Source organism: uncultured Shimia sp., from assembly GCF_913054185.1.
Taxonomy (GTDB): domain Bacteria; phylum Pseudomonadota; class Alphaproteobacteria; order Rhodobacterales; family Rhodobacteraceae; genus Shimia.
Window position 1 is genome coordinate 1 of the sequence record NZ_CAJXIV010000014.1, and the last position, 57,671, is coordinate 57,671.

Here is a 57,671-nt window from a genome sequence, read left to right on the forward strand (position 1 = left end):
CCAACCACCAAGGTGCGATCAGCCATGCCTGGCAAGGTGCGGGGGCTGATGTGCTCGCCATCCCAGACTTGCGTGTCGTAAACTTCGTCGGAGATCAGCCAGAGGTCGTGGTCTTTGCAGACCTGTGCGATGCCGTTGAGCGTATCGCGGCCATAAACCGTGCCTGTGGGGTTGTTGGGGGTGTTGACCAAAAGAGAGGCGGCGCCTTTGGCGGCTTCCTCGGCAATCTCTTCCGGTTTTGGCTTAAACGCATTGGAGGCATGCGTACGGATCGGTACAGGTTCTGCGCCGACACCGCGGATGGTGCCGGGATAGGTGGCATAATAGGGATCGATATAGAGTGCCCGGTCGCCAGGAGAGCAGGTGGCAACATGGGCGGCAAACAATGCGGCTTGACCACCTGGGGTGATCAGGATGTTGTCATAGGTCGTGGGCACACCGGTGCGTTCGGTAAGGCGAGCGGCCACGGCCTCGCGCATCTCCTGGGTGCCGGGCACCATGGCGTATCCGGTGTGACCGCCGCGGGCGGATTGGTCCATTGCGGTGAGGATCACTGGATCGGTGCGAATGTCGTGCTCGCCGATGGTCAATTCGGTCACGTCGACGCCCTCGGAAATCATCCGCCGGGCTTTGTAAAACACGTCCCAGCCGTCTGAACCGCCGCCGGTGATGTTGGTGATGCGCTGCGAAAGCTTCATGTCCCGCACTCCCTCATAGTCGTTTTCCCTCAGGTGGCAGAGGGTGGGAGAACAAGTCAAATTCAATGTTGTGATGCCCGACATTTCCGTTGCGGCGTTTTCGCGAAACCTCTGGAGAAGGATCGAACAAACTCTGGTATCCGGCGTTTGGGTCAGGTGTCCTTTCCCAGATCCGACGGGCTGTCGCCCATCAGGTAGCGGGGGCCAGTTCCACGGGTGCGGGCGCGGTCGTCTGGGTTGTAGAGTTTGCAATTGGACAGGCTGAGACAGCCACAGCCAATACAGCCGTCAAGCTGTTCACGTAGCTTGGTCATTTGCGCAATTCGATCATCGAGCTTTTGGCGAAACGATTCAGAGATGGCCTGCCAGTCAGCTTTGGTTGGCGTGCGGTTTGCGGGAAGGCTGTCTAAAGCTGAGCGAATCTCGGCAATCGAAAACCCCAAGGACTGAGAAATCATCACAAAAGACAGGCGGCGGATGTCAGCCCGTTCATAGCGGCGTTGGCCGGTATCGGTGCGATGTGGATGCACAATACCTTCTTCCTCGTAGTAGCGGATGGCGGAGGGGGCGAGACCAGTGCGCTCAGAGATGAAACCGATGGTCAAACCGGTTGGTCGCAAGCGGAGTTTTGATTTCTGTTTCATTATCTATCTGAATTTAAACAATTAGAAGTTCTTGTGCTTAAGTTAGCTTGAAGAATTAGTCTGAGTCCATCGAGAAATTCTGAGGAAGGACCAGAGCCATGAAACTAGAACATGTAAACCTGACGGTACGGGACACAAAAGCAACTGCAGCGATCCTGTGTGAGCTGTTTGATTGGCAGGTGCGGTGGGAAGGCGAGTCAATTTATGGTGGCCACACCGTGCACGTGGGCGACACCGAGAGCTATCTGGCGCTATATGCGCCACCTAAGGAGATCCAAAACGCGGAAGAAAGCTATTATCGTGCGGGTGGATTGAACCATATCGGCATTGTCGTTGCTGATCTGGATATGGTGGAAACGCGCGTGAAAGCGGCGGGGTTTGTGCCTGGCAACCATGCGGACTACGAGCCGGGAACGCGGTTTTATTTTCAGGGGCCTGACGACGTCGAGTACGAGGTGATCAGCTATGCCTGATGTGCGCAACGTGGGCCCTGTTGGGCTGTTGATTTGGTGCGGCGCCCTTTTGGGCGTCGGCTTCCCTCTGAGTAAAGTGTCGGCGGCGGCGGGTGTTTCGCCGATGGTTTGGGCCTTGCTGGTGTCTATGGGGGCAAGCCTCAGCCTGTTTCCGGTTTTGGCTTTGCAGGGACATCTGAAACTGCCGCGCGGCAAAATGCTGCGCTACGTTGTGATTTCTGGCCTTGTCAGCTTTGCCGGGATCAACCTGCTTATCTTTGGGTTGGTTCCAAAACTGGGCGCAGGGCAGGTGGGCATGATGTTTGCGCTGTCCCCTGTGGCCACACTGGCCTTGTCTGCTGTGTTTGGTCTGAAAGCTCCGTCTCGGTTGGGGCTGTGGGGCATTGGTTTTGGTCTTGTTGGGGCGTTGATGGTGGCGTTTGGGCGCGGCGGGGTTGACGGCACATTGGTGTGGTCGATTGTCGGGCTTTCCATCCCCGTTATTTTGGCTGTGGGTAATGTGTACCGGACGTTGGATTGGCCAGGCGGTGCGCATCCGATGGCTTTGGCGTTCTGGAGTCACGGGATGGCAATTTCGGCCCTGGTGCTTGTGATGTTGCTGCGTGGTGAAGGCATGGCTTTGAGCTCGGTTGCAAATGTACCTTGGGCGGCGGCCGTTCAAGTTGTGGCCGCAGCGCTGACATTCCCTGCGTATTTCAGACTGCAGAAGCTGGGTGGTCCGGTGTTGTTGAGCCAGATTGGGTACGTGGCCGCCGGTGTTGGCTTGGTTGTTGGGGTGGTCTTTCTTGGCGAAAGGTATGGGCCTGTTAGCTGGGTGGGCGTGGCCATCACTGCGATTGGTGTGGCACTCACCATTTTGGCGCAGACCAGCCGGGCATTTAAGCTGCCGGTGAGGTTGCCACTTGGTCGGACCACGCGGGCGCGGATGTGGAGTGGGGATTGTGATGGTGAGGCGCGCGCGCCGAAACAGGCAACACTACTCGCCGCGCGGCGACAGGCTGTTCTGAAGCTTCTTCGTCAGGCCTGATCGCACAATGTCATAAGACACTTCCAGACGGTGGCGCAGCTCTACTGCGTCGCCGTTGCTGCACTCCGTGGTCAATTCAGAGATGTCAGACTTGACCACGGTTCGCCCGCCGCATAGGGTCGCCACCATGAAGACTGCACGCACCATTATTATTTGCTGCATTACCTGCTGACATTGTCAGGCGGGCTGCTCTTCTATTTCAAACATGTTTGAGAATTGGTAAGCCCGCCACGGACCACCCGTGTGCTGAGGAGCCACTTATGACTGAGATCAAGCTGCACAATACGCTGAAACGCCGCAAAGAGGTGTTTGAGCCAATCGACCCGAAAAACGTGCGGATGTATGTCTGTGGACCGACGGTTTATGACCGCGCACATATTGGCAATGCGCGGCCGGTTGTGGTGTTTGATGTGCTTTATCGTTTGCTGCGGGAGGTCTATGGCGCTGATCAGGTGACCTACGTGCGCAACTTCACCGACGTGGATGACAAGATCAACACGCGGGCGGCGGAGAGCGGTCGCAGTATTGGAGAGATCACCGCAGAAACCACGCAGTGGTATCTTGATGACATGGGCGCATTGGGTGCGATGGAGCCCAATCATATGCCGCGCGCGACGCAGTATATTGATGAGATGATCACCATGATCGAGAAGTTGATTGCGGATGGCTATGCCTATGCACACGAGGGTCATGTGCTGTTCCGGGTGCGCAAATACGACAACTACGGCAAGCTGTCTGGCCGGTCGGTGGACGACATGATTGCGGGCGCACGGGTGGAAGTGGCGAGCTACAAAGAAGATCCCATGGATTTTGTGCTGTGGAAGCCGTCTGACGCGGATCAGCCGGGCTGGGACAGCCCGTGGGGACTGGGCCGTCCGGGTTGGCATATTGAGTGTTCTGCGATGGCCGACGAATTGCTTTGGAAGAGGCCTCTGGAAGCTGGCGTTCTGTCGGAAGCGGCCCTGGCTGCGCCCCATGTCATCGACATTCACGGGGGTGGCAATGATTTGATGTTCCCGCACCACGAAAACGAAGTTGCCCAGAGCTGCTGTGCCAACACAAGTTCCAATTTTGCCAACTACTGGCTGCACAATGAGATGCTGCAGGTGGAAGGCAAGAAAATGTCCAAAAGCTTGGGCAATTTTTTCACTGTGCGGGATTTGTTGGAGCAGGGGGTACTTGGGCCTGTAATTCGATTTGTTTTTCTATCCACGCACTACCGTAAACCAATGGATTGGACAGCGAAGAAGACGCGGGAAGCCAAGCAAACTTTGGATCACTTTGTCGGCCTGACAGCGGGGGTAAAACCGGGGAATGTAGATCAGGAAGTCTTGGACGCGCTTGCTGACGATCTCAATACGTCCAAAGCGATTACTCGCTTGCGGAAACTTGCCAAAGAAGGTGAAGCAGCGGCTTTGCGCGCAAGCTGTGAATTTTTAGGCATCGATTTGAGCCTGGTTGACTCTGGTTGGGTGGGCAATGAGAACTCGATTGAGCTTGACTATTGGTGCGATAAATTGAGTGCAGCACGTGACAACGCGATGGAAACCAAAGATTTTTCCGAAGTTGATCGCATCAAGTCGGTGTTGGTGGACGCCGGTGTTGAAGTGCGGATGAGCAAAGCGGGTGTTGAACTGCTGCCAGCCGCTGGTTTTGATGCGTCTAAGTTGGAGGGGCTACTGTGACGTCTTCATATAACACAGGACGTCGACCAGCCGCGGGCGGAAGCAAAGCGCCCGCCCATGGGGGCGGTCGGGCGCTGTCCGTGACGCAAGCGCCACGGACGAAGAAGGAAAGTTGTTGTGACTAAAGAACGCCTCTATCTCTACGACACCACGCTGCGCGATGGGCAGCAGACACAGGGTGTGCAGTTTTCCACCGGTGAAAAGGCGCAGATTGCGGCCACGCTGGACGCCATGGGCATCGACTACATTGAGGGCGGCTGGCCCGGGGCGAACCCGACGGACAGCGAGTTTTTTGACTCCAAGCCCAAGTTGAACGCGACGTTCACCGCTTTTGGCATGACCAAACGCGTGGGCATGTCGGCGGAGAACGATGATGTGTTGGCGGCGGTGATGAACGCGGGCACCGAGGCGGTGTGTCTGGTAGGCAAAACCCATGACTTCCACGTGACCAAGGCATTAGGAATTACGCTGGCGGAGAACACCGAAAACGTAGCCAAATCTGTGGCTTATATGGTGGCGCAGGGACGTGAGGCGTTGTTTGACGCGGAGCATTTCTTTGACGGATACAAAGCCAATCCGGCATACGCGCTGGAGGTGGTGAAAGCGGCCTATGAGGCTGGTGCACGTTGGGTTGTGTTGTGTGACACCAACGGCGGGGCCTTGCCGCGTGAAGTTTGTGAGATCACCAAGGCGGTGATTGCGGCGGGTATTCCGGGTGATCATTTGGGTATTCATACCCACAATGACACGGAGCACGCTGTGGCCAACTCCTTGGCGGCGGTGGATGCGGGGGCGCGGCAGGTTCAGGGGACGCTGAATGGTTTGGGGGAGCGTTGTGGCAATGCCAACCTGACCACGCTGATCCCGACGCTGTTGCTCAAGGAGCCGTATGCGAGCACGCTTGAGATTGGCGTGAGTGTTGAGGCCCTAGAAGGGCTCACGCGCGCTAGCCGGATGTTGGATGACATCTTAAACCGTGTGCCAATGCGGCAGGCAGCCTTTGTGGGCGCGAGTGCTTTTGCGCATAAGGCAGGCTTACATGCCAGTGCGATCCTGAAAGATCCCAGCACCTATGAGCATGTGGATCCGTCCGTGGTGGGCAATGAACGGGTCATTCCGATGTCCAACCAAGCTGGGCAGAGCAACTTGCGGAAGCGCTTGGCGGATGCGGGGCTTGAGGTCGAAAAGGGCAATTCAGCGTTGGGGGACATCCTCAACCGCATCAAAGAGGCCGAGGCCAAAGGCTATTCCTATGACACGGCGCAGGCCAGTTTTGAGCTGTTGGCGCGGGATGCGTTGGGGCTGACAGAGAGTTTCTTTGATGTAGAGCGCTATCGCGTGATTTCCGAGCGTCGCCGCAATGCGCGCGGCCATTTGGTGGTGGAAAGCGAAGCGGTTGTCACGGTGCAGCTGCCCAATGGGCAGAAAACCACCAGCTACTTCAAAAATGATCATGCGGACGAGATGAGCGACGAGGGGCCAGTCAACGCGCTTTGGCAAGCACTAAAGTCAGACTTGGGGCCGTATCAGAACGTGATAGATGACGTGCGACTGGTGGACTTTAAGGTGCGGATCACCAATGGCGGCACTGAAGCGGTCACGCGGGTCATAATAGATTTTGAGGACGATAGTGGCCGACACTGGTCCACAGTTGGTGTGTCGGCCAACATAGTGGACGCCAGTTTTGAAGCGCTGCTTGACGCGCTGAATTGGAAGCTGGTGCATGTTGGGGCAAAGGTTGCGCGTAAGTCCGGAGCCGTTGCGTGACACAGGACGATCTAAACGCCTGTGCCGAGTTGGTGCAACGTGGTGATCCGGATCGCTTTGCTTCGGTGCTGGCGGCAAAGCCGGCGGCGAGGAATGTGCTGTTGCCCATTTACGCCTTCAATGTCGAGGTGGCCCGCGCACCCTGGGTGACGCAGGAGAGCATGATTGCGGAGATGCGTCTGCAATGGTGGCGCGATGCGTTGGACGAAATCCGCGACGGCAAACCCGTGCGGCGGCATGAAGTTGTGTCGCCACTTGCGGAGGTTCTGAGTGCCGATGATGCAGAAGTTCTGGACCGGCTGATCGAGGCGCGGCGTTGGGATATTTACAAAGATCCGTTTGAGGATATGGCCCACCAAACCCGCTATTTACAGGACACCGGCGGCGCACTGCTTTTGGCAGCGGCGCGCAGCTTGGGGACTTGTGAGGAGAGCGTAGCGCTGGATGCGGGCTACGCGTTGGCCCTTGCAAATTGGCTACAGGCTATTCCGGCACTGGAGGCACAAAAGAGGGTGCCGCTGGTGGATGGGCGACCTGAAGCCGTGAGCGCGTTGGCCCAAGATGGCTTGGCGCGGCTCAAACTGGCGAGGACAAAATGTGCATCCGTGTCTTCCGAAGCAGGCCAAGCGTTTTTGAGCTGTTGGCAGGTGGAAACGGTGCTGTCTCAGGCGGCAGCTGAGCCAGAGCGCGTGGCGCAAGGGGCGCTTGGTATGAGTGAGTTTGGCAAGCGGGTTGGCTTGCTGTGGCGAGGCATGAGCGGGCGCTGGTAGGCGCCCGCCAATCCGGTTAGGCCATTTCTTCTTTGGGGCGGAACATCAACCAGATGAGCGCACCACCGGCCAACATCAAGAACGGCGCCATAGCCAGGTTCACGCTGGTCCAACCGGTCACTGCATCACCGCCGGAACAGTTCATCAGACCACCGGAGGCCAGCGAGGCCACGGTCACTCCGCCAAACACAATCACATCGTTCATGCCCTGCATGCGGCCACGCTCCTCAACAGTGTGAGCGCCCGCGAGCATTGTGGTTGCGCCGATGAAACCAAAGTTCCAGCCAAGTCCTAGCAGGATCAGGGCGATAAAGAAGTTCTCAAGTTCCACACCTTGAAGAGCCACGGCGCCAGCCAGGCCGAGGATTAGGATGCCGGTGGCGAGAATCTTCTCGACGCCAAATTTAGCGATCAGATGTCCGGTGAAGAAAGACGGGACAAACATCGCCAACACGTGCGCTGTGACCACATCTGCCGCGTCATTTTGCTCAAAGCCACAGCCCACGACAGCCAGCGGTGTAGAGGTCATGACCAGGTTCATAAGGGCATAGGCCACCATGGCGCAGATCACGGAGACCGCAATGCGTGGGCTGGTGATCAGCTCCCAACGGGTCCGGCCTTTAGGCGCGTCTGCGGACGGCACTGGGGGCTTGGGAATGTCGATGAACAGGAACAACAGGGACCCGATAACGTTGATTGCGATCACCGCGATATAGGCGCCGAGGAAAGGCACCACCATTGAATCAGATGTCACTTTGACCAGTTGTGGGCCTATGATGGCTGAAAGCAAACCGCCAGCCATGACATAGGAAATGGCTTTGGGGCGGAAGGCCTCAGAGGCTGTATCCGCTGCGGCAAAGCGAAAGAAGCCCTGCGCGGACATGTATACACCTGTCAAAAGCGAGCCAAACAAAAAGATGGGGAAGCTGCTGAGGTACAGGCCATAAGCCCCGACAGCGCCGCCCAGGGCACCGCCCACGGTGCCAACAACAAATCCGGTGCGGCGACCGTATTTTTGCATGATCGCAGAGAGTGGTGTGGCGGACAGCATGGAGCCCAGTACGATCAGCGAAATCGGTAAGGTCGCAAAACACACGTTTGACGCCAAGGATTGCCCCGCCAACCCACCAATCGTGAAGATTAGCGGCATTTGAGAGCCCAAAAAGGCCTGTGCCATAACCAAAATAAGCACATTGCGCTTGGCGCGGCTGTCGTCAGCGGGGAGGGTCGCAGTCTCTGTCATGCGCAAGCGTTAGCTTGTTAAGCAGATAAGGTCCAGTGGTTGCACTTCACCAAAGCGCGACTACTGTGTCGCACAGTCAGGGAGGCGCTTGTGGACGTTGGACGGATTATCAAAACCGAGGATTGTGTGGCTGAAGGAGCGGCCTGGTTGGCAGAGCTTGATCCGAGGTTTGCGCGGGCATTGGAGCTCACTGGCCCTTTGCCACTACGCCTTCGCCCGGATGGGTTTGATCAGCTGCTCAGTGCCATCATTAGTCAACAAGTTAGCGTGGCATCGGCAGCTGCGATCTGGAAACGGATGCAGGATGCGGGGCTGGTGTCGCCTGAGGCGATTGTGGCTGCGTCAGAGAATGACTTGCGTGGTGCCGGGTTGAGCCGCCAGAAAATGCGCTATGCGCGGGCTTTGTCGGAAGAAGGCATTGATTTTGAGGCGCTGAGATATGCGCCAAATGACGAGATTTTTGCTACATTGACCAAGGTCAGTGGCATCGGGATCTGGACAGCAGAGATTTACGCGATGTTTTCGCTGGGTCGCGCAGATGTGTTTGCTCCCGGGGATTTGGCGCTACAGGAAAGTGCGAGGATGCTGTTTGGTCTGGAGGGGCGGCCAAAGGAGCGAGCGCTGCGCCAAATGGCTGAGGCCTGGTCGCCATGGCGCTCCGTGGCGGCGCGTTTGTTGTGGGCCTATTACCGTGTCGACAAAGGACGCGAAGGAGTTAGATAATTTGATTGTGGTCCGCACCTGCTACCGACCTGTGTAACGCATTTAAAATACAAAAAGGGCGCCCTGAGGAGCGCCCTTAAGTATTTGATCCAAACCGGATTTAGCAGCTGTAGTACATGCCAAATTCGACAGGGTGCGGGGTGTGCTCGTAGTGCTCAACCTCTTCCATCTTCAGCTCAATGTAGCCGTCGATCTGGTCTTTGGTGAACACGTCGCCTGCCAGCAGGAAGTCGTGATCCGCAGCCAGTGCTTCCATGGCTTCGCGCAGGGAGCCACAGACTGTCGGGATGTCCGCCAGCTCTTCGGCAGGCAGGTCATAGAGGTTTTTGTCCATGGCTTCGCCTGGATCGATCTTGTTTTTGATGCCGTCAAGGCCAGCCATCAGGAGCGCTGCGAAGCACAGGTATGGGTTGGCTGCTGGATCAGGGAAACGAGCTTCCACGCGCTTGGCTTTTGGGCTTTCGGTCCATGGGATACGGACACAGCCGGAGCGGTTGCGTGCAGAGTAGGCGCGCAGAACTGGCGCTTCGAAACCTGGGATCAGACGCTTGTAAGAGTTGGTCGCCGGGTTGGTGAAGGCGTTCAAAGTCTTGGCGTGCTTCAGGATACCGCCGATGAAGTACAGCGCTTCCTGAGACAGGTCTGCGTATTTGTCGCCAGCGAAAAGCGGCTTGCCGTCTTTCCAGATCGACATGTTCACGTGCATGCCGGTGCCGTTGTCGCCGTAGATTGGCTTTGGCATGAAGGTGGCGGATTTGCCGTAAGACGCGGCCACGTTGTGGATCACGTATTTGTACTTCTGCAGCTCATCAGCTTGCTTGGTCAAGCTGTCAAAGATCAGACCCAGCTCGTGCTGACAGGACGCCACTTCGTGGTGGTGCTTGTCAGTTTTCATACCCAGACGCTTCATTGTGGAAAGCATCTCGGACCGCAGGTCATGTGCGTCGTCGGTTGGGTTGGTTGGGAAGTAACCACCTTTGACACCAGGGCGGTGGCCCATGTTGCCCATTTCGTATTCGGTGTCGGAGTTCCAGGAGCCGTCGATCGCATCAACTTCGTAAGATACTTTGTTGATTTTGTTCTCAAAACGCACGTCGTCAAACAGGAAGAATTCAGCTTCTGGGCCCATGTAAGCCACGTCGCCGATGCCGGAAGACTTCAGATACGCTTCAGCTTTCTCAGCTGTGCCGCGTGGGTCACGCTCATAAGCTTCACCAGTGTCCGGCTCAACAATGGAGCAGTGGATGCAGATGGTTTTTTCGGCGTAAAACGGATCGACGTAAGCAGACGAGGTGTCCATCATCAGTTTCATGTCGGAGTTTTCGATGGATTTCCAGCCAGCGATGGAGGATCCGTCAAACATAAAACCTTCTTCGATGAAGTCTTCGTCTACAAGGTCAACGTCCACTGTCACGTGCTGCAATCGGCCACGTGTGTCGGTGAAACGGATGTCCACATATGCGGCATCTTCGTCTTTGATCAGCTGGAGAATTGCGTCTGCGCTCATTCCCTTGGTCCTTCTGATTACTTCAAATTCTGGGTTAATTTACAGCGCGTCCGGGCCGGATTCACCGGTACGGATGCGGATGGCTTGCTCCACTGGGGAGACAAAGATCTTGCCATCGCCGATCTTGTCGGTTTTGGCGGCACCCACGATGGCCTCAATCGCGCCGTCAACCTGATCGGCTTCAAGCACAACTTCGATTTTCACTTTTGGCAGGAAGTCCACAACATATTCCGCGCCACGGTAAAGCTCAGTGTGGCCTTTTTGACGGCCAAAGCCTTTGACCTCGACAACGCTGAGTCCCTGGATACCAAAGTCCTGCAGGGCTTCTTTGACTTCATCAAGTTTGAACGGCTTGATGATGGCTTCGATCTTTTTCATGTGGAGGCTCCTCCTCAGGTGCGTTCTTGAAATCCGACAGACCACTTTCATTGCGGGGTCACAATTGGATAGGGTGACGCAGGGCAGGCTTGCATGGCGGATTTTTGGGGTGTGCCTAATAATTAGGCAAAATGGCGCGAAACTGCGCTGAATTGAATCGCAGGATGTTTCACAAATGAGCGAATTGTTAACTGCGGTCCAAATGCGCGCCATTGAGCAGGCCGCGATTGAGTCGGGCGAGGTCACCGGACTGGAGCTGATGGAGCGGGCCGGGCAGGGAGTGGTGGAAGCCATTTTGGAAGAGTGGCCGGAGTTGGGTGATGAGGGCGAAGACGCTGGGGGCCAGCCCCCAGACCCCCGAGACATTTCCGGAATGAGAAAGCGGGCGGTGGTGCTGTGTGGGCCGGGAAACAATGGCGGCGATGGGTTTGTTGTGGCGCGGTTGCTGCACGGGCGAGGCTGGGATGTCGAGGTGTTTCTGTATGGCAATGCCGAGAAGTTGCCGCCGGATTCGCTGGTGAATTACGAACGGTGGTGTGCGTTGGGGGCGGTTGGCGCGTTTGATCCAACGGTGGAGAAACCCTTAGACTCGTTTCCGGCTCAATTGGGGGGGATTTTGATCGACGCAATTTTTGGAACTGGTCTTTCACGCCCATTTTCGATTTCTGATAGCTTTTCCCTCGGAATCGACAAGTTTTTTGACTCAGGCATGGTCGAAGACGCCAAAATCGTTTGTGTGGATATACCAAGCGGAATGTGCGCGGATTCTGGCAAGCCGATTGGCCGTGCCTTCGCCGGACATCTGACCGTAAGTTTCCACAAGTCAAAACTGGGCGCCTTTCTTGGTGAAGGTCCATGGAGGTGCGAGCGGCTGAAGATGAAGGATATCGGCGTTTCCTACAGTCATGTTTATCGGGCGCAAATTCCACAGTGCGAGCGGGTTTTTGAAACTCATGAACAGTTTCTTCCCCAAAAAACAAACCGGCCCTCTAGGGATAACAAGTTCTCCCACGGCCACGCGCTCATCCTGTCTGGAGGCTCCGGCAAAACCGGCGCGGCGCGGCTGGCGGCGCGGGGGGCTTTGCGCATTGGGGCGGGGCTGGTCACGCTGGGTGTGCCGCCCAATGCACAACAGGAGGTGGCCTGTCAGATCACCGCATTGATGCTGCAGCGGGTGGGGGATGCAAAGGCGCTTGAGGTTATCTTGCAGGATGAACGCATGAACGCACTGTGTTTGGGGCCGGGCATGGGGTTGGAACGGGTGCGAGATCTCGTGCCTGTAGCGCTGGCCTCCAGGCGCCCGTCAGTGTTGGACGCGGATGCATTGAGCGCCTATGCAGGTGATCCAACAGCACTTTTTGATCTATTACATGAGAAGGTTGTGCTGACCCCGCATGGCGGAGAGTTTGCGCGGCTGTTTCCGGACATTGCTGCCAAACTGGCGGAAACGCCGACGAAAGGTCCGGCGTATTCAAAAGTGGACGCCACCCGTGATGCCGCTGCGCGGGCGGGATGTGTGGTCTTGTTCAAGGGACCGGATACGGTGATTGCCTCACCAAATGGGAAATGTGCCGTGAATGCGGCTGTTTATGAGCGCGCTGCACCTTGGCTGGCGACAGCGGGATCTGGGGACGTTTTGGCGGGGTTCATCACCGGGCTGTTGGCACGCGGGTTTGCACCGCAACAGGCGGCGGAGTCGGCAGCGTGGTTACATGTCGAGTGCGCACGGGCGTTTGGGCCGGGATTGATTGCGGAGGATTTGCCGGAGTTGGTGCCGCAGGTGCTTAAAGCATTGGATCAAAACCAGGACTGATTGATGTGGCCTTGCTGGCCTTTCAGTAAAAATTGACCTATTCTGACACCAATAAACAAAAACGCAGGTCGGGCAGGTCTGTATCATGGCGAATTATTCATTTTGGGCGTTGGGGGAATCCCACGTCTCGGTATCTGGTGGCGTGTCGCTGGACGGGATTACACAGGGGGACGGCAGTCATCTTGTGGGACAAACCATCACGCTCAATAGCAATGCTTGGGAACAGATCTCGGTGCGGGATCGCGGCAGTGATACCAACTTTGACGACAATGACGGCAATCAACGGCTGGCAGGGTCGCAGACGTTTGATGGGACCACTTACAGCAACAAGACGCGCATTGAAGCGGAATATGAGTTTGTGCTGCTGGATCCCAGCACAGGGCTGACCTATCGCGTTCTGTCGGTGAATTTCAATAATTCCTCACCGGCATATGGGACCGTTGAAGGTCTGGCATTTGTGGATGAATTCCCGCCGGTTGGCGTGTCTCTCACGGTGATTTCTGCACAAGAGGGGCCAACGGGCGGTTCTGCTGTGGATCAGTCAAATATCGCGGCGCCTCCGTGCTTTACGCCGGGGACGTTGATCCGTGTGCGTGGTGGGCAGGCGCTGGTGGAGGATATTCAAGTTGGTGATCTTGTGAAAACTCTAGATCACGGCTTTCAGCCGGTGCGATGGGTTGGTTGTGTCACGCTGACAGCCAACCAACTTGCAATCAGCCCAAGTTTCCATCCGATTAGAATACAAAAAGGTACTTTTGGGGCAGGGCGGCCAAGGCGCGACCTGACGGTGTCTCCTCAGCATCGGGTTATGCTGGAAGGCTGGCGTGCTGAGCTGATTTGCGGTGAGCCTCAAGTGCTGGCCGCGGCGGTGCATCTTGTGAATGACAGAAGTGTTCGTGTGGTGCGGCCTAAGGGGGCGGTGACCTATGTTCACTTGCAGTTTGACCAACATGAGATTGTGGACAGCGACGGCCTTCTGACGGAAAGCCTTTATGCTGGGCCGCAGGCGTTGCAGGGCTTGCCTCACCAAAGTCGTGCCGAGTTGGAGGCGCTGTTTCCGGAACTCACTCGGGGAGAGGTGGGGACTATGGCTCGCCCCTTGGCGCAGAAACAGGAAGTACAGGCCATTCAGTTGGTTGGATGACAATTGCTGCGCACTAAACGACGTGTTTGGTGAATTGTCTTGTTGGAAAATACATTTCTGCAAACTTTCCGCTCGCATCCTCGAAAAAGCTTTGCTAAGACGCGCCCACAATGCGGGTGTGGCGGAATTGGTAGACGCACCAGATTTAGGTTCTGGCGCCGCGAGGCGTGGGGGTTCAAGTCCCTTCACCCGCACCATTTTCCAATTTATCTCTTCGAAAGACAGCATCGTTTGATGGAGCTTTGTCGCACAAACCGATCCGGCGCAGTGGGCAGGTGCCATCCGTTGGTTTGGAGTGACGTAAGGATGTTGGGTTCAATGCAGTTTGGTTCGATCATTTGACCCAATGTAGCGCCTTGATCACGCAAAATTGGTGAAGAATTCAACTTTTTCCGTAGGTATGGTTGTGCAAGCCTAGTCAGGAATGTGAACCGTGGCTCATGCAGTTTCCTAAGTACACCGGCTTCTTGATTGTAATGCCAACGCTTCCATACCGATGTGCGACGAACTCCTGTCCGGCAACGAGATTAAAAACCAGAGCACATTCGGCTGTCTGCTGAGAGCTGCTAAGATCAGTCGTATCGGCATTTCGCGCTTGAGCTTGTGGGGGCTACAATTGATCAATTTGTCGTTTGTGTCTGCGATCTCTTCACATCCATTTTCAAACCCGGCACTGGCCGAACAATGAGGTCCCTCGAGGATGCGCGACCACAAGTCCCCAAATAAACTAAGCCTGCGTGATGATTTTGACGCGGTGCGCGACCTATACCCGATCACGCGGAACTGCACCTATTTGCTAAACGCAGGCCAATCACCGCTGAACAACCGCAGCCGTGCTGCGCTTGATCAGTATTTGGATTGGGCAGGCTGTGACATAAACGCTCGCCCCGAAGTTCGTGCGCCTCTGCGCGACCTCTTGGCCGGATTGCTGGGAGGGGCGCCACAGGATTATGCCATAACCACAAGCACCGGAGCAGGTATCAGTACAGTTGCCGCCGGGATCGAATGGCAGGCAGGGGACAATGTCGTTCAGCCGGCAGGTGAGCATTGGAACAGCACCTTCCCGTGGTTCAACCTTGCCGATCGCGGCGTGGAAACGCGCACCATCCAGCCGGATGCGGACAACCGCGTTTGTGTAGAGGATATGGCAGCGGTGGTAGATGGGCGCACGCGGGTGATTTCGGTTACGGCGGTGCGGTTTGATACCGGATTTCGCGCAGATTTAAGAGCGCTGTCAAATCTGGCTCGCGCCCATGATGCATTGCTGGTTGTTGATGGTACGCAGTGTGCCGGCGCCACTGTTATGAACGTTGACGATGATGGGATCGACGTGCTGGCCTGTGGTGGTTTCAAATGGCTCATGGGGCTCGCTGGCACAGGGTTCCTATATGTAAATGAGCGCGCCCGCGCCCGGATCAGGCCGGTATCTCCAGGGATGTTTTCTGCCCGGCAGAGTTTTAGCACTCTGGAGTTTCACGGCGATGCCCGCCGCTATGAAACCGGGACGATTGCCTACACGCTTATGCACGGCTGGGCCGCTGGTCTGGGTCTGCTGTCAGAATTGGGAATTGAGAATATTCAGGCCCGCAATCAGATGCTCACAGACCGCATCATCACAGGATTGAGCGACTTGAATCACCGAATCTTAACCCCTTTCGACAACCTCGAGGAGCGCTCTGCGATCGTGGTTTTTAGCACGGGTAATCAGATAAAAAACGCGGCGGTATTTGATAGGCTTACCGATGCGGGAGTCCAAATCTCGCAGCGTTACGAGACGCTGCGAGTCAGCCCCAACTTTTTCAATTCAGAAGCTGAGATCGATCGATTTTTGAGCTGTTTGTAACGTGTTCGGCGTAGGCTGAGGTCTAAACTATACGCCAAACCAGATTGGCCTATGACCTTCCCGCAGAGGAAGCGTTATCTTGCGCCTTTGCGGGAAGGTCAAGCGGCACAGCGCTGTGTCCGAGTTGGATCAACCATCACTTTTTATAGTGCGGTGTAATTCAAATAGGCAGGCCACTGCACCAAACCCGTTTGGACACAAAGTACGTAAGTGCCTCCACGGTTGGTTCGGAAAAGCGATCTAGTTGTTAGATTTGGGAACTGAGGCTTTTGGGCATAGTTTTAGGGGGCCACAAAAGGCTCCGGTTTCTGGATAGGCCGTGGGTGGCATCGTCGGTACAGTTTGTGCTGGGGCCTGAGCTGTGTTGGCAAAAATTATTAGCACGGTGAGAATTATGGCGCGCATCGAGCATCTCCGTTTTGTGGAATTGATGCCCTTACTTGTTACGTCAAACTGATGTCTGCGCGCCGAAATTGAAACTCAGTGCAGGTTTACAGCAATTGGCGGTGATTTTTCGGAATCGGTGAACGTATCTGCCTGTGCGGTTCGTCGGTATTCGGTTGGGCTATGCCCAATTTCTGCGCGAAAAGCCCGGTTGAATGGTCCTACCGAGGCAAAGCCGACTTCATATGCAATCTCCAGAACAGTCGCGTTCATTTGGGTGGGATCAGTCAACGCGGCACAGGCTGCTTGGATCCGAGCGCGGTTGATGAAACTTGAGAAGTTGCGAAACCCCAGACCTTGATTAATTGCGCGACGCACCCTGTGCTCCGGCACGGCGAGTTTTCTTGCGAGTGCTCCGATGGTTAACCCTTCTTCTCGCCAGATGCCGGCGCTCATCGCCGACTGGATGCCCGCGATCAGAGCTGGGTCGGCAAAATCATCTTGGACCGGCAAACGGTTGGGGGCTTCCGAAGATGTCTCTCCAGGCCAGCGGTATGCATCAGGACGTAGCAGCCACACCGCGAAGTTGAGGGCAACAACAAGGGTGCCACCTGCTTGCAGGAGAGCCAGCGCAAGGCTGTCCTCCTGAAGAAAGCTGGTTGCCTGTCCCGCAGTCAGGAGCAACGCAAGACTAGCAATAGCGGCCGCAAAGCCTGGCCGTGCCCGACAGCGGCAATCCACCAAATCGTCACGGCGTTTCCTGAGCGAGAGGATCAAAAGAGCCCCATAGAGTGCCACGGACATTGGTAAAAATAGAGAGAAGAGGCTTGGAAACGTCTCATGGGTGAAAAGCGCAATCGAGGTGGCCAACGACGCAACTAGCCAGGGCCACCGATGTCCTGGAGCATCGAGAAAAATTGTCACGATCAGCCAAGTTATCGCGGCTGGGGTGAAACTGGCTATCAGCGTGAGATTTGATTGCAACGCTGGGTGCAGGTCGAGCGGTTGAGCAGTTGTGATGATTAGGAAAGCGGTTTCGGACACAGCCAAGGCAGCCACTGATAAGCGTCCTTCCAGGCTGATCGGCGCTCGCCAAAGCAATAAGGCCAACAAAAGCAAAAGCGTAATTGCACCGCCACGGAGTGCAAGGTCGAGGTAGATCATAGTCGGCCTATTTTTTGTCTCAAGAATTGGATTGGATCCTATATAGGGATGCGGTTGTCGCAAGGCGCGTCGATTTCTTAAAATGATGCGCCGATTCTGAAAATTGTTGCGTTGGGAGCGGGTTGGAGGGGCAAATTTCGCAGGGACATCCACCTGACCCCGGACTCAGCTAAGCTGGAGTGCCCTTTCTTTGCAAGTTAGCACTACGGCGGCTCGATGTGTGCGATCGCAGTGCTGCGTTTGCCGAACCAATAGGCTGGCCACGTCCCGAAGTGAGTTGATGAATTGGCCGTCGCTGGCGAAGCCATACCTGATGCGGGGAGCTGAACTGCGGCAAGCATCTTCGGCCATATCATCGACTTGGTCACCTAGGAAGGCGGCCCTTGTGTTCCAATTTCGACGGTTTGGGAAATGCCGAAGCCAGGCAACTTACGGTGCAAACCCGAGGATCAGTTGCTTTAGGCCGACTGCGGCGCCAACCATAATGCACAACAAGGTAAGTGGAGCGCTGTAAGACAGGACCGAGAATGCTGACAATCCCTGTCCAACACTGCAACCAACCGCAACAACAGCACCAGTGCCCATGAATGCGGCGCCTAAAATTTGTCGCCGCAGCTCGCGGGGATCATCGCAGGATTCCCATCTGAAGTGGCCCATATACAGGCTGCCAATCAAGGCTCCGATCAGAACCCCGATGACTGAACCTGTGCCAAAACTAATCGAATTGCCTGAGGACGTCATAAGAAACAGCATCGTTTCGCCAATGGGGGCTGAAAATGTGTGGCTGACAACAGCGGTTGCATCAAACCCGTTACTGGCCACCCAATAAGTGCCGGCCCACCCTAGCACTATCGCCAGCCCGGCAATGGCGCCCCAGAACACATGGCTGGGCGAATTCCGAAGTGTTTTGCTTGTCAAAGTCAGCGCAAGAATAACCGCCCCGATTATTATGCCTGTGACCTCCGTTGAGATCCCGGTCAACGTTGTGGCCAGTTGGGCGAAGGTGGGAAAATTGGATGCCTGCTCTGATGCTCCAAACATCCAAATGCGCAGCGAAGACAGTGGGCCGCCCAACGTGACATAAGCGGAAATGCCCATCACCAGAACAATCAATAGGGAGCGCAGATCGCCGCCGCCGACACGCGCCAACGCGCCGTATCCGCAGTTGCCGGCGAGGGCCATGCCATATCCAAACAGCAGCCCGCCAAATATGCTCTCCAATGGGTTCCATTGTCGCGACAGATAGAGAGTTTCACTCAGGTCAAGCAAACCCGCTGCGGCGAGACCAAAGGTTCCCATGACGGACAAACCAATGGCGATACCCCACATGCGCAGTCGCAGAGTATTCTCACCATAAAACAAATCTTCTATGGCGCCCAAGGTGCAGAACCGACCGATGCGTGCGGCAAGGCCAAGCAGCAAACCGCCCACTAGGCCGACGAGGGCCACAGCTATGGGTTCAGAGACCAAATCAAGCATCGTCGCATTCCATTACACTCTTTGCGACTGCATTCGATTGGTTCAATCGTCGTCGCGACAAAAAAGATCATAGACAACTTCCATGATCTTTTTGGGCCGGTCATCGGTCAAGCTGTAATAGATGACTTTACCGTCACGTCTGGGTGTCACCAGCCCCTCAAGCCGAAGCCGGGACAATTGCTGAGACACCGCAGCTTGTCGCGATGACAGAAGGTTTTCGAGTTCGGTCACAGACTTTTCACCGGAGGCGAGGTGACACAAAATCATCAATCGCCCCTCGTGGCTGATCGCCTTGAGGAAATAGGAGGCTTTCATGGCATTGTCTGCCATCTTGTCCATGTCTTCGGCACACATGTTACTGTCAAATACTGGCAGGCCCATCTGGTTCTCTTCCTTTAGATCTGTAATGGCCAATTCGTCGCGGTGCTTGCCATAATACCTGGAGTTCATCCAGATACATCAATGCTGGCGTTCGACAACATCTGCCCTAACAATCCCCAGAAAAAGTCCTCTCCAGGATATCCTTCGATCCTGGAGACTTCTTGTCCGTCGACCATCAGAACAAATGTAGGCGTGAAGTTAAGTGATTTGCTGAACGCCAAATCATCCGGCGTCGCCGCATGGATGTCCATGCGTCGTAGAGGCGCGGCTTTGCCCTCAGTGGTCTTGGGATAGATATGGGCAATCTCATCGTTCCAGCGCGCGCACCAGACACACCCCTGTTCTTCCACCATCACCAGAACAGGCTCAGCCGTAGCGGAGAATGCCGACGATAGGCTTAGAAACAGGCTGAAAAGGATAGGGCGGAGCGACATGCGAAATTGACCTTTGCTTAACAAACAACGTAATATGAATATTTGAATTATACAAGAGCGAGCGCCTGTCATGATGGAAATTACCCTTGCGGGCGCTGCATTTGCGGGCGTCTTGTCATTTTTGTCGCCATGTATCTTGCCAATTGTGCCGTTCTATCTGAGTTATTTGGCCGGCGTTGGCATCAATCAGATTTCTGCTGAGGCACAAGTGGACAGACACACGCGGTTGCGTGCCGTGTTGGCCGCTTGCTTTTTTGCGGCGGGTGTAATTACGATTTTCATGGGGCTTGGAGCTGCGGCAACGGCGTTTGGTCAAGCAGTACGTGAATACTTTGATTTTTTGCGGTGGTTTGCAGCGGCGCTTATTGTTGCAATGGGTTTGCATTTCCTCGGGTTCATCCGGATCGGGCTGCTGTATCGGCAGTTGCGCACCGACGCCGGCAGCACGTCCAAAGCTGGCCTTATGGGGGCCTATGCTATTGGTTTGGCCTTTGCGTTTGGGTGGACCCCTTGCGTAGGGCCAGTACTGGCCGCGATCCTGTTCACAGCTGCGGGTGCAGAGACCGCTTCATCCGGGGCAGGGCTGTTGTTTGCGTACGGACTGGGTATGACGGCGCCGTTTGTGCTGGCGGCGTTGTTCATTGGTCCGTTCATGAAGTGGATGTCAAAGTTTCGCAGGCACCTGGGAGTGGTTGAGAAAACCATGGGTGCTATGCTGATTGTGTTCGGACTGCTGATTGCAACAAACTCAATCAACGTTATTGCACAATGGATGCTGGCCATTGCGCCGGATATCGGTGTGTTGCGCTGATCCTGCGTGGCGGGCGTCGCGATCATGTAGTTTGGGGCGCACCACGCTGATCCACCAGCCAATCCGTTGCCATTGCGCCAATCCACATGCTGAACAGGGCCAGCCAAGCTGTGCCGACAAATATGGATCCTCCGGTTACACCAGCCCCTATTGCACAGCCGCCGGCCAGCATTCCGCCAAAACCCATCAGCGCAGCTCCAACCATCGCCTTGCGCATGGTCGGCGCATCATCAAAGGCCTGAAATTTCAACTCTCCTGCCAGAGCGGCCGCAACAAAGGCGCCGACAAACACGCCTGGCACCAGGCCTATGTCAAATTGCAAGACAGACTCGCGTTCGAGAAAGAACATCAGTGTATTGGCCGATGGTCCTGTGAAGGTAGCGCTTTCTACTTGTACCGGATCAAAGGCGATCAAGCTTAACGCGTAGGTTAGGACCCAACCCAGCGCCACGGCAAAACCAACACCTGAGGCAAACACTAGGCGCGCTGCGCCAATCTTGTTGCGGCGTGCAAGAATCAGGGCCAGTGTCGCTACGCCAATTCCGAAGAGCAGGCCAGAGTGGTCGGGTAACCTGGTCGCAGCCAGCAAATCGATGTTGAGCCCGTCACTGGTGACCCAGATAGAGGCCAATTGGTTGCGCAGTGGAGACAGGCTGCCGGACAGGCTCATCTGAGCCACAACGGCAAAAATCAGCCCTGATACCACCGAGCGCAGGTTGCCGGTGGCAGCGAGCACCAATAGCCGTCCAGAACAGCCGCGGGCGAGCACCATGCCAACGCCAAAAATGAGTCCGCCGATTATGGCACCTGACCAGCTGCCAGGGACCGCCATCATGCGGGCGCTGGAGGACTCCATCAGGCCGAGCAGTTGGGCACCTTGCACCCAAACGAGCGCAGTCGAGAAAGTGAGCAGCCAAACAGCGACGCTGCCTTGCATCTTGCCGCGGGCAAATTCAACCGTGGCAGCACGCAGGCAAAACCGTGATCGCTGGGCAGAGGCGCCAAACACTACTCCAGTGAGTAACCCGAAAAGGGCCGCGGTAGGGGCTTCGCCGATCTGCTCAACCAGGGTGATCAGGTCCATGATGTGCTCCAATCCATTCACACATTGCGATATGTGGTGATATTTGTGAAGCCCGCTTTGATGCAGATCATTTTTTGACTCACCTGAGAGTTTGCAGAGATTACAGGCAAAAAGTGTATACAAAATGTGCGTTCAGGTGTGCCGTCACACTGGAGGTAACACATTGATTGATAGTTGTAAAAGTGAGGCGCAGGTGCACGGGCAATCATCATGCTGGCGTTCTGAAAGACTTCGAAGTGCTCGGGCATTTCTTGACCGTCGGACAAATACAAAAATTCATGTAAATGAATTTGTTATTGCGTTTTCACAGAATCGTGCGGTACGTTGCGGCGAACTGAAGTGTTTGGGAGGACGCATGAGGATCATCGGTTTATCAATCGCAGTTGCGGGATTTCTGGCAAATCCATTGGCCGCTGAGCCCGTGGCTCCAGGTGATGTCAAGTATGAGGATGGCGTCGTTGAAGCGTCATTGACTGGCGTGGCCGGAGACCCAGCTAATGGCCGGGATGTTTTCAAGAACAGAAAGCTGGGCAATTGTCTGGCTTGCCATGTCAATGCAGACATGCCCGAGGAGTCGTTCCACGGTGAAGTCGGCCCTGAAATGACAGGTGTTGCGGATCGGTGGGAGGCACAAGAGCTGCGCGCGATCGTGGCCAATTCAAAAATGGTGTTTGAAGACAGCATCATGCCTGCGTTTTATCAAAATACAGGTTTTGAACGCACACTCAAAAAATTCGACGGCAAGACCATCTTGACCGCGCAACAGGTCGAAGATGTCCTCGCGTATCTTCAGACTTTGAAAGACGAATAATTTACCCGGACTCAATGGGAGGAAACGAAATGGACCTAACACGTCGAAAAGTGCTTGCGCTTGGTACAAGCACATTTGCGATGGCATCGCTGACTGGTCTGCCGGCATTTGCATCGCTGACCGATGATGCGATTGCTGCCATAACTGGCGGAGCAGAAATCACTGAAGGCGGCATTGAATTGACCGCGCCAGAAATTGCGGAAAACGGGAACACCGTTCCGGTTGAAGTTGCGGCTGCTGGAGCTGTTGAGATTGCTCTGTTTGCATCTGGCAACCCAACACCTGCTGTTGCGACCTTCAAGTTCGGACCTCTGGCTGGATCTCGCTCCGGATCAACCCGTATTCGTTTGGCAAAGACACAGGATGTCGTTGCGATTGCCAAAATGGAAGACGGCTCGTTCCACAAGGCAAGCGCAACCGTAAAAGTAACTATCGGCGGCTGCGGCGGCTAACTCAGACGAGGAGAACAACTATGGCTTCTGGTGTAAAACCTCGCGTCAAAGTTCCAAAGACAGCTGCGGCTGGAGATATCATCACAATCAAAACGCTGATCAGCCACAAGATGGAATCCGGTCAGCGCAAGGGCGATGACGGCAACCTCATTCCACGCTCGATCATCAATCGTTTCACGGCGGATTTTAACGGGCAGAATGTGATTGACGTTACCGTTGAACCTGCGGTTTCGACCAACCCATATTTTGAGTTTGAAGCAATGGTCCCCGAGGCTGGCGAGTTCAAATTCACTTGGTACGACGATGACGGATCAGTCTACGAAACAGCGAAAAAAATCGCGATCGGCTGAGGTCGGACAGAATAGGGAGGACGACCGAATGAAGACGCTAAAAGTACTGGTAAGTACGGCATGTTTTGTGGGGATGGCAGTCAGTACCCATGCGGAGGAATCCGCAGCGCTGTCGATTGACGGGCAAGAATTCACAATTCAAACTGCGGCCCCAGCCCATGCGGAAAACCTTGACGAAGTGACCTCCGGGTGGATCTACCGTGCAAAAGAAACGCAGGCCTTACAGCTTGATGATTTTGACAACCCAGGGTTTGTTTTTGTTGATCAGGCGATTGATCTCTGGAACGAGGTTGAGGGAAGCGAAGGCAAAGCTTGCGCCTCATGTCACGAGGACGTCGGGCAGTTTGCGGGTTTGCGAACCACATTGCCCCGAGTTGAAGATGGCAAAGTGGTCACCATGGAGGATCTGGTGAACACCTGCCGGACTGACCATATGGGGGCCGAGCCCTGGAAGTATTCAGGCAGCCAAATAATTGCAATGACTGCCCTGATTGGCTTGCAGTCGCGTGGTATGCCAATGAATGTGGCCATCGATGGTGAGGCTGCCGAGTTCTGGGAACAGGGCAGGGAGCTGTACTACACGCGCGTTGGGCAGCTGGATATGGCCTGTTCAAATTGTCATGAAGACAATTACGACACGATGATCCGTGCGGACCATCTGAGTCAGGGTCAGACCAACGGCTTTCCGACTTATCGTCTGAAAAATGCCAAGCTGAATTCGACGCATGCTCGCTTTAAGGGCTGCATGAAGAATATTCGGGCTGAGCCATACAAAGTTGGTGGTGAGGAGTTCAAATCTCTCGAGCTGTATATCGCGTCGCGTGGCCAGGGGCTTTCCGTTGAAACGCCGTCGGTCCGGAACTAACAAAAATACAAAGCCCCAGTGCCTGACGGTATTGGGGCTTTTGTCCGCCCATACAAATTCATATATGCGTATATGTAACCACAACAAGGATCGACTATGATTTCTCGCCGTGACTTTTTGCAAACCAGCATGGCCGCCGCCGCGCTTTATGGGACATCGGGGTTTGGAAACTGGGCGCGGGTGGCCGCGCAGCAATCGCTGACACAGGACAAGCTTTTAGAGTTTGACACTTTTGGCAATGTCTCGCTGATCCATGTGACCGACATCCACGCCCAACTAAAACCGATCTACTTCCGCGAGCCTTCGGTCAATATCGGGGTTGGGGGAAACAAGGGGGCGGTGCCCCATGTTACGGGTGCTGAGTTCCGCAAGCTGTATGGCATCGATGACGGCAGCCCATCCGCCTATGCGCTCAGCCACAGTGACTTCTCGTCCCTTGCAAAAGGTTATGGCCGCGTCGGTGGTCTGGATCGTGTTTCGACTGTCATCAATTCGATCCGAGCGGCACGTCCGGATGCGCTGTTGCTGGATGGGGGCGACACTTGGCATGGCAGCTACACCTGTCATCACACCCAAGGTCAGGACATGGTCAATGTGATGAACGCGCTCAAGCCTGACGCTATGACGTTTCACTGGGAGTTCACGCTTGGGTCTGAGCGGGTGAATGAGATTGTCGAGGGCCTGCCATTTGCGGCTTTGGGGCAGAACATTTTTGATGCCGAGTGGGATGAGCCAGCAGAGCTGTTCCCGCCGTACAAGTTCTTTGAAAGTGGCGGAGTGAAGGTTGCAGTCATCGGCCAGGCCTTCCCGTATATGCCCATCGCGAATCCTGGTTGGATGTTCCCCGAATATTCGTTTGGGATCCGGGATGCGCACATGCAGGAGATGGTCGATCAGGTCCGCGCTCAGGGTGCGGAGTTGGTGGTTTGTCTCAGCCACAATGGGTTTGACGTTGATAAGCAGATGGCGGGCAAAGTGACAGGCATCGACGTGATCTTGTCCGGCCACACCCATGATGCGTTGCCGGAACCCGTGTTGGTTGGTGAAACCATTATTGTCGCGTCAGGCTCCAACGGAAAATTTGTCAGTCGCGTGGACTTGGATGTGCGTGATGGCCGCATGATGGGCTTTCGCCACAAGCTGATCCCGATCTTCAGCGATGTGATCACGCCTGACCCAGATATCGCACAATTGATTGATGCACAGCGAGCGCCGTATGTGGATCAATTAAGCGAAGTCATTGGTCACACTGCGGATGATCAGATGCTGTATCGCCGTGGTAATTTTAACGGCACATGGGACGACTTAATCTGTGATGCACTGATTTCGGAGCGTGAGGCGGATATTGCTCTGTCTCCAGGTGTGCGGTGGGGGCCGTCTATCCTGCCGGGACAGGACATTACTCGCGAAGACATCTGGAACGTAACCTCGATGAGCTATGGCGAGGCTTATCGTACTGAGATGACAGGTGAGTTCCTGCATGTGGTGCTCGAAGATGTTGCCGACAATCTGTTTAATCCGGACCCATACTATCAGCAGGGCGGCGATATGGTCCGCGTTGGTGGCATTGGCTATCGGATTGATGTGACTAAGCCGCAGGGCAGCCGGATTACAGAGATGACGTTGCTTAAAACCGGCGAGCGTATTGATCCGTCCAAAACCTATCAGGTTGCGGGATGGGCGTCGGTCAATGAGGGCACCGAAGGTCCAAAAATTTGGGATGTGGTCGAAGCGCATATCGCCAAACAGGGCACCATCTCTCTTGACCCAAACAACAGTGTGAAAGTTGTCGGAGCCTAAGCTCCACAAGTCGCAATTAAAGAGGCATCTGATATGTCAGATAAAGACAACGAAACAAGTCGCTCGCGGCGTGCTTTCTTAGGTGGCGCTGTGGCTGCGGGGGCAGGGGCGCTGACAGCCGGTGCGGCCCGTGCGCAATCTCCGGACCCTTTGATCACCGAGATCCAGCCCTGGGCGCAAGAGTTTGGCGATGGTGTGGATGCGGTGCGCTATGGTCTGCCAACGGAACACGAGGGCGACGTTATCCGGCGCAACGTGGAATGGCTGACGGCGGATACGGTCAGCTCAATCAACTTCACGCCGATTCACGCATTGGATGGCACCATCACCCCACAGGGCTGCGCATTTGAACGCCACCATTCGGGGGCGATTGATCTAAAAAAAGACGATTTCCGTCTGATGATCAATGGCTTGGTTGATACACCTTTGGTGTTTAGTTACGCCGATCTGGAACGGTTCCCGCGTGAAAACCACGTCTATTTTTGTGAATGTGCGGCCAATACCGGCATGGAGTGGGCGGGCGCACAGCTGAACGGGGCGCAATTCACTCACGGCATGATCCACAACATGGAATACACCGGCGTGCCGCTGCGCACGCTGCTGGAAGAGGCCGGCCTGGATACGGCTGGCGATCTTAAGGACAAGTGGGTTTTTGTCGAAGGGGCGGATGCGTCGTCAAATGGCCGTTCCATTCCGATGGAAAAGGCGCTGGATGACGTTTTGGTTGCCTTTAAGGCCAACGGTGAAGCGCTGCGTAAAGAGCATGGCTATCCTGTGCGTTTGGTTGTCCCCGGTTGGGAAGGCAACATGTGGGTCAAATGGATCCGCCGCATCAAGGTGACGGATGGTCCGGTGGAAAGCCGCGAAGAGACCAGCAAATACACCGACACGCTCGCAGACGGGACCAGTCGCAAGTGGACCTGGGCGATGGATGCCAAATCAGTTGTGACCAGCCCCAGCCCGCAGGCGCCAATCAAGCACGGTACTGGGCCACTGGTGATCACCGGCCTGGCATGGTCCGGGCGCGGCGCAATTACCCGTGTGGATGTTTCCAAGGATGGTGGCATGACCTGGGAAACGGCGCGGTTGGCGAAACCGGGAGAAAAGATGGCACTGACCCGGTTCTATCTCGATACCGACTGGGATGGCACAGAAATGCTGCTGCAATCGCGTGCAATGGATGACACCGGATATGTGCAGCCGACGAAGACGCAATTGCGTGAGGTGCGTGGGCTGAACTCGATCTATCACAACAACTGCATCCAAACTTGGCTGGTGCGGTCTAACGGTGAGGCAGAAAATGTCGAAGTTTCTTAAATCAACGGCATTGGCAGTGGCGATCGCCATGGTCGCCGGACCGGTTCTTGCCGAAAAATTTGGCCTGGGGCGCATGGCGTTGCCCGAAGAAATCGCCGCGTGGGATGGGGACATCAGCCCGGATGGCATGGGCCTGCCCGTAGGATCGGGTGATGCATTGGACGGCGAGGAGATTTTTGCTGACAAATGCGCGTCTTGTCATGGTGATTTTGCCGAAGGTATCGACAATTGGCCTAAACTTGCAGGTGGCGCGGATACGTTGAACCACGACGATCCTCTAAAAACGGTTGGATCCTATTGGCCGTATCTGACAACCACTTTTGACTACATCAAACGTTCGATGCCTTATGGCAATGCGGGCAGCCTCTCGGACGATGAGGTCTATGCAATGGTGGCCTACATTCTGTATTCTAACGATCTGGTAGAGGATGATTTTGTCCTGTCCAACGAAACCTTTCTGGACGTTGAAATGCCCAACGCAAATGGGTTTATCATCGATGACCGGGCCGAGACGGAATATCCGGTGTGGACAGGTGAACCTTGTATGCAGAACTGCAAGGATGATGTTGTTGTGACCATGCGGGCCTTGGTTTTGGACGTAACTCCGACACAGGAGAACGCCGCCAAAACTCCTGAGGCGGCTGAGGTGGAGGCAGAAGTTGTCGAAGCGGAAGCTGAGGTTGCGGAAACCACTGCTATCAACGCGGAACTGGCAGCAGCTGGGAAAAAGGTCTTTAAAAAATGTAAGGCGTGCCATCAAGTTGGTGAGGGCGCAAAGAACCGTACCGGGCCGATTTTGACAAATATTGTTGATGGCGCAGCGGGTGCGGTTGAGGGCTTCAAATACTCAAAACCAATGAAGAAAGTTGCTGAGGCTGGATTGGTCTGGAATGACGCAGAGCTGTCCGCATTTTTGGCAAAGCCCAAAGCCTATATGAAAGGCACAAAAATGTCCTTTGCCGGCCTGAAGAAAGAGGCCGATCAGCGCGCACTTATCGAATACCTTCGATCATTTGATGAGTGACATAAAGGACGCTGTGTTTGACGCGTCCTGACCCTTGTGGCTGTAATGGCCACATGGGCTCTCAATAAGGCAGCAGAGTTGTTAGCAACCGGAGAGTGAGATCATGAGATCATTTTTGTTTGGCGGTGTGTTGGCCGCAGTCGCAACAATCACCGTTGCTGGAGCAGCTGTCGCGGAGAACACGTCGACGGTGTACAGCTACGACGGCAGCTTTGAGGACGCGGCTTTCAGCCTTGAAAGTGCAATCATCGGTAAAGGGCTGAACATCGACTACGTCAGTCATGTCGGTGACATGTTGAACCGGACAAAACAGGACGTGGGCAGTGATGTCACTCTGTTTGATCAGGCTGAAATTTACATTTTTTGCTCGGCCGTTTTGTCGCGCAAAATGATGGAGGCCGATCCCATGAATATCGCGCATTGCCCCTATGGAATTTTTGTGGCGGACCGCGAAGGCCAAGTTATGCTTGGATACCGCAACTACCCTGAAGGTCCGATGCAAGAGGTTCAGGCCTTGTTGGCAGAGATTGTCGGCGAGGCTTTGGCAGAATAATGGACTACCAACAGTTTTTTAAAGGCGCGCTGGATGAGCTGCGCGACCAGGGTAACTATCGCGTGTTTGCTGAGCTGGAGCGTCAGTGTGGGGCGTTCCCAAATGCAAAGTCACATGTTGCCGGTGCGGACGGTGAACCCACGTCAGATGACGTGACCATCTGGTGCTCAAATGACTATTTGGGGATGGGGCAACACCCCAAAGTCTTGGCGGCGATGCATGATGCGCTGGACCGATGCGGGGCCGGGGCCGGTGGCACGCGAAACATTTCAGGCACCACCCATGATCATGTACTGCTTGAGGCGGAATTGGCAGATCTGCACGGCAAGGAAGCCGCGCTGTTGTTTACCTCAGGCTACGTGTCCAACTGGGCGGCACTGGGGACCATTGCCAGCCGCATTCCCGGATGTGTCGTGCTGTCGGATGCTCTGAACCATGCGTCCATGATTGAGGGCATTCGCCACTCAAGAGCGGAGACGATGATCTGGAAACATAATGATCTGGAAGATCTGGAACAAAAGCTGTCGTCATTGCCTTTCGATTGCCCAAAACTGATTGCATTTGAGAGCGTCTATTCGATGGATGGTGATATCGCCCCGATCACGCAGATATGTGATTTGGCAGACAAATATAACGCCATGACATATCTGGATGAGGTTCATGCGGTTGGCATGTATGGACCACGTGGCGGCGGCATTGCAGAACGTGAAGGCGTGATGCATCGACTGACGGTGATCGAAGGCACTTTGGGTAAGGCCTTTGGTGTTGTCGGAGGCTACATCGCCGCCTCAGGCGAGCTGTGTGATTTAGTACGCAGCTTTGCCAGCGGGTTTATTTTCACCACTGCGCTGCCGCCCTCGATTGCCGCAGGAGCAGCAGCTTCGATTGGTCATTTGAAACAAAGTGGCGTTGAGCGAGAAACGCAACAAAGTAAAGTTGCAAAAGTTCGGGCAGAGCTTGAGCGGATGGGTATCCCTCACGTTGCCAACCCAAGTCACATCATTCCGGTGATGGTTGGCGACCCGGTGAAATGTAAATTCATCTCTGATGTCTTGCTCAAAGACTATGGTGTTTACATTCAGCCGATCAACTATCCCACGGTGCCCAAAGGGTCCGAGAGGTTGCGTATCACACCGTCCCCGGTTCATTCAGATCAGGACATTGCCTATCTGATTGGGGCATTGGGTGACTTGTGGGACAAGTGTCAGCTGGCGCGGCAGCCTTTGGCGGCCCAATAACATCGGGCAAAATGGAACGTGAGGCCAACCAGCATCAACGTGGTTTGGCCTCAGATTTTTCGGTTATTCAAATTCCATTTGCTCATACACACGTCCAGCATTTTTGGTCGCAAGTTCTTCAAATGTATCGAGATTGGTGTAAGGCGACTGATCCACATAATAAGCGTCAGCCAAATCACCACCGTCATCCAGATGCGCGGCGATTTTAGCACGTAAGAACACCAAGTAATCCCGGGTATAGCGCCGCACCTGATCCATATTGGTGGGATGACCGTGGCCAGGAATGACATAAGTTGCGTTGAGCGCTTCGAACTCGGTTTCCCACGTTTCGATCCAGTCGGCCGTCACCGTGTGCTCAAAAATTGGCAACATGCGTTCGTGAAAGGCCATGTCGCCGGAAATAACCAAGTTTTTTTGCGGCAGCCAAATGACGATGTCGCCGGGGCTGTGGGCCGGGCCAAGGTAGCGGGCTTCGATTTGAACCCCGCCCATCTCTACCAGATAGCTGTCTTCAAATGTCTGCGTTGGAAGGGCGACGCGGGTGTCGTCCGCTTTCTCCATCACCCGCGCCTGAGCCGCGCGCAAAGACTGCCCGCCATGGCTTTCAAATTCAGCAGCAGCGTCTGTGTGGGCCACAATTTCGACCCCCTGATCAGCCCAATATGAATTGCCAAGCATGGCGTGGCCCTGGCCGTTTTCGTTGAACACCAGTTTTACCGGTTGATCCGTTACGGCCTTGATCTCCAGATGCAGCGCTTCAGCCAGTTGGTAGGACGCACCACCGTTGATCACCACCACACCGTCGCCGGTTATGATGAAGCTAAGGTTATTGTTGTGACCAGCGTTTTCATAGGTTGGCGGGGCGGTGGCGCCAATCGCCGAGAACACGCCTGGAAGCACTTCGTATGGCTTCGAGTACAGCACTGAGCCGGGGTATTGATCAGCGATGTCTTCGCTGGCAAGGGCAGGGGCGGCAAGCAAGGCGAATGCGAGAATAGAATTTTTCATCATCATGCCTCCGCCACAAAAGCATAGCCATCAGACATTTTGTCGACATAGCCGATGCCATTTCCGGTCAAGTGGTAGCCAATCACGCGGGTCTTTTCATGTGACAGTTGATCCATCAGAGTGGTGCGCGTTGTGGCCGCTGTTTCTGGGTCTTGGTCTGACCCGGAAATCCAGCCAGGCCGTGCAAACGCGATGTGGTCGTTGCCAATGCTATCCCCCAGAACCATTACTGCTTCGGACCCACTGCGTATTTCCAGCGCCATGTGACCGGGGGTGTGTCCAACCGTTGCGCGCGCGGCGATGCCTGTCATAAATTCTTCTCCGTCCTCAAAAAACGTAATCTGATCCTCGATCATCGCTAACCTGCGCTGTGCGCCAACGGCAAAAGACGCACGCGCCTCACCGATGTCATCTACGGTGTTGGGGTTCATCCAATAATCCCATTCCGTTTTGCCAATCATGTAGCTGGCCTCGGGAAAGTGCGGGTCGTCAAAATCGTCCAGCAATCCCCACAGGTGATCTGGGTGCGCATGGGTGAAAATTATGTCTGTCACGTCGTCTGGAGAGACTCCCAAGGCACCTAGAGAGTCCAATAGAGCCCCGGTATTCGGAGAGAAATCTGGCCCGGCTCCGACGTCAAACAAGACGGTCCGATCCCCATGTCGCAGCAGGGTAACATTGCAAGGAGGGGTCAGAACCTCGGCGGATTGGCCATGTTCTTTTAGAATGGGGAGCAGTTCATCTTTTGGCATTGGGTCGAATATGAAACCGCCCGGCAATGTCAGAGAGCCGTCGCTGACGACGTCAATTTTGAAGTCACCCAGCGCGAGTTGGGCATGTGATGGTCCCGAGTATAGGCCGAGCGCTGCGCCTGCTGTGAGTGCAGCACTGCCGGCAAGGAATTGTCTTCTGGTTTTGGTCATCACGTGCTCCATTAATTCTCCTATTCGAATATGTATTAATGTCCGGCTTGGAGCAAGGCTTTAGGCGTGAAACCTACAGGCGAAATTGAAGGTGCACTTTGTCAAGAACTCGGTGCGATGCCTGTTTCTATAAGACGTCGGACAGTATTGTAGATAGGACGGACGAACTACTTTCCCATTCCCGTCCAGTATTAGGGCTCGCCTCGCACAGTCCGACAATGGCCTCGATGTAAGGTGGCCGGCAGAGCCTTTGTCCAATGCCAGTCGGTTCCCTTTGGGTGCACCGTCCCACCTTCTATGGTACAAAATTGCCGTCAATTGTTTCCGCAGTTGGCACGGCTTTTCCAGACCGCGTCTCCACGCAAATGTCTGACAGTAACCGATTTTGACTTAAGTGAGACCGCACGAATTCTCTTCCCCCAAGCACACAGATGCAGTACTAATTTTCTAGTAATCAAATACGGAGTGGCCACGTTGGCACGTCGACGCAGTGAGATGCTCACGGATGTTGAGCTGGAATTCATGATCGCCCTTTGGGAGATCGGCACAGGATCTGTGCGTGATATCATGGGGGCGTTGGGTGATGAAGATCAGCGCGCCTATACGTCTGTGGCAACCGTGATGAAAATTCTGGACGACAAAGGGTTTGTGACCTCGGACCGCAAGGATCGGGCGCTGGTGTATTCCCCTGCCGTTGAGAAAGGCGACTATGAAGGTCGCAGCCTGAAAAATCTGTCTAAAACCTTGTTTGGAGGAACCCCGACGGCGCTGGTGGCGCGACTGGTGGATAATGAGGACCTGACAGACGAAATGATCCAGGAAATCAAAGAGATCATCGACACAAGGATCAGAAAGGATGACGGTTGATCAAATCGTAGGGGGGGCGATCTGGGTTCAGCTTTTGATCCTGTTAGCCGCATGTGTTTTTGCCTGTTTTGAGGGCCTTTTTGTGCTGTCTGGTGGGCGGCGCAGTTTCCATACGCGACGACGTTTGGGCATGGCGGCGATAGCCTGTTTGGCACTGGTTCCGTTGGTCACGCCGTATCTTATGACAACGTCTTACGCGGCTTCCGTGAATGCGACAGATGTGGTTGTTTCTCAGGTGCTTAGCGGAAATATTGCGCTTTCCGCGCAGGAGATGTCCGCGCTGTTGGCGATGAAAACACAGTGGCTGGATCAGATGTCCACTGGTGGGTCAGTGCTAGCGCAGGTGGTGATTGCCGCGTTTGCAGTCGGGTTTGTTGTGCGCGGTATTTATTTGGCCATCAATATTGGACGCATTCGTCGGGCCATCAGCTCGGGCCGTGTCGTGCAGAAAACCAGATGGGTGTCAGTTGTTGTTTCGCCTGCTGTAGAGGTGCCATTTTCGACCCGTGGTCTCTTACGCTATTATGTGGTGCTGCCGGTTTCGCTTTATCGTGATGCATCGGGCGTACAAATGGCTCTTGGGCATGAGATGCAGCACATTCGCCAAGGTGATGTGGATGCGGAAGTTCTGTTGTCACTAATCTCACCGTTGGCGGTGCTCAATCCAGGGTTTTGGTTTCTTTCCAGTCGGTTGCGTAAGCTTGGTGAATTGGCCTGTGATCGGGCTTATCTGGCACGCAAAGGCTTTGACGCCCATGGCTATGCACTGCGGCTGTTGGAGGTTGCACGGTTTTCACAAGTGCAAGCCAAGGCGCAACCCACTGCCTTTGGTGTGCCTTTGGTGGGGCGCAAAGTGCCGTTCCTGTCACGACGCTCAATGCTAAAAGACCGCATTCTGGAGATCGCGCGGGATCAGGATGATCCGGCCAAAGAGGCGCTTGTTCTGGGGGCTGGTATGTCGGTTCTGATGGCTGGTGTGGTGCTGCTTGGTGCGGTGTCCTTGACCGAGCCAGAGGACTGGAGCCATGAGCGGATTATGCTCAGCACGGTAGCCAATCTGGATCGTCTCAACGAGCTCAACACGTTGGCGCAGCGCAGCTGGTAAAGCTGTCAGAAACTTAGAAAGCGGCCTCGTCACAGTGCTTTGTGGCGGGGCCGTTAACCCATGAAAATCCACGTCGGTATGGCATCTGTATCGCGGTTGTTTTGCGGAGGTGCGTCTTTTGGGAAGCTGACCGCATTAAGAATTCTTTCCGGAGGGTAAGGCATGGGGGCGCAGCCCCCGTCGCCGATGGCGACTCCCCCGAGATATTCCACGAAGGAGAAGTGAAAGGGCCTAGCCTTCTTCTATCCTTAAATGTCCGCGCCGGAGGCATCTGTGTCTGCGGCCAGTACCAGAGAGCGCGGCTCTTGCGAAACACAAAGGGCAGCGCTTTGTTCGGCGCTGCCCATTGACGATTGTTGTGGGGTTTTGGTCAGACCTTCCAGAAGCAGAAAGTGCCCCAGCACATTGCCAGACCAAGTGGCCACCAGAGCGGTTCGCCCATCAGGCCCAGCCAGGCGAGGAAGATGAAGCTACCACCCAAGCACGTGAGGAACAGCCGGTCGCCTCGCGTGGTCACAAGCCCAAGCACACCTTTGCGCTCGGCCCCGCCGGGGTGTTTGATCTCAATTGCGATCAAGGTTCCAATGGCACTAAAAAGTACAATGAAGATTGCGGCTGTGGGCCAGGTCCATGCCATCCAGCTTAACATATCAAACTCTCCCCATCGCGAAGCCCTTCGCGATGTAGTTGCGGACAAAATAGATCACGATGGCGCCCGGGATGATGGTGAGCGTCCCTGCAGCGGCCAGAAGGCCCAGCTCGTAACCAGCCGAAGACGCAGTCTTGGTCATCGTGGCGGCGATGGGTTTTGCGGCCACTGCGGTGAGGGTTTTGGCCAAGAGCAGCTCCACCCATGAGAACATGAAGCAGAAGAAGGCGGCCACGCCCACGCCAGCTTTAATTGTCGGGATGAAGATCGTCAGGAAGAAGCGCGGGAAGGAGTAGCCGTCCACATAAGCGGTTTCATCCAGTTCTTTGGGCACGCCGCCCATGAAGCCCTCTAGAATCCACACGGCAAGCGGGATGTTGAAGAGACAGTGCGCCAAGGCTACGGCGAGGTGCGTGTCAAACAGGCCCACAGCGGAGTAGAGCTGAAAGAAGGGCAGGGCAAACACGGCGGCTGGTGCCATGCGGTTGGTCAGCAGCCAGAAGAACAGCTGTTTGTCGCCCAGGAAGCGGTAGCGGCTGAAGGCATAGGCTGCGGGCAGGGCGACCGCGATGGAGATCACCGTGTTCAGCGACACGTAGATGATCGAGTTGATGTAGCCCCAATACCACGTCGGATCGGTGAAGATCGTGATGTAGGCTTCCAGCGTGAATGTCTGGGGGAAGAGCGAAAACCCGGAGAGGATCTCGTTGGTGGTTTTGAAGCTCATCGCCACCAGCCAGTAGATCGGCAGCATCAGGAAGAAGATATAGAGGATTGGAACGAGTGATCTTTTGCGCATGATCGCTCTCCTTAGTTCAGGTCGTCTTTGGTCATTAGCGTATAGAACAGCCAGGACACAAAGAGGGTGATTGCGAAGTAGATGAGGCTCATCGCGGCGGCTGGGCCGAGGTCAAATTGACCCAATGCGATTTTCACCAGATCGATGGACAGCAGCGTGGTGGAGTTGCCGGGGCCACCGCCGGTGAGCACGAAGGGTTCCGTGTAGATGTTGAAGCTGTCCATAAAGCGTAGGAGGATGGCGATGGTCAGGACGTTCTTCATCTTGGGCAGTTGGATGTAGCGGAACACCGACCAGTTGGAGGCACCGTCGATCTTGGCCGCCTGATAATAGGCGTCAGGGATCGAGACGAGACCGGCGTAGGCCAGCAGCACCACCAGCGACGTCCAGTGCCACACATCCATGCCAATGATGGTGATCCAGGCCGCGACAGGGTCCTGCGTCATGTCGTAGTTGATGCCAAGCACGTGGTTCAGGAAGTAGCCGAGCAGACCAATGTCAGGCAGGGCAAAGATGTTCCACATCGCGCCCACCACGTTCCACGGGATCAACATCGGCAGCGCCATCAGCACGAGGCATACCGGTACCCAGAATCCTTGGCGCGGCATGGCCAGCGCGATGGCGATGCCCAGTGGTACTTCGATGATCAGGATCATGAAGGTGAAGAAGAACTGTCGACCCAGCGCGGCATGGAAGCGGTCAGACCGTAAGATTTGCTCAAACCAGGTGAGCCCTTCCCAGAAGAAGAGGTTGTCGCCGAAGGTTTCTTGCACCGAGTAGTTGACCACTGTCATCATTGGAATGATGGCGTTAAAGGCCACAAGCAGCAGCACCGGGGCCACGAAGAACCAGGCTTTTTGGTTTTCGGTTTTCATGCTGCGCTCTCCTTTTGCGCTGGCGTGGAGGCAATCCAGCCGTTGGCGTAGAGCCGGGTTTGATCGGGCGCGAATTGCAAGTGCACGGTGTCGCCGGTGGCAGGCGGGGAGCCGTTGACCACAGCGGAGATTTTGGTGCCGGCAATTGTGACTTGCACCACGGCGTGGCGACCCACATCAGAGACGCGCGTGACCGTGCCCGCGATGCCGGTGTCGCCAAGCGCCACAAACTCCGGGCGGATGCCAATTTCCAGCGTGCCTTTGGTGTCTGGATGGATGGGGCCTTCCAGCGCGACGGGTGTGCCGTTGAACAGCGCTTGGCCGTTTTCGACCGTCGCGGGCAGAACGTTCATGCCGGGGGAGCCGATGAAGTGACCCACAAAGGTATGTGCTGGGCGTTCAAACAGTTCCTCAGGCGTGCCGATCTGTACCACTTCGCCGTCTTGCATGACCACAACCTGATCCGCAAAGGTGAGCGCTTCGGTTTGGTCGTGGGTCACGTAGATCATGGTGTGGGACACGCGTTGGTGCAGCTCTTTGAGCTTGGTGCGCAGTTTCCACTTCAGGTGCGGGTCGATCACGGTGAGCGGTTCGTCAAACATGACAACGTTCACGTCATCGCGCACCAGGCCGCGGCCCATTGAGATTTTCTGTTTGCTGTCAGGCGACAAACCGGCGGCCTTGCGGTCCAGAATGTCGGTGACTTCCAACATCTCGGCAATCTCTGCCACGCGCTTTTCGATGGTGGCCGGATCGACGCCGCGGTTCTTGAGCGGGAACGCGAGGTTCTGGCGCACGGTCATCGTGTCGTAGATCACCGGAAACTGGAACACCTGCGCGATGTCGCGCTGATCAGGCGGCAGTTTGGTGACGTCTTGGCCATCAAACAGGATTTGGCCTTCAGACGGCTCCAGCAAGCCAGAGATGATATTGAGAAGCGTGGATTTGCCACAACCAGACGGGCCCAGCAGAGCGTAGGCACCGCCATCTTGCCAATCCAGATCAACTTCTTTGAGGGCAAAGTCATCCGGTCCCTTGGGATTGGGATAATAACTGTGCCGTAGATTTTTGAGAGTGATTTTCGCCATTCTTTGTGCCCCTTAGCCGACGCGGGCGCCGTCGGGCGCAAAATAAAAACAGGTGGTGGGATCGAGGAAGAAATCGTGGTCTTCACCAATCCGATACGGATGGGTGCCATGGGCGAGGCTGACCCAGCTGTTGCCGCCAAACGTAAAGTGGGCCGAGCTTTCAGACCCGGAGAGTTCGGTCACGCCAATCCGGCCAGTCAAGGAGACATCCGCGCCGTCATGGGTATGTGGCAAGACGTGGTGGGGGCGCACAGCCATGACGTAGTCGCCATCACTGAGGCCTGCAGCGTCGCCGGAGGCTGTCCAGCTTAGGTTGCCGAGATGCATCGCGTCGCCGCGTTTGGTCACCGGGGCGTGATTAATGGGCGGGTCCGAGAACACGCTTGCGGCGGTCAGAGACGCTGGCGCGCGGTAGATGTCAGCGGTTGTGCCAAACTGGGCCACGGACCCATCGACCATCAGGGCGGTTTCGCCGCCAAGCAGAAGCGCTTCTTCGGGCTCAGAGGTGGCATAAACCACCACTGCACCGCGACCGGCAAAAAGCTCTGGCAGCTGCTCGCGCAGCTCTTCGCGCAGTTTGTAATCCAAGTTGGCCAGCGGCTCATCCAAAAACACCGCGCGGCTTTCTTTGGCAATGGCGCGGGCGAGGGCGCAGCGCTGTTGCTGACCACCGGAGAGCTCATGTGGGCGACGCTGTAGCATCGGGCCAAGTTGCAGGATGTCTGCGGCTTCAGCCACGCGGTCTGCAATCTCGGATTTGGCCATGCCAGCAACCTTCAAAGGTGAGGCGATGTTCTCAAACACGGTCATGTGCGGGTAGTTCACGAAGAACTGGTGCACGAGGCTGATCTTGCGTTTCTGGGTGGTAAGGGCAGTGACGTCTTCGCCCTCCATGAGGATCTGACCGGAGGCGATGGGATCAAGTCCCGCCATCATCTTGATCAGAGAGGTTTTGCCAGCGCCGGTTTCGCCCAGCAGCACGTTGAAGTGGCCTTTTCTCAACGTGAGGGTCGTGGGTTTGATGTGTGTCACACCTTGCACGATCTTTGTAATATTCTTTATTTCCAGTGCCATGGATGCACCTATTGATCCTTGTGTCGCCCTGTGGAGGAGGGGCCCTGTTTTGGAGGGAGGTGGGCAGGGTGGCCGGGGCTTTATCGGAAAGCCCCGGCCGGTTCGACCAATTTCACGGGGAGTGAAAGGTCTGGAGGAACGCTTAGTTAGAGTTCCAGCGGGCAACGAGGTCGTCGTAGTTGACGGTCTCACCCTGTGGCTTTTCGTTGTCCAGCTTTGGCTTGGCGCCGCCGTTGGCAAACCACCACTCCGCGTCTTTCTCTTCGTTCAGACGTGGGCCGCAGCCACCGTAGACATTTTGGGCTTCGTCTGCGCGCTGCATACGGGCCATGGTGATGTCCATTTCTTCGGCCAGACGGTTCATCGCTTCCTGCGGTGTAAAGGCACCGGAGTTCACGTCACCAATCTGCTGCCACCAGATTTGCGCCAGCTTTGGATAGTCCGGCACGTTCACACCGGTTGGCGACCAAGCCACACGATCAGGTGAGCGGTAGAACTCAACCAGGCCACCCAGTTTGGGGGCACGTTCGGTGAAGCTTTCGTGGTTCACAGAGCTGTCACGCGCGAAGGTCAGACCCACGTGGGACTTTTTCACATCAACAGTTTTGGAGGTCACGAACTGGGCATAAAGCCAGGCGGCCTGTGCACGATCCGATGGGGTGGACTTCAGGAAAGTCCAGGAGCCAACGTCCTGATAGCCAACCTTCTGACCTTCTTCCCAATAGGGGCCGTGTGGGCTTGGAGCCATACGCCACAGTGGGTTGCCGTCAGCATCTACGGTGTTGTTGCCCTCAGACTGTGGCTTCACCATGTCTGCCGTAAAGGCGGTGTACCAAAAGATTTGCTGGGCCACGTTGCCTTGTGCCAGTGCAGGCAAAGACTGGTAGAAGTCATAAGACGCCGCACCGGGAGGGGCGTAGTTGCGCAGCCATTCGTCCCATTTGCGGATTGCATAAACCGCAGCTGGACCGTTGGCAGCACCACCGCGGGTGACAGATGCGCCAGCCGGGTTACAGGAGCCTTCCTCCATGCGGATGCCCCATTCGTCGATAGGCACGCCGTTTGGTTCACCTTTGGAGCCGGCGCCCGCCATGGAGAGCCATGCGTCGGTCATACGCCAGCCAAGGTCAGGCGCGCGCTTGCCGTAGTCCATGTGACCGTAGATAGCGACACCGTCGATGGTCTTCACGTCTTTGGAGAAGAACTCTGCGATGTCTTCATACGCGGACCAGTTTACCGGCACGCCGAGGTCATAGCCGTATTTGGCTTTGAAAGACTCTTGCAGGTCAGCGCGCTCAAACCAGTCTTTGCGGAACCAGTAGAGGTTGGCAAATTGCTGGTCTGGCAGCTGATACAGATCGCCGTCCGGACCGGTGGTGAACTGGGTGCCCATGAAGTCAGCCAGATCGAGGGTTGGGGAGGTTGTGCCCGCCCATTCACCTTCCATCATATCGGTCAGGTTGTACGCCAGTTGCAGACGCGAGTGGGTGCCGATCAGGTCGGAGTCATTGACGTAGCCGTCATAGAGGTTCCGCTTGGTCTGCATCTGTGTTTGCACAGCCTGAACCACTTCGCCTTCGCCAAGGATCTGGTGGTTGACCTTGATGCCGGTGATTTCCTCAAAGGCCTTGGTCAGAACTTCGGCCTCGTAGCCATGAGTCGGAATGCCTTCCGACAGCACGTTGATTTCCATGCCCTCAAAGGGCTGCGCAGCTTTGATGAACCACTGCATTTCGCCCATCTGCGCGTCTTTGGACAGCGAAGACGGCTGGAATTCTGCATCGATCCAGCGTTTTGCTGCCGCGTCGTCGGCATGTAGCGATTGTGTACCCGCAATCACGGCAGACGCCGCGACGGCGGAGATAAGATACTTACGCATCTTGTCCTCCCAATTGTTTGTAGACCAGCCTAGCAGACCGGATGTCTAAAGGTGTCAAATGCGCTTTTTTCAGTCAACTAATAATTTAGTAGTTCGCGAGTGTCGCGGGGGGTTGTTGGTTTAAGTAATTGCAATGTATCATGAAAAAGCAAACTTTTACTTTGCGTCAGGGGTCATATTGAAGGGGGACTGTTGTCCATTTTGCGATTCTGTCGATGTTCGAAATGTTCGGTCATGCGCGAAAATGCTCCACTTGGAGTCGGAATCGGATCAACCTCAGGCACGCGAGGAAGACAAATTTTGCCCCTGAAAGCGGGAGCTGTGGCTGATATTCTGCCAGCGTCGGCTTGGGTTGGGGCCAGGGTGATTGCTTGCGCTGGCGCCATTGTTCCTGAATTCGAAACAGTTCGTATTGAATTTTCCTTAACGCTTACACAATTTTGGCGGTAGGCTATAGGCACTGGCACTATTTCAAATACTTTTTGAACATCCAACAAATCCTGTGGGGGCAGTCTATGTTGTTTTTGAGCGTTTTATTGCCTTTGCTGGCCGGGCTTACTGCAGGCGTCGTGGACCCGTCCACGCCCACTGATGACGACACCGGCGACGGCACGCCGGACACCCGCGATGACACAGTGACCGGCGGGGATGGCTCCGGCGACACCACGGGCGATGTGGTTCGCGACATTGAGGACATTTTGGATGACTTGGGTTGGGGCGCAGACACCTCAGATGAGGAGCCGCTTGTAGCCAATCCAGGAGAAGAAATTACGGGTGCTGAGGATGATGACACACTGATCGGGACGCTGCGCGATGACACAATGACCGGCGCTGGCGGAAACGACCGTTTGGACGGGTCTTCCGGCAACGACCTGATAGATGGCGACGATGGCGACGACGTGATTTTGGGGCGCTACGGTGTTGATGTTGTCAGCGGCAATGACGGCAACGATCTGATCAAGGGTGGCAAGGGCAACGATTTCCTATTTGGTAATGCTGGTGACGACACACTGATTGGCTCTCCGGGGGATGATGCCCTGGTTGGTGGAAGCGGGGCCGACTACCTGCGCGGCGATCAAGGCGATGATATACTGGTTGGACTGGATGATTTGGCGGAAGAGTCCGCGCCGGACACATTGCTTGGAGGCATTGGAAACGATCGGCTTGTTGGGGATGATGGCGATGTTCTGACTGGCGGCGAAGGCGTAAACCGCTTTGGCGTGGTGGTTGGTGGCGCACCTGTTACGATCACGGATTTTGATTTGTTTCATCCGCCCGGCTCAGAGTTGGCGACGGATCTTTTGTCGCTGCTGGATGAGAACGGTGACTTGATTCCAAGTTATGAGATTCTGGAGAACGAAGGGCGTCTGGAAGACAATGAGGATGGCACCGGCGTCAATATTTTCTTTGATGATCAGTTGGTGGTGATCATCGAAGGATATGAGGCGCAAGACTTTCGGTCTGATTCCAACTGGCTGGGCAACTTCTCACCTGAATTGACTGGGCGTCTGGATGGCGATGATCTTTTGACGGGGGATGCTGGGGATGTTGTCCGCAACGATGACATGAACGGTGGGTTGGGGAATGACACCCTGATTGGCGGTCTGGGTGGTGATACGCTGGATGGTGGTGAAGGGAACGATGTGATCGACACCGTTGACAGCGTGGCCGGCTCTGAGGGGCAAGACATCGCGTTAGGCGGCGCAGGCAATGACCATTTTATTGCTGATGATGGCGATTTCATTGGCGGTCAAGAAGGCCGGGACACTTATGATATTTATGTGCCAACAGAGGACGGCATGGCGCCGGTGGAGATCTATGGATACGAATTCTCAACCGCGGATCAGGAGGTGGAATTCCTGACACTTCTGGGGGCCGATGGCACGCCCCTGAGCGCGGAGGACGTGGCTGAAAACCTGGTGATTTATCAGGATGAGAACGGCGCTGACGCAATCTTGGAATATGACGGCCGAATGATGGCGGTTATGCATGGCGTGGATGCTGATTTGATCAACGACCACACTTTGTGGATTGGCAACTTTGATCCGTCTCCGACCACCACCGCAGCGCCAACCAGCGGCAATGATGCGACGCAGATGTCCATGACACTCCAGAGTTCCTCTGGCACAGGCATGGTGGTGTCGCAGGAAATGTTTGGTGCCAATACGGTCTTTAGTGTGAACACCGATATGGGCGTGCCGCTGGAGAATTATGTTGAAGGCGCGCGGGCGCTTGAGATCCAAAACTTCCGGTTCCCGGCTGGTCAAGGCGACTCTCTGGATGGTGAAAATGAGGGTGTTGACTGGCTCAATGTGATTGAGCTGGAAGAAAACGAAGATGGCGAGATGGTGCTGCGCGAAGAGGTGCGTAATGCCCTGGATGCTGCGATTGCTGCACATGACAATGGCACTGACGTGAAAGTCACCATGGTGATCGCAACCAAGCTGTATACCATTGAAGAATATGAAGATAAATACGACGACATCGCCCGCTTTGCCGAGATTATGGTTACGGACTACGCTGACCAAATTGAGGCTTTAGAGATTGGCAATGAATATTGGGCCATTGGCGAGACCAGCTATGGCACCAAGGCTGATATTGCCGCGCGGGCTTTGGCGGAAGGCATGGAGCGGGCCGGCGTGTCTGAAGACGATCAGCCAAGCATCATTGTGCAGATGGCCACACCCAACGACGGCAGTGAATATCACTCTTCTGTGGATGATCGCCCGTTTGGCGAGCGCCGGGATGACGCCAACCAGCATATCATTGACCATCTGTCTGAGGCGGCGCGTGACGCCATCGATGGGGTGGTGGAGCACTATTACTACCGCCGAGACTATGATGAGTTCACCGGCGCGGGCGATGAGCAGGGCTTTATTCCTAACGACTATGCCATTTGGGAAGCCAATTTTGACAAAGAGCTCGATTTGCATGTGACCGAGTGGAACATCCGCACCACCAATTTGGAGCAAAATGGCATTCGCTCTGCCGGCATCCTGCCGGAGATGATGGAGTATATGGTCAGCTGGGGCGCGGATGCAGCACATGGGTGGCCAGTGGTGCACAACACCACGTCGATGCTGGCCGGGACACGGTCGGATATGCCGATCCTGAATGAAGACGGATGGGTTGTGAACTCGGTGCGGGGCGCAACTTATGATGTGATGTCCTCAGAGCTGGTTGGCTTGCAACTATTGGAGACCAACTTCTCCAATGACGATGGCCGTATGGAAATTCAGGCGTACCAAGATGGTGGCAAAGTTGTGGTGCAGGTGGCGTCGCGGACTGGCGAAGCAGTGGATCTGGACTTGGATCTGTCGACCTTGGTGTCCGGGTATGAGAACGCTTATGGCGTGAAAGTGGGCTATGATCGGTCTGCGGACAGCTCCGACGGGGTGTATCGGGACGACGGTGAGTATGTTCAGGCAGAAAGCACGATCATTGATGGCGAGCCATATTACTTCAACGAGTACGATGTGCGCGCCACAGTGACCGATGTCGAAGTGGACAGTGCGGACATGACGCTATCCCTCAATCCCTATGAGATGGTGCAGTTGGTCTTTGAGTTTTCTTTTTCGTCACCACCACCGCCAGCGGAAGAAGGGCGAGTGGTTGAAGGGACACCCGGCGACGATGAGATTGTAACCGAGGGTGGCAATGACTCAGTGGAAGGGCTTGCGGGCAATGACAATATCATCGCAAACGGTGGATTTGACACTGTGCGTGGCGGCGATGGCAATGACCGCATCGAAGGTGGCAAACAAGATGACTACCTTTATGGCGATGAAGGCGATGACGCGCTTTATGGTCATGCAGGCGACGACAGCCTGAAGGCTGGCGAAGGCAATGACAGCATTTCCGGCAACCAAGGCGCGGACACGCTGTTGGGCAATGAAGGTAATGACGTTCTGCGCGGCGGTGATGACAATGACAGCATGAATGGCGGTCAAGGGAATGACACGCTGAAAGGTGGCAACGGACGCGACATCATGACCGGTTACAATGGGGCTGACACCTTTGCCTTTGAGCTTGAAGATATGATGGATGGTGACATCATCACCGACTTTGAGCCCGGTAAAGATATGATCTCGCTGGACTATGATGACATCTCATCGATTGATGACCTGACAATTTCCCAAGTGGAACAGGGCATTGTGATCTATGTGGGAGATCATGGCGGGATGTTGCTGCAAGGCGAGCTGACGCTGGCGCAGGTGGCGGATCCGCGCAACTTCCTGTTTGCCTGACGTCTGTGTGAGTTGGCTTCCTTCTGACGGCTGATAGCGCTAAAACGACCTGTCCCCTTGTTTCCGTGCGGGACCAGGGAGGACTGACCATGCGCTATTTGTTTGATCCACAAGAGGTTTTTGCGGTTCCTGTAAAGGGAGAAGACGCCGTTTATCCGGTGCGCCGTATTTTCTGCGTTGGACGCAACTATGCGGCTCATGCTGCCGAGATGGGTGGGGAAGTGGATCGTGAAGCGCCGTGGTATTTTACCAAGTCGGTGATGCATGCAGTTTTGAGCGGCGCGGCGCTGGCTTATCCCGCGGGCACGTCAAATTATCATCACGAAATGGAACTGGCTTTTGCCATCGGGGCGGAAGTGTTTGAGGCCGATGAAGCGGAGGCCGCAACTGCGATTTTTGCCTATGGCTGCGCGCTCGATATGACACGGCGGGATCGGCAGCAGGATGGCAAAGACCATCGGCGACCGTGGTCGTTGGGCAAAGATGTTGAAGGCTCAGCCGTGTTTGCGGAGATGACGCGCTCGGGGGAGTTTACGGTTGCCGATCAAGAGATTGGGCTGCGCGTGAACGGGGAGCAACGTCAGCACGGGGAGCTGCGCGATATGGTGTGGTCGCCAGTTGAAATAGTGATGCATCTGTCAAAGTTCTACCATCTGGGGCCGGGGGATGTGGTGATGACAGGCACGCCCTCTGGGGTAGGGCCGGTTGTGGCGGGAGATAATATCCACGGCACAATTGAGGGGCTTGCGCCGGTCGAACTGGCGTTGATGGTTACAAAAAGCTGACGTACTGAACCTGTTAAGAACTGCCGCGCCGGGGATGGCGCGGTGGACCAGCGCGAAGGAATACCATGGGGATCAAGTTTTTTTCCGACAAGGCGCGGCCAGTACACCTGGGCCCGTACCCATTGGAACGACTAAAGCGGCAGGACACTGCTGCCTGGCGCAATGTGCCAGATGATCCCGTGATGAGCTTTCACCGGCCAGACCAGCCCGAGAGCATTGTGAATGCCATGGGTGAGTTCCAGGCGATGATGGATGCGCTGCGCGATGGCATGGTGAACGGCGTGCAATCCGAGGTGCCGTCCGATCCGGTGGAACGGGCAAATCATCTGAAATCATTTGGATATTTCAACGATGTCTCGATGGTGGGTGTGGGGCCGCTGACGGCGGAGGCGCGCCTGGATGTTCCACGGCGTAACCCTGATATTGATCGTTTGGCGGAGGCGCTGCGGACGCGACAGATCAAATCGCTGGCGGCGGGCATCGACCTGATCATGGCGGATCTGAAAGACAGTATGGAGATGCCGCCCAGTTCCATCGAAGGTCACAAACATGCGCTGGTGTTCTTGATTGAACATCACCGAGACCCGGAACGGGGTGAGCCCGGCAGCGACTGGATTTTGAATGCCCAAGATCACCGTGCCTGTTTGCGGGCCACGGAAAGCGCTGTGGTTATTGCCAATTATATCAGGTTGTTGGGCTTTGGCGCGAAGGCCCATACAGCAACGTCGTCAGATGTGGATCTGGGTAAGGTCGCGCTGTCTGCTGGTTTGGTGAGCTGTGAAGATGGCACCCTGGTGGCGCCGTGGCTGGGCACGCGTTATGGGTTGGCGGTGATCACCACCGATATGGAATTGGCGCATGATGGGGCATTGGCTCCCATGGCGGAGCAACCTTGGTTCAAGACGCAGGGACCGGCCTGGTGGGTGGGCAAAGGTTTTGCCAAATCGGCGATGACTCAGGACCCGTTCCGCAATCGGGACTATGTGAAAGGTGCGCAGCCGTTTGAGCGTTTGAAACGTGTTGAGACGCCCACAACTTACATAGATGAGGCCAATGTCGCGCGGGTGCCCAAGCGGGCGGATCTGTTTGCGCGGGCACAGTTTGGGGACATGGGCAAGTCTCTGCAGGACGCGGCCAAGGGTGGCTACTACGTGCGTAAAGCCGCGCCAAGTATGGCGCAGCGGCGGGCCCTTGGCGCGTTTGTGTTGTTGCAAGATGGCGCAAGCGCAGAGGTCAAAAAACCAACGGATTCAGAACGTAACGCCGCGAACCTCAAGGCGGCAACTTACTTCCTTGGGGTGGATGCTGTGGGCTTGAGCCGCTGTCCGGAGTGGGCGTGGTACAGCCACGATGCGACTGGCACGCCGATCAATCCAATCCATGACAATGCAATCAGCATGATTGTGGATCAGGGTTACGAGACCATGGAAGGCGCCAGCGGCGATGACTGGATCAGCGTGGCGCAATCGATGCGGGCGTATCTGCGGTTCTCGCTACTTGGCGGCGTGATTGCGCAGCAAATTCGCAATCTCGGCTACAAGGCCAAGGCGCATACGGTGATGGATGGCGAAGTGCTGCAACCACCTCTGTTGCTGTTGGCTGGACTAGGCGAGGTGAGCCGGATTGGCGAAGTGATCCTGAACCCGTATCTTGGGCCGCGCTTGAAGTCGGGTGCTGTGACCACGGATATGCCGATGGATCACGATCAACCGATTGATTTTGGGCTGCAAAATTTTTGTGAGAACTGCAACAAATGTGCGCGGGAGTGCCCCTCTGGTGCGATTACCGCAGGTCCGAAACGGATGTTCAACGGCTATGAGATTTGGAAGTCTGACAGCCAAAAATGTGCGACCTATCGGATCACCACGCCGGGTGGGTCGATGTGCGGGCGGTGTATGAAAACCTGCCCTTGGAACCTAGAAGGGTTGTTTGCCGAAGCTCCATTCCGTTGGGCGGCAAGCAATTTCCCAAGCCTTGCGAAGCCTTTGGCAAAGCTGGACGACGCCGTGGGCAATGGTGGATTGAACGACACCAAGAAGTGGTGGTGGGATATTGAACTGGAAGAAGACGGGGCGTATCGGCCAACGCAACATCCGCTCAACCGTCGGGATTTGCAGAAAGATCTGGACCTGAAGTATGAGGATCAGACGCTGGCAGTGTATCCGGCGGCGCTGGCTCCGCATCCTTGGCCCTATCCGTTCCCAATGGACCGAGAGGCCGGGATTCAGGCTTACGAATCAATGGTTTCTGCTGATGAGTACAAGATACGCGTGGCTTCAGGTGATGACAGCGTGATTGACCGCTATGTGGTGCCGGACGCCGAAGATGCGCCGGTGGTGCAGGTGACAATCTCACATGTGGAGCCGATGACGGCGGATGTGACCAAATACGAATTCCAGACATTGGACGGCGGCGAGCTGCCGGAATGGACGGCCGGTGGGCATTTGGATGTGTTGGTTGCACCGGAGTTTCTGCGCCAATACAGCATGTCCGGAGATCCTAAAGATCGGTCAAAGTATCAGATCGGTGTGTTGCGCGAAGACGAAGGGCGGGGCGGAAGTGCCTTCCTGCACAGGATTTTCCGCGAAGGGCGTAAGGTTTTTGTCTCTAAACCGATCAACCATTTCGAGCTTGTTGAGGAGGCCACCAAGAGCTTCCTGATGGGCGGCGGTATTGGAATCACACCGATGATTGCCTTTGCCCACCGCTTGCATGATCTGGGCCATGATTTTGCTCTACATTACTCGGCTAGCCGCGAAGATGGGGCTGGATATATCAATGATCTCAAGGCGATGCCCTGGGCTGACAAGGTTCAGTTCCATTTCTCTGACAAAGGTACGCGGGCGGATCTGGATACGGTTCTGAGCGGTTATCAAGATGGGTGGCATGTCTACACTTGTGGGCCGGATCGGTTCATGGAGGGCGTGATGGATGCTGCCACACGTCAGGGCTTCCCGGAAGAGGCGCGGCACTTAGAATATTTCAATGTGCCGGAGCAGCCGGACTATGAGAACTTTGACTTCACGTTGAAGCTTAAGGATGGTCGGGAACTACTTGTTCCTGAAGATAAAATTGCGACTGACGTGCTGCTCGAGAACGGCGTGCATGTGGACGTGAAATGTGCTGACGGGATTTGTGGTGTCTGCAAATGTGGGCTTGTTTCCGGTGAGGTGGAACACCGTGATTTTGTGCTTTCCAACAAGCAGCGTGAGACCTCGGTGATCCTCTGTCAGAGCCGGGCAAAAGAGGCCGGTGGCATGATTGAAATCGACCTTTAGAGCGGTGCGTTAACCGGCGGACTTGTCAGCGTTTTGGACGTCGGTATGACGTCGGTTTCGCGACTGTTTTGCGGTGGTGCGAATTGAGATGGTCCAAAAGTTAAACGGCCAGCCTCCCGAAATGGGCGCTGGCCGTTTTTGTTAAACCAAGCCGGTTTTGCCGATCTCCAGAAGAGCGCCAATCACGAGGTCGGCGGCAACGGAGGCAAGGATCATGCCCATGACGCGGCTGACAATTGCTGCGCCGGAGTTGCCAATCACGCGAATGATCGGGCCAGCGGCCAGCATGCAGAGGTAGGCAATGGCCAGAACCACCAGCATGACCACGGCGGTGATCGCCTGATCCGGGATCGACACGGTGTTGTTGTCGGTCAAAAGCACAATCGCAAGCATGGCGCCGGGGCTGGCCAAAGAGGGCACCGCAAGGGGGAAGACCGCCGGTGAGGGCTTTTCGTCCAGCTCCGCATCTGCGTCGGCGGCGTGTTTGTCGCGTTCTGGTTTGCTTTCGCCAAAGATCATGGTGAGGGCAAAGAGGAACAACACAATGCCGCCGGCGATTTGGAACGACAAAAGGCTGATGCCAAGGCCGTCGATCAGCAGTTGGCCAAAAATCAGGAAGAACAGCAGAACGCCTGCGGAAACAGCGGCGGCAAGCAGCGCGGTTTTACGGCGTTCAGGGGCGGTCATCGCGGCGGTGACGGCGATAAAGACAGGGATAGTGCCAATTGGGTCGATCACAACCCAGAGGGTGACAAAGCGTTCAAACAAATCCATGGGCGTAAGCTATTTCTGTTTTGGTGAGTTGTCATTAGGTGAGTTGCGTGCGCCCGTCATAAGTGCTGCGCCAATTTCTAGCCGCCAACCAAACGCTGGGTTTCTCCTGCGATGATGCCTTCTTCGTCTGTGGGGATGACAAAGGCAGCGAGGCGGCTGTCAGCTGTGGTGATGCGCGCGGCTCCGGAGGTGTTGGCTGTGTCGTCAAGATCAGCCCCAAGCCAAGCGCAGCCTTGCAGGATTCGGGCACGGATGGCGGCGGAGTTTTCGCCAATGCCACCGGTGAAGACAATCGCGCCAACGCCGCCCATGGAAGCCGCCAGTGCGCCGATTTTCTTGCAGGCCTGGTAGACAAACAGATCCACGGCTTCGGCGGCGGCAGGGTTGTCGGAGGCCAAGAGGTCGCGCATGTCGGAGCTGATATCCGAGACACCCAGCAGGCCGGACTTGGTGCCCAGGATGTCTTCGATCTCGGCCACGGACATACCGCGATCACGCAACATGTGGAAGATAACACCGGGGTCAAGTTCACCGCAGCGTCGCCCCATGACCAGACCATCCAATGCGGTGTAACCCATGGTGGTGGCAACGCTTTTCATGTTTTGCATGGCGCACATGGAGGCGCCGTTGCCGAGATGCGCGACAATTACCTTGCCGTTGGGCTGGTCCAGATGGTGCGGCAGTTGCGTGGAGATGTAGTGGTAGCTGAGCCCATGGAAGCCGTAACGCAACACACCATCGTCAGAGAAGGTGCGGGGGATGGCAAACAGTTGCGCGATGCGCGGCTGGGTGCGGTGAAAAGCGGTGTCAAAGCAGGCGACCTGCGGGATGTTGGGCCAGCGGCGACCAACGGCCTCGATGCCTGCGAGGTTGTGCGGCTGGTGGCCGGGCGCCAGCGGCGCGAGGGTGCGCAATTTGGCGATGACCGCGTCTGTGACACGCGCGGGGGCGGAAAAGTCCTGTCCGCCGTGTACAACGCGGTGGCCCGCACCGATGATGTTAAGGTTGTCGGACAGGCCCGCAATATGGGTCAGCAGCCAGTCGAGAATTTCGGCGTGGGTGGCGTTGTCTGCTACCGGTACGTCGATGTCGCTGGCACCACCATGATATTGAGGATCTAGGCCGATGCGGTCGACTTGACCGTTCAAAATTACTTGTAGATCAACTCCATAGACGGCGTACTTGATGGAGGATGAGCCCGCGTTCAGGACCAGAAAGGCGTCGTTTTTTTCACCCATTACATCAAGTCCTGACCCAGATTGTGATGCACCATGAGCTGTGCCAATGCGGCTGAGACCAGACGTGAGAGCGTGCCGTCAGCGCGCGAAGTCAACATGATGGGCACACGGGCGCCCAGCACAAGGCCGGCACTGTCCGCTCCGGCGAGGTACATCAGCTGTTTGGCAATCATGTTGCCAGCCTCAAGGTCTGGGGCGACAAGGATATCAGCTTCGCCGGGGACGGGAGAATTGATGCCTTTTGCGTCAGCGGCTTTGCGCGAGATGGCGTTGTCAAAGGCCAATGGGCCGTCAAGCACGCCGCCAGTGATCTGGCCACGATCCGCCATTTTGCACAGCGCGGCAGCCTCAACTGTCGAAGGGATCTTGGGGTAGATGGTTTCCAACGCGGAGAGGATCGCAACTTTTGGTTCCTCCACGCCAATCGCGTGCGCCAGCTCTATGGCGTTTTGCACGATGTCAGCTTTGACCATCAAGTCCGGGAAGATGTTGATCGCGGCGTCGGTGATCAGCAGCGGTTTTGGGTAGGTCGGCACGTCGAGCACAAAGACGTGGCTCATGCGCCGCTCGGTGCGCAGGCCAGTGACCTTGTCGACCACGGCACTCATGACCTCGTCGGTGTGCAGCGCGCCTTTCATCAGGGCCTGGGCCTTGCCTTCGCGCACAAGACGCACGGCGGCCTGGGCGCTGGCGTGGCTGTGTTTTGCGTCGATGATGTCCAGACCGTCGATGTTGAGGCCTTCCTCCGCTGCGACGGCTTTGATGCGGTCTTCGGGCCCCACCAGAATGGGGGTGATCAGGGTTTTGTCGCGGGCTTCGAGTGCGCCGATTAGGGAGGCGGCGTCACAGGGGTGCACAACGGCGGTGGCAATCGGGTCCAGCGGCGCGGTGGCGGCCAGCATGGCGTCAAAACTGTTCACGTGGGGGGCGGACTGTTCCAAGGGAGGCTCCAGTGCAGTCAGGGGTAATGTGTTTGCGCGTTATGTCTCCAATATGGAGCGCTCACTTTGATTCACAACAAAAATAGTGGGGAAAAGCCATGCGCAAAGCGCAACCCTGCGTCACCATGAGCGGGGCTGTCTAAATGATTGAAATTGTGGGGGCTTAGGTGTTGGCGTCAAAGCAGCCGAAGTTGGATTGGGCAAAGATCAAAGGTTTGCCTTCGCCAATCCACAGGCGCTCAATTTGGCCAACGACGATGTCATGGTCGCCGCCGTCGTGCACCGCGTAGGTGCGGCATTCAAAGCGCGCAAGGCAATCCGGTAGAAGCGGTACGTGATCGGCGTTGGTGCCATGTTGCAGTGTGGCAAAGGGGTCGCCGTTGCGGGCGAAGTCCATGGCCAATGCGCTCTGATCGTCGCGCAGCATATGGATGGCAAAGTGGCTAGCACCGGCAAAGAACGGGTGGCGCTCGGAATTGCGGGCCGGGCACCAGAGAACCAGCGGCGGATCAAGTGACACGGAAGAGAATGAATTGGCGGTCATGCCAAGCGGGCCTTGGGGCGTGGGCACGGTGACAACGGTCACTCCGGTGGCAAAGCAGCCAAGCGCATCGCGAAAGCGGCGTTGGTTCTCAACCGTTGGGGCAAAGGTATCCGAGGTCATATGCAGGCTGTCTTTCATGTCGCGCAGTATAGCGCAGCAATGGGCCGAAATTGGGGCAGGCGCAAGAGTCTAGTTTTGCATGCCATTCGCTTACAAAGCGCCTGTGACCACGGTGCCGCGGATGCTCCTTATATATACAGCGGTTTTTACGCAAATTGTCGGCGCTTGGATTTTGGGGCCTGCCTTTGTTTGGCCGCAAGTCGAACACCGCAAGCCCCAGAAACCGACCGTAAATGGCGCTGATTTGGTCCGATTGCCGCCGCAGATGGTTGTTTAAGTGATTTTTAGGATTTGAGGAGAAACCATGCGCGCCTTTAGAATATTAGCCACACTTGCTGCTTTGCTTCCGGGCGTTGTGCATGGGGAAACCTCTATCGGAGGGAAACTGCCGGGAGAGGCTGCCGTGGGACGCTTGATGTTGTCGGGCAAAGCCATGTGCACCGGGGCGTTGATCTCACCGGTTCTTGTGCTGACCGCCGCACATTGCCTGTATAACCCACGCACCGGCAAAAAGCTGAAACCGGGACAGATGGAGTTTCAGGCAGGCCTGAAAGGTGGCAAAGCCAAAGCGATACGTCAGGTTTCTGTGGCGACGGCGCATCCGGATTACATCCACCGTCACAAAGGCAAAGCCCAGGTGGGCAGTGACATTGCGTTGCTCAAATTGAGCAAGCCAATTTCCAAGAATTCCGTGCTGCCAATGCGCTACGGCGCCAACTTAGCCAGCGGCGATATGCTCGGCGTGTTGAGCTACACCATCAACAGCCGCACCGATCCCATTTTGGAGTATCCGTGCCGCGTTTTGGCCCGTCAGGATGAAACGCTGGTGATGAGCTGTGAGGTGAATTTTGGCGCCTCTGGTGCACCGGTTCTGGCGCTGACCAATGGCAGCAATCCGGCGGTGGTGTCCGTGGTCTCTGCCAAGGCGGCGATGGGCGGAAAGAATGTCTCTGTGGGCACGCTGTTGAGCGCTGACACGCTCAAACAAATGATTGCCGGCGGGTAGAGCCTCCTGCTCTGGTTCACCCGCTTTGACTTGGCGGCCCTTCGGGGCCGCCTTTTTTGTTGTTAGGGTGAGGCGCCGATGTGTTGGACTGACACACCTAATTTTTCCAGTTTGACGCCTAAGGTCATCGCGTCGCTTGCCGACTTACAATTGATCAATGGCTGCTCCCCGATTTGGCAGCGATCAACGGCTTTTTTCGCACGGGCCAATCCCCAGTCAGAATGCTGACGGATTTCTTTGATGGCAGCCATTGCCGGTGCGTCTCCCCAATGCTTCACTTGCAAAGTTGAGCCAGCCACCAAGTGCGGGTCGCCAAATGCCAGAAAGGCATTTATGTAGTGATCAATTGAAAATGCGGTGCCCAGAACGACAATCTCACCGGTGGCTTTGGACACTAGCAGGGGAGCGTTTCCGGCAATCGCATCCCGAAAATCGCCCGAGTCCAGAAATTTGCGGTTTTGATAGGCAAAGACCCAGCCGTAGTCGCCAAAGGCCACCGGGGTGGGCGACATAACCAGTGCGTCGGCCTCAATACCAGTGCTCATACCTTCAACATACCGTGCGGCGATGGCATGGGCCTTTTCAAAAGTAATGTCCGGCATTGGGTGTTTACCGCCCAAACAACAGGCGTAGGCCGAGGGCGGAGAGCACCACAGCGGCGATGCGGTCGAGGTAGAGCTTGGCGCGCAGGTAGGCGTTGCGGGCGGTGGATGTGCTCATGCCAAAGGCCAGCAGGCTGTAGAAGATCAGCTCGATGGCCAAGTGGTTGGCGAAGACAAAGCCTTTTTGCGCCAAGGTCATGCCGGGCGGGAAGATCACCACGAGCACTGCGGCGGCAAACAGCACGGACTTTGGGTTCATGATTTGGATGGCGACGCCTTGCCAGAAGGCGTGGCGGGCGGGTTTGACCTCTGTGGGCGCAAGTGGTGCGCGCGCGCCTTGCCACATGCCGTAGGCGATGTAGAGCAGGTAGAGCGCGCCGATGGTTTTCACGGCAATATAGGCCCAAGGGAAGGCGGCAAAGATGGCCTCGAGCCCCAAGAGCGCCGCCAAGGTCCAGAGCGCAGCAACCAGCGCGAGACCAGCCCCTACAGCGAGACCCGCACGGCGACCGCCGGTGAGGGTGGTTTTTACGGAAATCAGGAAAGCCGGACCGGGGCTGGCGATGGCGGCCGCCAGGGCGAGATTGAAGGTAAAGATGTGGGTGAGGTCCATGGGAGGCGGCTCCTGTTGCTGTGCGTTAGACGTACGGGAGCGGGCAGTCCAAGTCACGCAAGAGTTGCGGGGAAAAGGGGTGTGGCACAGGCAATGCTGATAATTTGTGCGGCGGGAATGTGGCGAGGGAGGCGAGAGCCTTGCAGGCTGTCACTTGCCAAGTTCTTGTGGGAGCAGCGAACGGCGACTTTGAGCCCACAATGATCGATGTAGCGACTTGTATAGAGGTCTGCTCCTGAGCATTTCCAATTACTCAAGCTACGGCTTTGCCAGTCGCTGTCGACGTATTCACCCGACCTGGTGAACCATTGGATTTCCGCAAATTCTGTGAGCAATCGAGCGAACTCCATTCCGATTGCTCCATCATCTCTGGATGACAAATAGAGATTGAGTCGCAATCGCGGGTCGAGAGACCGAAAAAACAATTCAGAAGTCGAACATTTCACAGTCAAGTCAGGGAGCATCACACCAATCTGAGGTGGGTCGTGCGGCGTGACGTGCCCCGCTCAAACTGAAGCATTTGAGCGGGGGCTGCGTGGTACTATATCAGCGGCCTAGTTCACCTGCTTGATCGTATCGAGATGCCTATTGAGTTCTTTGGCAATTTCCTCATCGTTCTTATTTTCTTTTCTCATTTTGAGGATGTTTTTTTTCTCATCCTCGGTCAACTGCGGCATTGGGGCGAACAGGACGCCAAGCTTATTGACAGTTTCACTGTGGTCTTCTTTGATGAAGAGAGTTCCGAAAAAACCGACGATATGGAATCCCAATGGGGCGTTGAATTCAAACGGCTCAGTCGTGTCCTTAAAGCCAGCCCCTCCTCCTCCGGCCGCACCGGTAGTGTCCTTCAGGCCCTCCACCCTAAGGGTCACGACCGTGTTTTCCGACCCGCCATACAAATCGCCTGTAGTAGCTTTGCCATGCCGTCCTGTTATCTTGGTCAAATGCTCCACGGCTGCAACTGTCCAATGCTTGCCAGTCGGGCCAGCCGCAAGCGCCTTGGCTGACGTCTGGCCATTCTTATTGAATGTACGGGTTTCTCCTTTGTTCTCATCGTCGATGCCTTCGTAGGTGACCATAAGGTTGTCGATCAACCACGCGGCATTCATGGCGATAGCATCTATCCGCCATCCGGTGGCAGCAGGCGGGTAGATCGCGAAATCGCGTTGTTTATCGTTGTCGCCACCAACGGGACCCTCGCGAAAGTAATCTTTGTAATACTCAGGTGTTTCCAAAATTGTCTCCAATTCAAATGACTGCAGAATACACGGCCAAACGCCTGTCTGTGCATCTTGGCAAGCGTTGCACGAATTCGAATACCGAGAAAGGCTTTATCGATATTTCCCAAGTGGCCTCGTTTCGGGCTGATATTGAACAGCTTGCGGTCATTTTCGAATCTACCGGTTCCGACGAAGCGGGAAGGGTCAGTTCTGAGGTTAAGGCTGAGAAAGACGCCATAGTACCTATTCTGGCCGCGCGTTGCTAATTTCCCCTGCCCAAACGATAGCTAATGAGCCGCATTTTTTCGAGTCTTGCGGGACGGTCCGTAAAACACTGAAACCTCAAACCGCTCCAAAGCTGACTTTGAGGTCGTTACCCGCTAGAGTAGCTTGTCTAAGCATAGCGGCCAATACGGCGGTTTTGTCGAACGCGCGCATTGTCAGTTACCGGACCTTTGCCTAGGTCCTGCCGCCCAGCTCAAGGTTCGCGAAACGCTTCCTTGCTCTTATAGAGCGGCTTCATCAGGTAACGCAGGACGGTTTTGGAGCCGGTGTGCAGCTCAACGGTGGCACGCATGCCGGGGCGGATTTCGATGGCTTTTTGGCGCTCGGTTAACGCGTCGGCGTTCACGTTCACGGTGACCTTGTAGTAGGGCGGCGCAGACGGGTCGCGCTCGTCCTCAAAGGTGTCGGCGGAGATGAAATCCACCTTGCCTTTGAGCGAGCCATAGATGGTGTAGTCATAGGCGGAGAGCTTGATGGAGGCGTCCTGGCCCGGCTCGACGTTGGCGATGTTTTCCGGGCGCACTTGAGCCTCGACAAAGAGTTCTTCACCCAAGGGGATGATTTCAAAGATTTCTTCGCCGGGGCGGACAACGCCGCCGATGGTGGTCACGGCGAGGTTGTTCACGATCCCCCGCATGGGGGCCGTGATCACGGTGCGGGAAAGCTGGTCTTGGGCGAGGCGCATTTCTTGGCGCAGAGAGGTGATCTCTTTCAAGGTCTCGGAGTATTCTTCCGCCAGCGCCAGTTCGGCCTGCGTGAGGATATCCATGTAGCGGATCTCAGCTTCAGAGGCTTTCTCGCGGGCTTTGTTGACCTCCAGCAGGGCGACAAACTCTTTTTTGTAGAGGCGCTCCATGTTGGAGAGTTCTTCCTGGGCCTGCTCAAGCTGGGTAAACGCACCCTCGCGGCGGCTGTCGATATCGGTCTGGCGGGCTTCGATCAGGGCTTTTTCCGAGGCCAGAATGCGCGGGGCGCGGGCGGCGAGGGCCTCGGGCACGTCAAACGCAAACTGGCCGTCGATCTCGGCCTCAAGGCGCAGGCGGCGCAGTTCCAGCGCGTCAATCTGGTCTTGCAGGTCATCAAAGGCGGAGCGGAAGCGGGTGTCGCTGAGGGTGGCGAGGATTTGGCCGGATTCAACAAGGTCGCCTTGTTTGACAGCGAGGTCAGCGAGAATGCCGCCTTCGAGGTTTTGCACCGATTGGGAGCGCGAGGAGGAGACCACCTGGCCATCCGCGCGCACAATTTCGTCGACCCAGGCAAAGGCGGCCCAGAGGACAAACAGCCCAACTGCGATGGCAATCAGGCGGATGGTCAGGCGGGAGGCTTTGAGTTGCTCATCGAGGCCGGTTTCGTTGTCAAACTCGGAGGTGGTCATCCTGCTGCGCCTTCGGCGAGGTGGGCAAGGACCTGTTCGCGGGGGCCATCGACCACAAGGCGGCCGTTTTGCAGGATCAGCGTGCGGGTCGAGAGCGCCAAGATGGGCGTGCGGTGGGTGGCAATGAGGGCGGTGCGGCCTTCCAGCCAAGTGGAGAGGCGGCTGACCAGCGTGCGTTCAAGCGTTTGATCCAACGCTGCGGTGGGTTCGTCCAGCAGAACGATGCTGGGGTTTTGCAGCCAGAGGCGGGCCCAGCCGATGGATTGGCGTTGGCCAATGGAAAGCCCTTCGCCGCCGTCGCGGATTTGCAGGTCGAGACCTTGCGGGTGGTTGCGCAGGAAGGGGCCGAGGCCGGCAAAATCGAGTGCCTGCATCAGGCGGTCGTCGTCGCGTTCGAGCTGTGTCAGATTAAGGTTGTCGCGCAGGGAGCCTGCGAAGAGGCGCACGTCCTGGCTGAGGTAGCCGATGTTGCGGCGGATGTCGCGTTGGTCGATTTGGCCCATGTCTGTGCCAT

At 55.9% G+C, this 57,671-nt stretch carries 52 protein-coding genes and 1 tRNA gene (1 of these 53 running past the window's edge); 26 read left to right on the plus strand and 27 right to left on the minus strand.

The window, feature by feature from the left end; translation table 11 throughout:
- Positions 1-698 (minus strand): aminotransferase class I/II-fold pyridoxal phosphate-dependent enzyme (locus tag QZ517_RS04990; protein ID WP_294223111.1); only part of this gene is annotated, 698 nt, incomplete at its 3' end.
- Positions 699-850: 152 nt separating this feature from the next.
- On the minus strand, positions 851-1,342 hold the full coding sequence (gene soxR / locus QZ517_RS04995; protein ID WP_294223113.1) for a redox-sensitive transcriptional activator SoxR: 492 nt from the start codon (positions 1,340-1,342) through the stop codon (positions 851-853).
- A gap of 98 nt (positions 1,343-1,440) precedes the next feature.
- Here soxR and QZ517_RS05000 point away from each other — a divergent pair, with 98 nt between their 5' ends.
- The 5 genes from QZ517_RS05000 (at position 1,441) to QZ517_RS05020 (ending at position 7,064) form a co-directional block, all read left to right on the plus strand.
- On the plus strand, positions 1,441-1,815 hold the full coding sequence (locus QZ517_RS05000) for a VOC family protein (RefSeq protein WP_294223116.1): 375 nt from the start codon (positions 1,441-1,443) through the stop codon (positions 1,813-1,815).
- Positions 1,808-2,842 carry a DMT family transporter gene (locus QZ517_RS05005; RefSeq protein ID WP_294223118.1) on the plus strand — a complete coding sequence of 345 codons (1,035 nt, stop codon included), beginning with the start codon at positions 1,808-1,810 and terminating at the stop codon, positions 2,840-2,842. Before QZ517_RS05000 ends, QZ517_RS05005 begins: the two co-directional genes overlap by 8 nt.
- A 260-nt stretch (positions 2,843-3,102) precedes the next feature.
- Positions 3,103-4,527 (plus strand): cysteine--tRNA ligase, encoded by a 1,425-nt coding sequence (gene cysS, locus QZ517_RS05010; RefSeq protein ID WP_294223121.1) that lies wholly within the window; start codon positions 3,103-3,105, stop codon positions 4,525-4,527.
- Positions 4,528-4,644: 117 nt separating this feature from the next.
- Complete coding sequence (cimA, locus tag QZ517_RS05015; protein WP_294223124.1) at positions 4,645-6,294, plus strand: citramalate synthase; 1,650 nt, start codon at positions 4,645-4,647, stop codon at positions 6,292-6,294.
- Positions 6,291-7,064 (plus strand): squalene/phytoene synthase family protein, encoded by a 774-nt coding sequence (locus QZ517_RS05020; protein WP_294223127.1) that lies wholly within the window; start codon positions 6,291-6,293, stop codon positions 7,062-7,064. Before cimA ends, QZ517_RS05020 begins: the two co-directional genes overlap by 4 nt.
- A gap of 16 nt (positions 7,065-7,080) precedes the next feature.
- Here QZ517_RS05020 and QZ517_RS05025 read toward each other — a convergent pair whose 3' ends face one another.
- Positions 7,081-8,307: an MFS transporter gene (locus tag QZ517_RS05025; RefSeq protein WP_294223130.1), complete on the minus strand. Its 1,227-nt coding sequence runs from the start codon at positions 8,305-8,307 to the stop codon at positions 7,081-7,083.
- A gap of 90 nt (positions 8,308-8,397) precedes the next feature.
- Here QZ517_RS05025 and QZ517_RS05030 point away from each other — a divergent pair, with 90 nt between their 5' ends.
- Entirely contained in the window at positions 8,398-9,030 is a 633-nt protein-coding gene (locus QZ517_RS05030) for a DNA-3-methyladenine glycosylase 2 family protein (protein ID WP_294223132.1), read from the plus strand.
- A 100-nt stretch (positions 9,031-9,130) separates the two neighbouring features.
- Here QZ517_RS05030 and glnA read toward each other — a convergent pair whose 3' ends face one another.
- Positions 9,131-10,537: a type I glutamate--ammonia ligase gene (glnA, locus tag QZ517_RS05035; RefSeq protein ID WP_294223133.1), complete on the minus strand. Its 1,407-nt coding sequence runs from the start codon at positions 10,535-10,537 to the stop codon at positions 9,131-9,133.
- A gap of 39 nt (positions 10,538-10,576) precedes the next feature.
- Positions 10,577-10,915, minus strand: a complete 339-nt coding sequence (locus QZ517_RS05040; RefSeq protein WP_164642114.1) for a P-II family nitrogen regulator — start codon at positions 10,913-10,915, stop codon at positions 10,577-10,579.
- A 175-nt stretch (positions 10,916-11,090) separates the two neighbouring features.
- Between QZ517_RS05040 and QZ517_RS05045 the strand changes: the two genes are divergently transcribed.
- The 4 genes from QZ517_RS05045 (at position 11,091) to QZ517_RS05060 (ending at position 15,715) form a co-directional block, all read left to right on the plus strand.
- Positions 11,091-12,728 carry an NAD(P)H-hydrate dehydratase gene (locus QZ517_RS05045; RefSeq protein WP_294223135.1) on the plus strand — a complete coding sequence of 546 codons (1,638 nt, stop codon included), beginning with the start codon at positions 11,091-11,093 and terminating at the stop codon, positions 12,726-12,728.
- 85 nt (positions 12,729-12,813) lie between these two features.
- On the plus strand, positions 12,814-13,872 hold the full coding sequence (locus QZ517_RS05050) for a Hint domain-containing protein (RefSeq protein ID WP_294223137.1): 1,059 nt from the start codon (positions 12,814-12,816) through the stop codon (positions 13,870-13,872).
- Positions 13,873-13,984: 112 nt separating this feature from the next.
- A tRNA-Leu gene (locus QZ517_RS05055) sits at positions 13,985-14,069 on the plus strand.
- 503 nt (positions 14,070-14,572) lie between these two features.
- Positions 14,573-15,715, plus strand: a complete 1,143-nt coding sequence (locus QZ517_RS05060; protein ID WP_294223139.1) for an aminotransferase class V-fold PLP-dependent enzyme — start codon at positions 14,573-14,575, stop codon at positions 15,713-15,715.
- Between the two features lie 480 nt (positions 15,716-16,195).
- On the opposite strand, the gene QZ517_RS05065 is transcribed toward QZ517_RS05060, so the two are convergent.
- The 4 genes from QZ517_RS05065 to QZ517_RS05080 form a co-directional block, all read right to left on the minus strand.
- A complete protein-coding gene (locus QZ517_RS05065) occupies positions 16,196-17,263 on the minus strand; it encodes a helix-turn-helix domain-containing protein (RefSeq protein ID WP_294223141.1) in 1,068 nt (355 codons plus the stop codon).
- A 429-nt stretch (positions 17,264-17,692) separates the two neighbouring features.
- Positions 17,693-18,742, minus strand: a complete 1,050-nt coding sequence (locus QZ517_RS05070) for a YeeE/YedE family protein (protein ID WP_294223143.1) — start codon at positions 18,740-18,742, stop codon at positions 17,693-17,695.
- 42 nt (positions 18,743-18,784) lie between these two features.
- Positions 18,785-19,123: a metalloregulator ArsR/SmtB family transcription factor gene (locus tag QZ517_RS05075; RefSeq protein WP_283427894.1), complete on the minus strand. Its 339-nt coding sequence runs from the start codon at positions 19,121-19,123 to the stop codon at positions 18,785-18,787.
- A gap of 65 nt (positions 19,124-19,188) precedes the next feature.
- Entirely contained in the window at positions 19,189-19,557 is a 369-nt protein-coding gene (locus QZ517_RS05080) for a hypothetical protein (RefSeq protein WP_294223146.1), read from the minus strand.
- Between the two features lie 70 nt (positions 19,558-19,627).
- Between QZ517_RS05080 and QZ517_RS05085 the strand changes: the two genes are divergently transcribed.
- Positions 19,628-20,368 carry a cytochrome c biogenesis protein CcdA gene (locus QZ517_RS05085; RefSeq protein WP_294223148.1) on the plus strand — a complete coding sequence of 247 codons (741 nt, stop codon included), beginning with the start codon at positions 19,628-19,630 and terminating at the stop codon, positions 20,366-20,368.
- 22 nt (positions 20,369-20,390) lie between these two features.
- On the opposite strand, the gene QZ517_RS05090 is transcribed toward QZ517_RS05085, so the two are convergent.
- Positions 20,391-21,452: a YeeE/YedE family protein gene (locus tag QZ517_RS05090; protein WP_294223152.1), complete on the minus strand. Its 1,062-nt coding sequence runs from the start codon at positions 21,450-21,452 to the stop codon at positions 20,391-20,393.
- A 355-nt stretch (positions 21,453-21,807) separates the two neighbouring features.
- Between QZ517_RS05090 and soxX the strand changes: the two genes are divergently transcribed.
- From soxX to hemA, 9 genes are all read left to right on the plus strand, one after another.
- Positions 21,808-22,263, plus strand: coding sequence for a sulfur oxidation c-type cytochrome SoxX (gene soxX / locus QZ517_RS05095; RefSeq protein ID WP_294223155.1), 456 nt, complete (start codon positions 21,808-21,810; stop codon positions 22,261-22,263).
- Positions 22,264-22,292: 29 nt separating this feature from the next.
- Positions 22,293-22,715, plus strand: a complete 423-nt coding sequence (soxY, locus tag QZ517_RS05100) for a thiosulfate oxidation carrier protein SoxY (protein WP_294223159.1) — start codon at positions 22,293-22,295, stop codon at positions 22,713-22,715.
- Positions 22,716-22,735: 20 nt separating this feature from the next.
- Positions 22,736-23,065: a thiosulfate oxidation carrier complex protein SoxZ gene (gene soxZ / locus QZ517_RS05105; RefSeq protein ID WP_294223164.1), complete on the plus strand. Its 330-nt coding sequence runs from the start codon at positions 22,736-22,738 to the stop codon at positions 23,063-23,065.
- A 73-nt stretch (positions 23,066-23,138) separates the two neighbouring features.
- Positions 23,139-23,930 (plus strand): sulfur oxidation c-type cytochrome SoxA, encoded by a 792-nt coding sequence (gene soxA / locus QZ517_RS05110; protein WP_294223246.1) that lies wholly within the window; start codon positions 23,139-23,141, stop codon positions 23,928-23,930.
- Positions 23,931-24,026: 96 nt separating this feature from the next.
- Positions 24,027-25,730, plus strand: a complete 1,704-nt coding sequence (gene soxB / locus QZ517_RS05115) for a thiosulfohydrolase SoxB (RefSeq protein ID WP_294223166.1) — start codon at positions 24,027-24,029, stop codon at positions 25,728-25,730.
- A gap of 33 nt (positions 25,731-25,763) precedes the next feature.
- Entirely contained in the window at positions 25,764-27,047 is a 1,284-nt protein-coding gene (soxC, locus tag QZ517_RS05120; RefSeq protein WP_294223168.1) for a sulfite dehydrogenase, read from the plus strand.
- Positions 27,031-28,071 carry a c-type cytochrome gene (locus tag QZ517_RS05125; protein WP_294223170.1) on the plus strand — a complete coding sequence of 347 codons (1,041 nt, stop codon included), beginning with the start codon at positions 27,031-27,033 and terminating at the stop codon, positions 28,069-28,071. The genes soxC and QZ517_RS05125 overlap by 17 nt, the downstream gene beginning before the upstream one ends.
- A 103-nt stretch (positions 28,072-28,174) precedes the next feature.
- Positions 28,175-28,624 carry a DUF302 domain-containing protein gene (locus QZ517_RS05130; protein WP_294223172.1) on the plus strand — a complete coding sequence of 150 codons (450 nt, stop codon included), beginning with the start codon at positions 28,175-28,177 and terminating at the stop codon, positions 28,622-28,624.
- On the plus strand, positions 28,624-29,862 hold the full coding sequence (gene hemA, locus QZ517_RS05135; RefSeq protein WP_294223176.1) for a 5-aminolevulinate synthase: 1,239 nt from the start codon (positions 28,624-28,626) through the stop codon (positions 29,860-29,862). Before QZ517_RS05130 ends, hemA begins: the two co-directional genes overlap by 1 nt.
- A gap of 63 nt (positions 29,863-29,925) precedes the next feature.
- Here the strand turns inward: hemA and QZ517_RS05140 are convergent, their stop codons facing one another.
- On the minus strand, positions 29,926-30,870 hold the full coding sequence (locus QZ517_RS05140) for an MBL fold metallo-hydrolase (RefSeq protein WP_294223178.1): 945 nt from the start codon (positions 30,868-30,870) through the stop codon (positions 29,926-29,928).
- A gap of 2 nt (positions 30,871-30,872) precedes the next feature.
- On the minus strand, positions 30,873-31,793 hold the full coding sequence (locus QZ517_RS05145) for an MBL fold metallo-hydrolase (RefSeq protein WP_294223181.1): 921 nt from the start codon (positions 31,791-31,793) through the stop codon (positions 30,873-30,875).
- Between the two features lie 465 nt (positions 31,794-32,258).
- Here QZ517_RS05145 and QZ517_RS05150 point away from each other — a divergent pair, with 465 nt between their 5' ends.
- Entirely contained in the window at positions 32,259-32,660 is a 402-nt protein-coding gene (locus QZ517_RS05150; RefSeq protein WP_366766003.1) for a BlaI/MecI/CopY family transcriptional regulator, read from the plus strand.
- Positions 32,650-33,765: a M56 family metallopeptidase gene (locus tag QZ517_RS05155; RefSeq protein ID WP_294223185.1), complete on the plus strand. Its 1,116-nt coding sequence runs from the start codon at positions 32,650-32,652 to the stop codon at positions 33,763-33,765. Before QZ517_RS05150 ends, QZ517_RS05155 begins: the two co-directional genes overlap by 11 nt.
- A 370-nt stretch (positions 33,766-34,135) precedes the next feature.
- On the opposite strand, the gene QZ517_RS05160 is transcribed toward QZ517_RS05155, so the two are convergent.
- The 6 genes from QZ517_RS05160 to QZ517_RS05185 form a co-directional block, all read right to left on the minus strand.
- A complete protein-coding gene (locus QZ517_RS05160; protein ID WP_294223187.1) occupies positions 34,136-34,414 on the minus strand; it encodes a DUF2160 domain-containing protein in 279 nt (92 codons plus the stop codon).
- A 1-nt stretch (position 34,415) separates the two neighbouring features.
- The gene (locus tag QZ517_RS05165) at positions 34,416-35,213 is read right to left on the minus strand and encodes a carbohydrate ABC transporter permease (RefSeq protein WP_164642124.1); all 798 of its coding nucleotides are present in this window, start codon (positions 35,211-35,213) and stop codon (positions 34,416-34,418) included.
- 11 nt (positions 35,214-35,224) lie between these two features.
- Positions 35,225-36,088 (minus strand): sugar ABC transporter permease, encoded by an 864-nt coding sequence (locus QZ517_RS05170; protein WP_294223191.1) that lies wholly within the window; start codon positions 36,086-36,088, stop codon positions 35,225-35,227.
- Positions 36,085-37,176 (minus strand): ABC transporter ATP-binding protein, encoded by a 1,092-nt coding sequence (locus QZ517_RS05175; RefSeq protein ID WP_294223194.1) that lies wholly within the window; start codon positions 37,174-37,176, stop codon positions 36,085-36,087. The genes QZ517_RS05170 and QZ517_RS05175 overlap by 4 nt, the downstream gene beginning before the upstream one ends.
- Before the next feature lie 12 nt (positions 37,177-37,188).
- Positions 37,189-38,250, minus strand: coding sequence for an ABC transporter ATP-binding protein (locus QZ517_RS05180; protein ID WP_294223197.1), 1,062 nt, complete (start codon positions 38,248-38,250; stop codon positions 37,189-37,191).
- Positions 38,251-38,392: 142 nt separating this feature from the next.
- Entirely contained in the window at positions 38,393-40,129 is a 1,737-nt protein-coding gene (locus QZ517_RS05185; RefSeq protein ID WP_294223200.1) for an ABC transporter substrate-binding protein, read from the minus strand.
- A 515-nt stretch (positions 40,130-40,644) separates the two neighbouring features.
- Between QZ517_RS05185 and QZ517_RS05190 the strand changes: the two genes are divergently transcribed.
- From QZ517_RS05190 to QZ517_RS05200, 3 genes are all read left to right on the plus strand, one after another.
- The gene (locus tag QZ517_RS05190; RefSeq protein WP_294223203.1) at positions 40,645-44,376 is read left to right on the plus strand and encodes a calcium-binding protein; all 3,732 of its coding nucleotides are present in this window, start codon (positions 40,645-40,647) and stop codon (positions 44,374-44,376) included.
- Between the two features lie 89 nt (positions 44,377-44,465).
- Positions 44,466-45,161, plus strand: a complete 696-nt coding sequence (locus QZ517_RS05195; protein ID WP_294223205.1) for a fumarylacetoacetate hydrolase family protein — start codon at positions 44,466-44,468, stop codon at positions 45,159-45,161.
- 65 nt (positions 45,162-45,226) lie between these two features.
- On the plus strand, positions 45,227-48,439 hold the full coding sequence (locus QZ517_RS05200) for a reductive dehalogenase (protein WP_294223207.1): 3,213 nt from the start codon (positions 45,227-45,229) through the stop codon (positions 48,437-48,439).
- A 141-nt stretch (positions 48,440-48,580) separates the two neighbouring features.
- Here QZ517_RS05200 and QZ517_RS05205 read toward each other — a convergent pair whose 3' ends face one another.
- From QZ517_RS05205 to QZ517_RS05220, 4 genes are all read right to left on the minus strand, one after another.
- Positions 48,581-49,213 carry a MarC family protein gene (locus QZ517_RS05205; RefSeq protein ID WP_294223210.1) on the minus strand — a complete coding sequence of 211 codons (633 nt, stop codon included), beginning with the start codon at positions 49,211-49,213 and terminating at the stop codon, positions 48,581-48,583.
- Between the two features lie 77 nt (positions 49,214-49,290).
- Complete coding sequence (locus QZ517_RS05210; protein WP_294223213.1) at positions 49,291-50,451, minus strand: acetate/propionate family kinase; 1,161 nt, start codon at positions 50,449-50,451, stop codon at positions 49,291-49,293.
- Positions 50,451-51,392: a bifunctional enoyl-CoA hydratase/phosphate acetyltransferase gene (locus QZ517_RS05215; protein ID WP_294223218.1), complete on the minus strand. Its 942-nt coding sequence runs from the start codon at positions 51,390-51,392 to the stop codon at positions 50,451-50,453. Before QZ517_RS05215 ends, QZ517_RS05210 begins: the two co-directional genes overlap by 1 nt.
- 163 nt (positions 51,393-51,555) lie before the next feature.
- Positions 51,556-52,056: a flavin reductase family protein gene (locus tag QZ517_RS05220; RefSeq protein WP_294223221.1), complete on the minus strand. Its 501-nt coding sequence runs from the start codon at positions 52,054-52,056 to the stop codon at positions 51,556-51,558.
- 304 nt (positions 52,057-52,360) lie between these two features.
- On the opposite strand from QZ517_RS05220, the gene QZ517_RS05225 reads away from it, so the two are divergent.
- Entirely contained in the window at positions 52,361-53,062 is a 702-nt protein-coding gene (locus QZ517_RS05225; RefSeq protein ID WP_294223224.1) for a trypsin-like serine protease, read from the plus strand.
- Between the two features lie 62 nt (positions 53,063-53,124).
- Here QZ517_RS05225 and QZ517_RS05230 read toward each other — a convergent pair whose 3' ends face one another.
- The 5 genes from QZ517_RS05230 to QZ517_RS05250 all read right to left on the minus strand — a co-directional run.
- The gene (locus tag QZ517_RS05230) at positions 53,125-53,664 is read right to left on the minus strand and encodes a YrhB domain-containing protein (protein WP_294223227.1); all 540 of its coding nucleotides are present in this window, start codon (positions 53,662-53,664) and stop codon (positions 53,125-53,127) included.
- Positions 53,665-53,671: 7 nt separating this feature from the next.
- Positions 53,672-54,277 carry a LysE family translocator gene (locus tag QZ517_RS05235; RefSeq protein WP_294223234.1) on the minus strand — a complete coding sequence of 202 codons (606 nt, stop codon included), beginning with the start codon at positions 54,275-54,277 and terminating at the stop codon, positions 53,672-53,674.
- 554 nt (positions 54,278-54,831) lie between these two features.
- On the minus strand, positions 54,832-55,512 hold the full coding sequence (locus QZ517_RS05240; RefSeq protein ID WP_294223236.1) for a jacalin-like lectin: 681 nt from the start codon (positions 55,510-55,512) through the stop codon (positions 54,832-54,834).
- A 463-nt stretch (positions 55,513-55,975) separates the two neighbouring features.
- Positions 55,976-57,157: an HlyD family type I secretion periplasmic adaptor subunit gene (locus tag QZ517_RS05245; protein WP_294223239.1), complete on the minus strand. Its 1,182-nt coding sequence runs from the start codon at positions 57,155-57,157 to the stop codon at positions 55,976-55,978.
- Positions 57,154-57,671: the 3' end of a type I secretion system permease/ATPase gene (locus QZ517_RS05250; protein ID WP_366766004.1), read on the minus strand. The gene runs 1,798 nt beyond the window's last position; only the last 518 of its 2,316 coding nucleotides appear in the window; the start codon falls outside the window, past its right edge; its stop codon occupies positions 57,154-57,156. Before QZ517_RS05250 ends, QZ517_RS05245 begins: the two co-directional genes overlap by 4 nt.

Bases quoted from the DNA above. Each gene is read 5' to 3' on its own strand.
- soxR (WP_294223113.1), bottom strand. From the start codon at position 1,342: ATGAAACAGAAATCAAAACTCCGCTTGCGACCAACCGGTTTGACCATC.
- QZ517_RS05000 (WP_294223116.1), top strand. From the start codon at position 1,441: ATGAAACTAGAACATGTAAACCTGACGGTACGGGACACAAAAGCAACT.
- QZ517_RS05005 (WP_294223118.1), top strand. From the start codon at position 1,808: ATGCCTGATGTGCGCAACGTGGGCCCTGTTGGGCTGTTGATTTGGTGC.
- cysS (WP_294223121.1), top strand. From the start codon at position 3,103: ATGACTGAGATCAAGCTGCACAATACGCTGAAACGCCGCAAAGAGGTG.
- QZ517_RS05025 (WP_294223130.1), bottom strand. From the start codon at position 8,307: ATGACAGAGACTGCGACCCTCCCCGCTGACGACAGCCGCGCCAAGCGC.
- glnA (WP_294223133.1), bottom strand. From the start codon at position 10,537: ATGAGCGCAGACGCAATTCTCCAGCTGATCAAAGACGAAGATGCCGCA.
- QZ517_RS05040 (WP_164642114.1), bottom strand. From the start codon at position 10,915: ATGAAAAAGATCGAAGCCATCATCAAGCCGTTCAAACTTGATGAAGTC.
- QZ517_RS05045 (WP_294223135.1), top strand. From the start codon at position 11,091: ATGAGCGAATTGTTAACTGCGGTCCAAATGCGCGCCATTGAGCAGGCC.
- QZ517_RS05050 (WP_294223137.1), top strand. From the start codon at position 12,814: ATGGCGAATTATTCATTTTGGGCGTTGGGGGAATCCCACGTCTCGGTA.
- QZ517_RS05060 (WP_294223139.1), top strand. From the start codon at position 14,573: ATGCGCGACCACAAGTCCCCAAATAAACTAAGCCTGCGTGATGATTTT.
- QZ517_RS05065 (WP_294223141.1), bottom strand. From the start codon at position 17,263: ATGATCTACCTCGACCTTGCACTCCGTGGCGGTGCAATTACGCTTTTG.
- QZ517_RS05070 (WP_294223143.1), bottom strand. From the start codon at position 18,742: ATGCTTGATTTGGTCTCTGAACCCATAGCTGTGGCCCTCGTCGGCCTA.
- QZ517_RS05075 (WP_283427894.1), bottom strand. From the start codon at position 19,123: ATGGGCCTGCCAGTATTTGACAGTAACATGTGTGCCGAAGACATGGAC.
- QZ517_RS05080 (WP_294223146.1), bottom strand. From the start codon at position 19,557: ATGTCGCTCCGCCCTATCCTTTTCAGCCTGTTTCTAAGCCTATCGTCG.
- QZ517_RS05085 (WP_294223148.1), top strand. From the start codon at position 19,628: ATGATGGAAATTACCCTTGCGGGCGCTGCATTTGCGGGCGTCTTGTCA.
- QZ517_RS05090 (WP_294223152.1), bottom strand. From the start codon at position 21,452: ATGGACCTGATCACCCTGGTTGAGCAGATCGGCGAAGCCCCTACCGCG.
- soxX (WP_294223155.1), top strand. From the start codon at position 21,808: ATGAGGATCATCGGTTTATCAATCGCAGTTGCGGGATTTCTGGCAAAT.
- soxY (WP_294223159.1), top strand. From the start codon at position 22,293: ATGGACCTAACACGTCGAAAAGTGCTTGCGCTTGGTACAAGCACATTT.
- soxZ (WP_294223164.1), top strand. From the start codon at position 22,736: ATGGCTTCTGGTGTAAAACCTCGCGTCAAAGTTCCAAAGACAGCTGCG.
- soxA (WP_294223246.1), top strand. From the start codon at position 23,139: ATGGCAGTCAGTACCCATGCGGAGGAATCCGCAGCGCTGTCGATTGAC.
- soxB (WP_294223166.1), top strand. From the start codon at position 24,027: ATGATTTCTCGCCGTGACTTTTTGCAAACCAGCATGGCCGCCGCCGCG.
- soxC (WP_294223168.1), top strand. From the start codon at position 25,764: ATGTCAGATAAAGACAACGAAACAAGTCGCTCGCGGCGTGCTTTCTTA.
- QZ517_RS05125 (WP_294223170.1), top strand. From the start codon at position 27,031: ATGTCGAAGTTTCTTAAATCAACGGCATTGGCAGTGGCGATCGCCATG.
- QZ517_RS05130 (WP_294223172.1), top strand. From the start codon at position 28,175: ATGAGATCATTTTTGTTTGGCGGTGTGTTGGCCGCAGTCGCAACAATC.
- hemA (WP_294223176.1), top strand. From the start codon at position 28,624: ATGGACTACCAACAGTTTTTTAAAGGCGCGCTGGATGAGCTGCGCGAC.
- QZ517_RS05140 (WP_294223178.1), bottom strand. From the start codon at position 30,870: ATGAAAAATTCTATTCTCGCATTCGCCTTGCTTGCCGCCCCTGCCCTT.
- QZ517_RS05145 (WP_294223181.1), bottom strand. From the start codon at position 31,793: ATGACCAAAACCAGAAGACAATTCCTTGCCGGCAGTGCTGCACTCACA.
- QZ517_RS05155 (WP_294223185.1), top strand. From the start codon at position 32,650: ATGACGGTTGATCAAATCGTAGGGGGGGCGATCTGGGTTCAGCTTTTG.
- QZ517_RS05160 (WP_294223187.1), bottom strand. From the start codon at position 34,414: ATGTTAAGCTGGATGGCATGGACCTGGCCCACAGCCGCAATCTTCATT.
- QZ517_RS05165 (WP_164642124.1), bottom strand. From the start codon at position 35,213: ATGCGCAAAAGATCACTCGTTCCAATCCTCTATATCTTCTTCCTGATG.
- QZ517_RS05170 (WP_294223191.1), bottom strand. From the start codon at position 36,088: ATGAAAACCGAAAACCAAAAAGCCTGGTTCTTCGTGGCCCCGGTGCTG.
- QZ517_RS05175 (WP_294223194.1), bottom strand. From the start codon at position 37,176: ATGGCGAAAATCACTCTCAAAAATCTACGGCACAGTTATTATCCCAAT.
- QZ517_RS05180 (WP_294223197.1), bottom strand. From the start codon at position 38,250: ATGGCACTGGAAATAAAGAATATTACAAAGATCGTGCAAGGTGTGACA.
- QZ517_RS05185 (WP_294223200.1), bottom strand. From the start codon at position 40,129: ATGCGTAAGTATCTTATCTCCGCCGTCGCGGCGTCTGCCGTGATTGCG.
- QZ517_RS05190 (WP_294223203.1), top strand. From the start codon at position 40,645: ATGTTGTTTTTGAGCGTTTTATTGCCTTTGCTGGCCGGGCTTACTGCA.
- QZ517_RS05195 (WP_294223205.1), top strand. From the start codon at position 44,466: ATGCGCTATTTGTTTGATCCACAAGAGGTTTTTGCGGTTCCTGTAAAG.
- QZ517_RS05200 (WP_294223207.1), top strand. From the start codon at position 45,227: ATGGGGATCAAGTTTTTTTCCGACAAGGCGCGGCCAGTACACCTGGGC.
- QZ517_RS05205 (WP_294223210.1), bottom strand. From the start codon at position 49,213: ATGGATTTGTTTGAACGCTTTGTCACCCTCTGGGTTGTGATCGACCCA.
- QZ517_RS05210 (WP_294223213.1), bottom strand. From the start codon at position 50,451: ATGGGTGAAAAAAACGACGCCTTTCTGGTCCTGAACGCGGGCTCATCC.
- QZ517_RS05220 (WP_294223221.1), bottom strand. From the start codon at position 52,056: ATGACCTCGGATACCTTTGCCCCAACGGTTGAGAACCAACGCCGCTTT.
- QZ517_RS05225 (WP_294223224.1), top strand. From the start codon at position 52,361: ATGCGCGCCTTTAGAATATTAGCCACACTTGCTGCTTTGCTTCCGGGC.
- QZ517_RS05230 (WP_294223227.1), bottom strand. From the start codon at position 53,664: ATGCCGGACATTACTTTTGAAAAGGCCCATGCCATCGCCGCACGGTAT.
- QZ517_RS05235 (WP_294223234.1), bottom strand. From the start codon at position 54,277: ATGGACCTCACCCACATCTTTACCTTCAATCTCGCCCTGGCGGCCGCC.
- QZ517_RS05245 (WP_294223239.1), bottom strand. From the start codon at position 57,157: ATGACCACCTCCGAGTTTGACAACGAAACCGGCCTCGATGAGCAACTC.